General features: G+C 70.6%; 52 protein-coding genes (2 of these 52 running past the window's edge). 28 read left to right on the top strand and 24 right to left on the bottom strand.

The annotated features are described in order from the left end of the window. From cbbX to FG385_RS14170, 4 genes are all read right to left on the bottom strand, one after another. On the bottom strand, positions 1-229 hold the beginning of the coding sequence (gene cbbX / locus FG385_RS14185; RefSeq protein WP_139097175.1) for a CbbX protein. It extends 752 nt beyond the left edge of the window; only the first 229 of its 981 coding nucleotides appear in the window; it begins with the start codon at positions 227-229; its stop codon lies beyond the left edge, outside the window. Continuing rightward, complete coding sequence (locus FG385_RS14180; RefSeq protein WP_139097174.1) at positions 226-657, bottom strand: ribulose bisphosphate carboxylase small subunit; 432 nt, start codon at positions 655-657, stop codon at positions 226-228. The genes cbbX and FG385_RS14180 overlap by 4 nt, the downstream gene beginning before the upstream one ends. A gap of 12 nt (positions 658-669) precedes the next feature. Then, a complete protein-coding gene (locus tag FG385_RS14175) occupies positions 670-2115 on the bottom strand; it encodes a form I ribulose bisphosphate carboxylase large subunit (RefSeq protein WP_139097173.1) in 1446 nt (481 codons plus the stop codon). A gap of 134 nt (positions 2116-2249) precedes the next feature. Then, entirely contained in the window at positions 2250-3443 is a 1194-nt protein-coding gene (locus tag FG385_RS14170; protein ID WP_139097172.1) for a fumarylacetoacetate hydrolase family protein, read from the bottom strand. 62 nt (positions 3444-3505) lie between these two features. Here FG385_RS14170 and FG385_RS14165 point away from each other — a divergent pair, with 62 nt between their 5' ends. Then, positions 3506-4246 (top strand): FadR/GntR family transcriptional regulator, encoded by a 741-nt coding sequence (locus FG385_RS14165; protein WP_139097171.1) that lies wholly within the window; start codon positions 3506-3508, stop codon positions 4244-4246. A gap of 68 nt (positions 4247-4314) precedes the next feature. Here FG385_RS14165 and FG385_RS14160 read toward each other — a convergent pair whose 3' ends face one another. Further along, a complete protein-coding gene (locus FG385_RS14160) occupies positions 4315-5385 on the bottom strand; it encodes a PucR family transcriptional regulator (protein ID WP_235022564.1) in 1071 nt (356 codons plus the stop codon). A 114-nt stretch (positions 5386-5499) separates the two neighbouring features. Here FG385_RS14160 and FG385_RS14155 point away from each other — a divergent pair, with 114 nt between their 5' ends. The 4 genes from FG385_RS14155 to FG385_RS14140 all read left to right on the top strand — a co-directional run bounded on the left by FG385_RS14155 (position 5500) and on the right by FG385_RS14140 (position 9204). Further along, on the top strand, positions 5500-6996 hold the full coding sequence (locus FG385_RS14155) for a glycoside hydrolase family 15 protein (RefSeq protein WP_139097170.1): 1497 nt from the start codon (positions 5500-5502) through the stop codon (positions 6994-6996). 94 nt (positions 6997-7090) lie between these two features. Beyond that, positions 7091-7522, top strand: a complete 432-nt coding sequence (locus tag FG385_RS14150; protein WP_139097169.1) for an NfeD family protein — start codon at positions 7091-7093, stop codon at positions 7520-7522. A gap of 5 nt (positions 7523-7527) precedes the next feature. Further along, a complete protein-coding gene (locus FG385_RS14145; RefSeq protein ID WP_139097168.1) occupies positions 7528-8565 on the top strand; it encodes an SPFH domain-containing protein in 1038 nt (345 codons plus the stop codon). Positions 8566-8604: 39 nt separating this feature from the next. Next, entirely contained in the window at positions 8605-9204 is a 600-nt protein-coding gene (locus FG385_RS14140) for an Rv1733c family protein (protein WP_139097167.1), read from the top strand. Positions 9205-9236: 32 nt separating this feature from the next. On the opposite strand, the gene FG385_RS14135 is transcribed toward FG385_RS14140, so the two are convergent. From FG385_RS14135 to FG385_RS14120, 4 genes are read right to left on the bottom strand one after another with little or no spacing between them, the layout of a single operon-like run. Beyond that, a complete protein-coding gene (locus FG385_RS14135; RefSeq protein WP_139097166.1) occupies positions 9237-10865 on the bottom strand; it encodes a thiamine pyrophosphate-binding protein in 1629 nt (542 codons plus the stop codon). Then, positions 10862-11638 carry a cyclase family protein gene (locus tag FG385_RS14130; RefSeq protein ID WP_139097165.1) on the bottom strand — a complete coding sequence of 259 codons (777 nt, stop codon included), beginning with the start codon at positions 11636-11638 and terminating at the stop codon, positions 10862-10864. The genes FG385_RS14135 and FG385_RS14130 overlap by 4 nt, the downstream gene beginning before the upstream one ends. A 23-nt stretch (positions 11639-11661) precedes the next feature. Then, positions 11662-12921, bottom strand: coding sequence for an amidohydrolase family protein (locus FG385_RS14125; protein WP_139097164.1), 1260 nt, complete (start codon positions 12919-12921; stop codon positions 11662-11664). Beyond that, positions 12918-14075 (bottom strand): aminotransferase class V-fold PLP-dependent enzyme, encoded by a 1158-nt coding sequence (locus FG385_RS14120; protein ID WP_139097163.1) that lies wholly within the window; start codon positions 14073-14075, stop codon positions 12918-12920. Before FG385_RS14120 ends, FG385_RS14125 begins: the two co-directional genes overlap by 4 nt. Before the next feature lie 66 nt (positions 14076-14141). On the opposite strand from FG385_RS14120, the gene FG385_RS14115 reads away from it, so the two are divergent. From FG385_RS14115 to FG385_RS14105, 3 genes are all read left to right on the top strand, one after another. Then, complete coding sequence (locus FG385_RS14115; protein WP_139097162.1) at positions 14142-14375, top strand: DUF3311 domain-containing protein; 234 nt, start codon at positions 14142-14144, stop codon at positions 14373-14375. A gap of 105 nt (positions 14376-14480) precedes the next feature. Next, positions 14481-15959 (top strand): sodium:solute symporter family protein, encoded by a 1479-nt coding sequence (locus tag FG385_RS14110; protein WP_139097161.1) that lies wholly within the window; start codon positions 14481-14483, stop codon positions 15957-15959. Positions 15960-15968: 9 nt separating this feature from the next. After that, entirely contained in the window at positions 15969-16505 is a 537-nt protein-coding gene (locus FG385_RS14105) for a cupin domain-containing protein (RefSeq protein WP_139097160.1), read from the top strand. Here the strand turns inward: FG385_RS14105 and FG385_RS14100 are convergent. Genes FG385_RS14100 through FG385_RS14085 form a run of 4 tightly spaced genes read right to left on the bottom strand, consistent with a single transcriptional unit; the run spans position 16499 to position 22475 of the window. Further along, on the bottom strand, positions 16499-17326 hold the full coding sequence (locus FG385_RS14100) for an enoyl-CoA hydratase family protein (protein ID WP_139097159.1): 828 nt from the start codon (positions 17324-17326) through the stop codon (positions 16499-16501). The two genes, FG385_RS14105 and FG385_RS14100, sit on opposite strands and share 7 nt — an antisense overlap. Next, a complete protein-coding gene (locus FG385_RS14095) occupies positions 17323-18474 on the bottom strand; it encodes an acyl-CoA dehydrogenase family protein (RefSeq protein WP_139097158.1) in 1152 nt (383 codons plus the stop codon). Before FG385_RS14095 ends, FG385_RS14100 begins: the two co-directional genes overlap by 4 nt. Further along, on the bottom strand, positions 18471-20837 hold the full coding sequence (locus FG385_RS14090; protein WP_139097157.1) for a bifunctional salicylyl-CoA 5-hydroxylase/oxidoreductase: 2367 nt from the start codon (positions 20835-20837) through the stop codon (positions 18471-18473). The genes FG385_RS14095 and FG385_RS14090 overlap by 4 nt, the downstream gene beginning before the upstream one ends. Positions 20838-20852: 15 nt before the next feature. Beyond that, on the bottom strand, positions 20853-22475 hold the full coding sequence (locus tag FG385_RS14085; protein ID WP_139097156.1) for an AMP-binding protein: 1623 nt from the start codon (positions 22473-22475) through the stop codon (positions 20853-20855). 123 nt (positions 22476-22598) lie between these two features. Between FG385_RS14085 and FG385_RS14080 the strand changes: the two genes are divergently transcribed. Beyond that, entirely contained in the window at positions 22599-23465 is an 867-nt protein-coding gene (locus tag FG385_RS14080) for a PaaX family transcriptional regulator (protein WP_139097155.1), read from the top strand. On the opposite strand, the gene FG385_RS14075 is transcribed toward FG385_RS14080, so the two are convergent. Then, positions 23444-23842, bottom strand: coding sequence for a RidA family protein (locus FG385_RS14075; protein WP_139097154.1), 399 nt, complete (start codon positions 23840-23842; stop codon positions 23444-23446). The genes FG385_RS14080 and FG385_RS14075 overlap by 22 nt on opposite strands. Next, positions 23839-24597, bottom strand: a complete 759-nt coding sequence (locus FG385_RS14070) for an SDR family NAD(P)-dependent oxidoreductase (RefSeq protein WP_235022563.1) — start codon at positions 24595-24597, stop codon at positions 23839-23841. Before FG385_RS14070 ends, FG385_RS14075 begins: the two co-directional genes overlap by 4 nt. 199 nt (positions 24598-24796) lie before the next feature. On the opposite strand from FG385_RS14070, the gene FG385_RS14065 reads away from it, so the two are divergent. Then, entirely contained in the window at positions 24797-25591 is a 795-nt protein-coding gene (locus FG385_RS14065) for an IclR family transcriptional regulator (RefSeq protein WP_235022562.1), read from the top strand. A 5-nt stretch (positions 25592-25596) separates the two neighbouring features. Here FG385_RS14065 and FG385_RS14060 read toward each other — a convergent pair whose 3' ends face one another. Together FG385_RS14060 and FG385_RS14055 are read right to left on the bottom strand one after the other, a co-directional pair. Then, entirely contained in the window at positions 25597-26958 is a 1362-nt protein-coding gene (locus tag FG385_RS14060; RefSeq protein ID WP_139097151.1) for an MFS transporter, read from the bottom strand. A gap of 93 nt (positions 26959-27051) precedes the next feature. Further along, positions 27052-27804, bottom strand: coding sequence for an SDR family NAD(P)-dependent oxidoreductase (locus tag FG385_RS14055; RefSeq protein ID WP_160148794.1), 753 nt, complete (start codon positions 27802-27804; stop codon positions 27052-27054). A gap of 166 nt (positions 27805-27970) precedes the next feature. Between FG385_RS14055 and FG385_RS14050 the strand changes: the two genes are divergently transcribed. From FG385_RS14050 to FG385_RS14025, 6 genes are read left to right on the top strand one after another with little or no spacing between them, the layout of a single operon-like run. Further along, entirely contained in the window at positions 27971-29482 is a 1512-nt protein-coding gene (locus FG385_RS14050) for an MFS transporter (RefSeq protein ID WP_139097149.1), read from the top strand. A 5-nt stretch (positions 29483-29487) separates the two neighbouring features. Beyond that, positions 29488-29946: an acetyl-CoA carboxylase biotin carboxyl carrier protein gene (locus FG385_RS14045; protein ID WP_139097148.1), complete on the top strand. Its 459-nt coding sequence runs from the start codon at positions 29488-29490 to the stop codon at positions 29944-29946. After that, positions 29943-31433 (top strand): pyruvate carboxylase subunit B, encoded by a 1491-nt coding sequence (locus FG385_RS14040; RefSeq protein ID WP_139097147.1) that lies wholly within the window; start codon positions 29943-29945, stop codon positions 31431-31433. The genes FG385_RS14045 and FG385_RS14040 overlap by 4 nt, the downstream gene beginning before the upstream one ends. Beyond that, a complete protein-coding gene (locus tag FG385_RS14035; RefSeq protein ID WP_235022561.1) occupies positions 31433-32767 on the top strand; it encodes an acetyl-CoA carboxylase biotin carboxylase subunit in 1335 nt (444 codons plus the stop codon). Before FG385_RS14040 ends, FG385_RS14035 begins: the two co-directional genes overlap by 1 nt. Then, complete coding sequence (locus FG385_RS14030) at positions 32764-33603, top strand: BKACE family enzyme (RefSeq protein ID WP_139097145.1); 840 nt, start codon at positions 32764-32766, stop codon at positions 33601-33603. Before FG385_RS14035 ends, FG385_RS14030 begins: the two co-directional genes overlap by 4 nt. Beyond that, positions 33600-35195: an amidase gene (locus FG385_RS14025; protein ID WP_139097144.1), complete on the top strand. Its 1596-nt coding sequence runs from the start codon at positions 33600-33602 to the stop codon at positions 35193-35195. The genes FG385_RS14030 and FG385_RS14025 overlap by 4 nt, the downstream gene beginning before the upstream one ends. 13 nt (positions 35196-35208) lie before the next feature. Here FG385_RS14025 and FG385_RS14020 read toward each other — a convergent pair whose 3' ends face one another. Beyond that, positions 35209-36003, bottom strand: coding sequence for an IclR family transcriptional regulator (locus tag FG385_RS14020; protein ID WP_235022560.1), 795 nt, complete (start codon positions 36001-36003; stop codon positions 35209-35211). A gap of 83 nt (positions 36004-36086) precedes the next feature. Next, positions 36087-36863 carry an IclR family transcriptional regulator gene (locus FG385_RS14015; protein WP_139097143.1) on the bottom strand — a complete coding sequence of 259 codons (777 nt, stop codon included), beginning with the start codon at positions 36861-36863 and terminating at the stop codon, positions 36087-36089. Positions 36864-36985: 122 nt separating this feature from the next. On the opposite strand from FG385_RS14015, the gene FG385_RS14010 reads away from it, so the two are divergent. The 9 genes from FG385_RS14010 to FG385_RS13970 all read left to right on the top strand — a co-directional run bounded on the left by FG385_RS14010 (position 36986) and on the right by FG385_RS13970 (position 48051). Further along, a complete protein-coding gene (locus tag FG385_RS14010) occupies positions 36986-37321 on the top strand; it encodes a bifunctional 3-phenylpropionate/cinnamic acid dioxygenase ferredoxin subunit (RefSeq protein WP_139097254.1) in 336 nt (111 codons plus the stop codon). Next, positions 37318-38484 carry an NAD(P)/FAD-dependent oxidoreductase gene (locus tag FG385_RS14005; protein WP_139097142.1) on the top strand — a complete coding sequence of 389 codons (1167 nt, stop codon included), beginning with the start codon at positions 37318-37320 and terminating at the stop codon, positions 38482-38484. The genes FG385_RS14010 and FG385_RS14005 overlap by 4 nt, the downstream gene beginning before the upstream one ends. 25 nt (positions 38485-38509) lie before the next feature. Continuing rightward, the gene (locus tag FG385_RS14000; RefSeq protein ID WP_139097141.1) at positions 38510-39670 is read left to right on the top strand and encodes an aromatic ring-hydroxylating oxygenase subunit alpha; all 1161 of its coding nucleotides are present in this window, start codon (positions 38510-38512) and stop codon (positions 39668-39670) included. Further along, entirely contained in the window at positions 39654-40883 is a 1230-nt protein-coding gene (locus tag FG385_RS13995; RefSeq protein WP_139097140.1) for a sarcosine oxidase subunit beta family protein, read from the top strand. Before FG385_RS14000 ends, FG385_RS13995 begins: the two co-directional genes overlap by 17 nt. A gap of 10 nt (positions 40884-40893) precedes the next feature. Next, positions 40894-41163, top strand: coding sequence for a sarcosine oxidase subunit delta (locus FG385_RS13990; RefSeq protein ID WP_139097139.1), 270 nt, complete (start codon positions 40894-40896; stop codon positions 41161-41163). Then, on the top strand, positions 41160-43844 hold the full coding sequence (locus tag FG385_RS13985; RefSeq protein WP_139097138.1) for a 2Fe-2S iron-sulfur cluster-binding protein: 2685 nt from the start codon (positions 41160-41162) through the stop codon (positions 43842-43844). Before FG385_RS13990 ends, FG385_RS13985 begins: the two co-directional genes overlap by 4 nt. After that, on the top strand, positions 43837-44376 hold the full coding sequence (locus FG385_RS13980) for a sarcosine oxidase subunit gamma (protein ID WP_139097137.1): 540 nt from the start codon (positions 43837-43839) through the stop codon (positions 44374-44376). Before FG385_RS13985 ends, FG385_RS13980 begins: the two co-directional genes overlap by 8 nt. Next, on the top strand, positions 44373-46826 hold the full coding sequence (locus tag FG385_RS13975) for a GcvT family protein (protein ID WP_139097136.1): 2454 nt from the start codon (positions 44373-44375) through the stop codon (positions 46824-46826). The genes FG385_RS13980 and FG385_RS13975 overlap by 4 nt, the downstream gene beginning before the upstream one ends. Positions 46827-47124: 298 nt before the next feature. Further along, positions 47125-48051, top strand: coding sequence for an SDR family oxidoreductase (locus tag FG385_RS13970; protein WP_139097135.1), 927 nt, complete (start codon positions 47125-47127; stop codon positions 48049-48051). A gap of 25 nt (positions 48052-48076) precedes the next feature. Here FG385_RS13970 and FG385_RS13965 read toward each other — a convergent pair whose 3' ends face one another. After that, a complete protein-coding gene (locus FG385_RS13965) occupies positions 48077-49564 on the bottom strand; it encodes a phosphocholine-specific phospholipase C (RefSeq protein ID WP_139097134.1) in 1488 nt (495 codons plus the stop codon). 266 nt (positions 49565-49830) lie between these two features. On the opposite strand from FG385_RS13965, the gene FG385_RS13960 reads away from it, so the two are divergent. Continuing rightward, positions 49831-51462 carry an L-lactate permease gene (locus FG385_RS13960; RefSeq protein ID WP_139097133.1) on the top strand — a complete coding sequence of 544 codons (1632 nt, stop codon included), beginning with the start codon at positions 49831-49833 and terminating at the stop codon, positions 51460-51462. Here FG385_RS13960 and FG385_RS13955 read toward each other — a convergent pair. From FG385_RS13955 to FG385_RS13940, 4 genes are all read right to left on the bottom strand, one after another. Beyond that, positions 51459-53102 carry an AMP-binding protein gene (locus FG385_RS13955; RefSeq protein WP_139097132.1) on the bottom strand — a complete coding sequence of 548 codons (1644 nt, stop codon included), beginning with the start codon at positions 53100-53102 and terminating at the stop codon, positions 51459-51461. The two genes, FG385_RS13960 and FG385_RS13955, sit on opposite strands and share 4 nt — an antisense overlap. A 6-nt stretch (positions 53103-53108) precedes the next feature. Then, a complete protein-coding gene (locus tag FG385_RS13950; protein WP_139097131.1) occupies positions 53109-53975 on the bottom strand; it encodes a crotonase/enoyl-CoA hydratase family protein in 867 nt (288 codons plus the stop codon). 253 nt (positions 53976-54228) lie between these two features. Beyond that, positions 54229-54699 carry a DIP1984 family protein gene (locus tag FG385_RS13945; RefSeq protein ID WP_139097130.1) on the bottom strand — a complete coding sequence of 157 codons (471 nt, stop codon included), beginning with the start codon at positions 54697-54699 and terminating at the stop codon, positions 54229-54231. Positions 54700-54770: 71 nt separating this feature from the next. Then, a complete protein-coding gene (locus tag FG385_RS13940) occupies positions 54771-55511 on the bottom strand; it encodes a CPBP family intramembrane glutamic endopeptidase (protein WP_139097129.1) in 741 nt (246 codons plus the stop codon). A gap of 36 nt (positions 55512-55547) precedes the next feature. Here FG385_RS13940 and FG385_RS13935 point away from each other — a divergent pair, with 36 nt between their 5' ends. Next, on the top strand, positions 55548-56651 hold the full coding sequence (locus tag FG385_RS13935; protein ID WP_139097128.1) for an acyltransferase family protein: 1104 nt from the start codon (positions 55548-55550) through the stop codon (positions 56649-56651). A gap of 70 nt (positions 56652-56721) precedes the next feature. Beyond that, positions 56722-57068, top strand: partial view of an FAD-dependent oxidoreductase gene (locus tag FG385_RS13930; protein WP_200834447.1) — the 5' portion only. 1147 nt of this gene lie beyond the right edge of the window; only the first 347 of its 1494 coding nucleotides appear in the window; the start codon lies at positions 56722-56724; the stop codon falls past the right edge of the window.

Here is a 57068-nt window from a genome sequence, read left to right as displayed (position 1 = left end):
GGTCGAGCAACAGCAGCGAGGCGATCTCGCGGATGCGCGACTTCACCCCGCCCAGCCCGACGAGTTCCGCGTCGAGGGTGTCGAGCACCTCGTCCACATTGGACGATTTGCGCTCGGCGCCCAGGTCTACGGTCGCGTCCGGCGGGAGTGCCGGTTCGTCCATCGTGTCCTCGGCCGGCTGCCCCGGCGGCCGGTCCTCCGGCCGCCGGGGCATCGAGAAGCCCGTCATCGCGGTTCGGGCCGGTACCGGTCGCCGGCGGGCGCGTCGAGCGCGTACGGATGCAGCGCGTAACGCACCTGCCGGTCGGCGTCCTCGTGGCGGTCGAGCCGGAAGCCCGGCTCAGCCGCCGGCCTGTTGACGAGGAACGACAGTGCCGTGGTCTGCCGGCCGTACGACGCGTCGTAGGCGTTCACCCGGACATACCGGTCCGGATAGGCCCGGCGGCATTCGTTGACCTCGTACAGCACGCCGGCCGCGTCGTGCAGGTCGAACATCGGCAGGCCCCACATGTCCCAGTAGTGGTTGCGGGGATGCGGATCGTCGGTGTGCTCGACCGAAAGCGGCCATCCGTTGTCGAGCGCGTACTGGATCTGGAGTGAGATCTCCTCGTCCGTCAGGTCGGGCAGGTAGGAAAAGGTGCCCTGGGTGATGCGCATGGTTGTCCTCCCTCACACGGCGGTCGGCGTCTCGACGACGTCGGGCGTGTCGGTCGAGGCGTAGTTGAAGGCGATGTCACCCCAGATGGACAGGGCGACGTCCAGCTCGCGGCTGCGCTTCGCGGCGGCCTTGAGGATGTCCTCGCCTTCGGCCAGGTAGTCGCGGCCCTCGTTACGGGCCTTGATCATGGCTTCCAGCGCGACCCGGTTCGCCGCGGCACCGGCGGCGATGCCCATCGGATGGCCGATGGTGCCGCCGCCGAACTGCAGGACCACGTCCTCGCCGAGGTAGTGCAGCAACTGGTGCATCTGCCCGGCGTGGATCCCGCCGGAGGCCACCGGCATGACACCGGGCATCGAGGCCCAGTCCTGGTCGAAGTACAGGCCCTTGACCGGGTCGGCCGCCACGCGGTCGAGGCGCAAGGTGTCGTAGAAGCCGCGCACCGTGTTCGGATCGCCCTCCAGCTTGCCGACGACCGTCCCGGCGTGGATGTGGTCCACCCCGGCAAGGCGCATCCACTTGGCGATCACCCGGAAGCTCACGCCGTGCGTCTTCTGCCGCGTGTAGGTGCCGTGGCCGGCGCGGTGCAGGTGCAGCACCACCCCGTTGCGGCGCGCCCAGCGGGACATCGACTGGATAGCGGTGTAGCCGACCGTCAGATCGATCATCACGATTACGCTGCCCAGTTCCTTCGCGAACTCGGCGCGCTCGTACATGTCCTCCATCGTGGCGGCGGTGACGTTGAGGTAGTGACCCTTGATCTCGCCGGATTCGGCCTGCGCCCGGTTGACCGCCTCCATGCAGAACAGGAAGCGGTCGCGCCAGCGCATGAACGGCTGCGAGTTGATGTTCTCGTCGTCCTTGGTGAAGTCGAGGCCGCCGCGCAGCGCCTCGAAGACGACGCGGCCGTAGTTGCGCGCGGACAGGCCGAGCTTGGGCTTCACCGTCGCACCGAGCAACGGGCGGCCGTACTTGTTGAGGTACTCGCGTTCCATCACCACGCCGTGCGCCGGGCCCTGGAACGTCTTCGTGTAGTGCGGCGGGATCCGCATGTCCTCCAGGCGCAACGCCTTGAGCGCCTTGAAACCGAAGACGTTCCCGATGATCGAGGAGGTCAGGTTGGCGATGGACCCTTCCTCGAACAGGTCGAGGTCGTAGGCGATGTAGGCGATGTACTCGCCAGGTCGCCCCGGTACCGCGTCGACCTGATAGCACTTGGCCTGGTAGTGCTCGTAGGCGGTGAGGCGGTCGGTCCACACGACCGTCCACGTCGCCGTGGACGACTCACCGGCCACCGCGGCGCCTGCTTCTTCCGGCGGTACCCCGTCCTGCGGAGTGATCCGGAACGCCGCCAGCACATCGGTCGGCTTCGGTTCGTAGTCCGGTTGCCAGTACCCCATCTCGGCGTACGGGATGACCCCGGCTCCCCAGCGTTCAGTGGCTCCCTCTGCGGCCATTCCCGCTCCCTTCCATGAGAGGTGCACGCCTCACCATGGTGGCCGGGAAAGTATGAAGGGACCAGCGAGTAATCACGGTGACAGTTGAGTGAAAGGTTGATTGTTCGCCCGGCTGCCGGCCCGGCGCCCCTGGGTCACGGGCGAGCTTCCGCCGTACCGGTGAGCAGGCCGCGGGCGGCGAGGTTGGCCATCAGCGCGCGGATGCCGAACGTCCAGTCCGGTGCCTGTTCGGCGCTGGTGACCACGTTGACGAGCGCGCCGAGCGCGGGAGAGGAGATGCGCACGACGTCCCCGTGCTTGTGGGTGAAGCCCTGACCGGGCTCGTCGCGGTCTTCCGTCGGCGCGAACATGGTGCCGGTGAACAGCACGAACCCGTCGGGATAGCGGTGGTGCGGGCCGCAGGCGTGGCCGGCCAGTTCGGCGATATCGCGGCTGATCTCGCTCACCGGACTGACCCCGTGCAGTGAGAACCCGTCCGTTCCGGTGATGTCGAGCGCGATCTCGACCCGGCGCGCGTCGGCGATCGTGAAATCGTCGTCGAACAACCGCAGGAACGGCCCGATCGCGCAGGAGGCGTTGTTGTCCTTGGCCTCGGTCAGCAGCAGCGCGCTGCGTCCCTCGAAGTCGCGGAGATTGACGTCGTTGCCGAGGGTGGCGGCGACCGGCACCCCGGCCGAGGTGACCGCAAGGACGAGTTCGGGCTCCGGGTTGTTCCAGGTGGAGCGGGCGAGCACGCCGATCTCCGCCCCGGTGCCGACGGCCGACAGCACGGGCGCCTTGGTGAAGATCTCGGGATCGGGGCCGATGCCCACCTCCAGGTACTGCGACCACAGCCCTTCGCTGACCAGCAGCTCCTTCACGCGTGCCGCGTCCGCCGAACCCGGCTGCAGCCGGGAGATGTGCCCGCGCACGAGGCCGGCGATCCGCGTGCGGACCTCGTCGGCGCGATGCGGGTCCCCGGCGGCGCGCTCCTCGATGACGCGTTCCAGCATGCTACGGACGAACGTGACCCCGGCCGCCTTGATCACCTGCAGATCCACCGGGGCGAGGAAATGGGCACCGGCGGGCTGGCCCGACATCGTCGACTCGAGCACCGCCTCCAGCGGCCACTCGCGCCCACCCGCGGCGTTGCGGACCACGTCGACGGCGTCGGGCCGCTCGAGGAGGTCCGCGACCGTGGGGCTCACGGCGGTCAGGTCCACCACGCGATCCCCGCGGATGGCGGCGACGCACGGGCCGCCGACTTCGGGGTCGAAGACGCGGGCGAGCAGGGTCGCGCGCTCGTTGCCGTCGGGAAGGATCTGGCCGGGCTGGGCGATGAAGTTCACGAGACGGCCTTCCTGGTATCGAGGTGGCGGTGGGCGCGCTGGTTCATCGTACAATTCGGCCTATGGGCGAGGACCCGCGTAGCCGCCTCTCGGAGCGGCTGGCCGACACCCTCCAGAACGAGATCGTCGGTTTGCCGCCGGGGGAGCGGTTGCCGACGGAGGCGGAACTGGCGGGCCGGTTCGGGGTGTCCCGCACCGTCGTCCGCGAGGCGGCGCGGCTGCTGGTCCAGCGTGGGCTGGTGACCGTGAAACCGGGGCGTGGGATGGCGGTGGCCGAGTTCGACGGCCGGTTCATCGCGGACCAGTACGGCCTGCTGCTGCGGCGCAGCGAGGGGTCGTTCGAGCAGTTGCTCGAACTGCGTCTCGTGCTGGAGGTCGAGATGGCCGTCTTCGCCGCCGCCCGCCGCACCGACGAGCACCTCGCCGAACTGGAGCAGACCAACCACACGCTCGCCGCGGCACTGGAGTCCGCCGATGGGCACGGGCGGTTCCTGGAGGCGGATCTGCGCTTCCACGAGATCGTCGCGCGGGCGAGCGGCAACCCGTTCTTCTCACTGGTGATGCGGCCCGTCAACGGTTTCCTGCGCGAGGCCTACGCGTCGGGCCCCGGCTATCCCTCCGAGGGCGGCCACACCCTCGCCGAACACCGTGAGATCGCGGTCGCGATCGCCGCCGGCGATCCGTCCCGGGCGCGTTTCGCCACCGAAAACCACCTCCGGCGCATCATGCGGCACAGCGAGCACCTGCTGTCCGGGCTGTCATGGTCCGATTGTCATACAAATTCCGCGATGTCGGCGGACTGATCCTCGACGGTCGCCTCGGGCCAGTTGAGCAGGCGGGCGCCGAGGACAGCGGCTTCGAGGGTGAAGCGTTACGCGGGGTTTCGCGGGTCGTAGCCGGTGAGGTGCCTGACCCGGTCGAGCCGGTACGTCACGGCCCGGACGCTGAGGAACAACTCGCGCGCGGTTTCGGCGGTGACGCCCCCGGTGGCGAAGTAGGCGGTGAGGGTCTCCAGAAGCGGTTTCGCGCCGCCGCGAGTACGGGTGAGCGGGCTCAATACCGTGTCGACGAGGTCGATGATGGCGGCCCGGTCCCGGTAGAGGACCTGGAAGACGAGCAGTTCGCTGGCGTGGAGGACGCGAGTGTCGAGACCGAGTGAGCCGGCGAGTTCGAGCGCGGTCCTCGCTTCCTGGTAGGACCGCAGGATCCCGCCGGGCCCGGGGTGGGCACGGCCGACGGCGATCTGCCAGTTCCGCGTGCCGAGCAGGATCCGCAGGTGGCGGGCGAACTCGTCGATGGCCTCGGTGGTCGCGCCGGGGGCGATGCACAGCAGGAGGCCGTCCTTGGCGGTGATCAGCACTTCGCGGGTGTCGAAGCGGGGGAGCAGCGCGGTTTCGGTGTGCCGGGTCGTGGTGTCGCCGTCGGTGAAGGGCTGATCCGCGCGTGCCGCGGCGACGAGGTAGCTGGTCGCCAGGCGCAGGCCGAACCGTTCGGCTCGCTCGGCCAGGCGCCCGAGATCGCCGCGGCCGTAGAGCAGGTCGTCGATGAACTCGCGGCGTTCGGCTTCCTGCTGTCGCACGACGAGCCGCTGCGCGTTGTCGTACCCCTCGGCGAGGGCCACGATCGCGTCGTCGGCGGCCCTCATGATCGTTTCGGCGATGGCGCGGACCTCGTCCTTCCCCGGCGCGGCGGCGACCGCCGGGAGTTCCCGCCAGCACAGCCAGTTCGCCGTCAGGTAGAGATCGACCAGGGAGCGCAGCGGAACGCTCGCCTCGGCGGCGCGGGCGCCGAGCGCGCGCCGGGAGTCGAGTTCGTCGCGCGCGAGGCGGCGACCGGTCGTGCTCACCCTGTCCAGCATGCGGGGATACCCGTCCAGGTACGCGGGCGGGACACCCGCGTCCCGCGCGGCCAGTGCCGCGACATCGGTGTGCTCTGTGGCCATGATCGGTGCCCTCGCGATTCACGGTGGTTGCCAGGGTCCGGCAAGGTACTGGTTCCGACGATAGCCGGAGCCGCGCCTGGCGGGCACCCCGTCGGCCGACCACGATTGGCATCTGTGACCACGCTCGATACCGCCGTGGCCGGCGGCCTGATCGGCGACGGGCAGCACGCGGCGCTGGTGGGCACGGACGGCCGGATCCGGGTCGGGGCGCGAGCGGGCAGTGGCGTCGAGACGATCGCGTTGCTGCCGGACAGTGCGCGGTGCACCCGGCAGTACTACCTGCCCGAAACCGCCGTGCTGGTCACCGAACTGCGCTGTGCCGGTGGGCTCGTCGAGGTGACCGACGCGTTCACCGTGCCGGCCGGAACCGACCTGGCGGTCGCGGGCCACGGCGAGCTGCTGCGCCACGTGCGAGTGCTGGAAGGCAGCGCCTCGCTGCGCCTGTCGCTACGGCAGAGCGCCGGTGTCCGGGCCGACTGGTTCGGTGGCGGGTTGCGCCTGCGCGCCGCACCCATGGATCCGGCGCTGCACCTGCTCGCCAGCCATCCGCTGGATCGCCTGCGGACGGGGGTGGACGCCGCCGGTGAGGACCTGTGGCTGCTGGTGCGCTGGCATCCGCGCGCCGGGCGGATGCGCCATGTGCATCCCCGGCGGCTGCTGGAGGACACCGCCACGGCCTGGCGGCGCTGGTGCACGGGGATCAGCTACCACGGCCCGCATCGGGACCTGGTGCGCCGCTCCGCGCTCACCCTCAGACTCCTGCCCCATGAGCAGGCGGCCACCGTCGCGCGGTCCGCGGTCGCGTTGCGGAGGCTCGGGTTGAGCGCCGACGCCGACTCGGCGCTGGCCGCCGTACTCGACGCCGCGGAGAGCCACAGCGGGTATTCGCCGCAGGACGCGGATGCGCCCGGCGACGTCCTGGATTGCGCGTACCAGTGGGCCGCGCACGGCGGCACCATCGACGAACCCTTGTGGACCAGGCTGTCCGCGCCGGTCGAGGCCGCCAGGCGGTTCCCGGCCACGCCGGCGCCTATGCAGGTGCTGGCGCTCCGGCAGATCGCGCTCGACCGCGCTGCCCGGCTGGCCGCCGAGACGCACCTGCCCGGCGATCCGGCCGCGTGGTCCGCGCGGGCGGCCGAGCTCACCGACCGGATCCTGGCCGGCGGCTGGGACGACGACCAGGAATGCCTCACCGACCGGCTCGGGCCCGGGGGCAGGCTCGACGCGGCGCTGCTCGCGTTGCCCGCCCGCGGCGTCGTCCCCGCCGGCCATCCGCGCCTGGCCGCCACGGCGCGCGCGGTGCGCCGCCGGCTGACCGCACCGAACGGGCTGGTCTCCGCAGGCGTGAACCGGCCCGGCCGCACCTCCCCGGGCCGCACCTTGTGCCTGGCGGACGCCCTTCTCGCCATGGGTGAAGTCGATGCGGCGGGCGAGCTTTACGACAAGGTATGCGCCCACGCGGGTCCGCTCGGCCTGCTGCCGGAGGAGATCGATCAGGACACCGGGGCGTTCGCGGGTGCGTGCCCGCACGCGCTGAGCCATGCCGGGCTGATCTCGACCGGTCTCGCACTCGCGGCTCATTGCCGGGCCCCGGAAACGAAACCCTCGTAAGCCTCGCCGGGTGACCGCCTTGTCCGGTTCGGCGTGGCGGCATCACGATGTGTGACAGGGCACGACGCCGTCCGCCCGGTCAGGAGGTCGCCGTATGCCGGCTTGGCTGATCTGGCTGGTCGTCGCGGTCGTCCTGGGCGGGGCCGAGATCTTCACCTTCACCGCGGCGCTGGGAATACTCGGCGGCGCCGCGTTGATCACGGCCGGCGCGTCCGCGCTCGGGCTCGCGCTGCCGCTGCAGTTCGTGACGTTCGCCGTCGCCTGCGCGGCCGGGCTCGTGCTGGTCCGCCCGGTCATGCTGCGGCATCTGCATCAGCCGGAGCCGCAGCGCTTCGGCGTGGACGCGCTCGTCGGCAAACGCGCCTACGTGGTGCGAGAGGTCACCGGGCTCGGCGGCCGGGTCCGCATCGAAGGTGAGGAATGGACCGCACGTGCCTACGACGAAACCCTGGTGATTCCCGCCGGATCGACCGTCGACGTCATGGAGATCAGCGGCAGTACCGCCCTCGTCTACCCACGGGAGTGAGAGATATGTCAGCGTTGGTGATCGCAGGACTGCTGGTCGCCCTGTTCGTGGTGTTCACGGTACTGCGCACGGTCCGTATCGTGCCGCAGGCGCGGGCTCGCAACGTCGAACGGCTCGGCCGGTACCACCGGACCCTGCGCCCGGGCCTGAACTTCGTCATCCCCTACATCGACCACGTGTACCCCGCGATCGATCTGCGTGAGCAGGTCGTGTCGTTCCAGCCGCAACCGGTGATCACCGAGGACAACCTCGTCGTGCAGATCGACACCGTGCTGTACTTCCAGGTCACCGATCCACGCGCGGCCGCGTACGAGATCGCGAGCTACCTGCAGGCCGTCGAACAGCTGACCGTCACGACGCTGCGCAACGTGGTCGGCTCGATGGACCTCGAGCAGACCCTGACCTCGCGCGACACCATCAACAGCCAGTTGCGCGGGGTGCTGGACGATGCGACCGGCAAGTGGGGGATCCGGGTCAACCGGGTGGAGATCAAGGCGATCGACCCGCCGCCGACCATCAAGGAGGCGATGGAGAAGCAGATGCGCGCCGAGCGTGACAAGCGCGCCGCGATCCTCGGCGCGGAAGGGCAGCGGCAGTCCCAGATCCTGACCGCCGAGGGCGACAAGCAGGCCGCGGTGCTGCGGGCGGAGGGGGCCCGGGCCGCCGAGATCCTCAAAGCGGAAGGCCAGTCCCGTGCGATCGATCAGGTCTTCCAGGCCGTGCACCGCAACGACCCCGACCCCAAACTGCTGGCGTACCAGTACCTGCGGATGCTCCCGGAGCTGGCGAACGGTGAGGGCAACACGTTCTGGGTGATCCCGAGCGAAGTCACCTCGGCACTGCACGGCGTGTCGCGCGCCTTCACCGAAGCGCTGCCGAAATCACCGGCCACCCGGGACACTTCCTCGGACGAGGCCGCGGCCAAGGCCGCCGACGACGCCGCCGAGGCAGCCGAAGCGGCCGCGGCGGCCGTCGCCGACGCGGCGGAAGTGAACAGCGCGTCCGCGATTACCTCGACCAGCGACGGGGCAGCCAGACGGTAAGGCCCACCGCGTTGGCGGCACACCAAGGAGACCGGAGCCATGAACGATCGTCCCTCGTTGCTCGTCCGGCTCTGGCGGCTGCGCGGTGGCCGGAACCCGCTGGCTCGCCGCGTCGACCGGGCCGAGTTCCGGCTCGTCCTGGCGGCGATCGCGCTGGTGTTGATCACGATCCCGTTCGCCACCGCGATCGGGTCGGACGTGACGGCCCAGGGCCTCGAACGGTCGCGGCACGAGAGCGCCACCCGCACCACCGTCACCGCGGTCACCGTCGCCGACGCGCCCTACGTCCGCACCGCCGCCGTCGGGTCGGCCGGTGCCAATCTGCCGGTGGACGTGGCGGCGACGTGGACCACCGCCGACGGAGCGGAACGCCATGGGGTCATCGTCGTCGAGCAGGGCACCAAGGCCGGCGCGAAGACCACGATCTGGCTCGACGGCGCCGGAAACCCGGCCGCCGCGCCGTTCCAGCCCGCGGACGCGAGAGTGAGCGGGCTGGCCACCGGCATCGGGATCTGGCTGGCCGTGAGCGCGCTGCTCATCGCGGTGTGCGGTGCCGCGCACCTGGCGCTGAACCGGCGCCGGTACGACCAGTGGGGCCGCGAATGGGACCGGATCGGCCGGGATTCCAGCTACTCCTGAGGTGTCACGGCGACGGACCGGCGGTGACCGCCTCAGTGGCCGTGGAAGGCTTCGGCCAGCCACCACGAGCCGCCGTCGTCGACGATCTTCGCGTCGATCACCAGCGGGCTGCTCCGGGGTCCGTCGAGCCACTCGGCGACGGGCTTGAGATCGCCGGTGGTGCGGACGGTGACACCGGTGCAGCCGAAACCGCGTGCGATGGCCGCGATGTCGGTCGGCGGGAAGCGGACGGTCGTGAGGTCGCCGGTGAAATGGTGGACTTCGGCGCCGTAGGCGGCGTCGTTGTAGACGATCACCACAAGCGGCAGGCCCAGCCGGACGGCGGTTTCGAGTTCGGCGGCGGCCATGTGGAACCCGCCGTCGCCGAGCGCCGCGACGGGCAGCCGGGCGGGCTGCGCCAGCGCGGCGCCGATCGCGGTGGCCAGGCCGAGCCCGATGGACTGGAAGGCCTGCGTGAAGCAGAACCCGAACTCGTCCGGCACCCCGAGGTACGCGCTGGGATAGCCCATGAAGTTGCCCGAATCCACGGAAACCACGCGCTCGGCTGGCAGGATCCGGTCCAGCTGGGCCGACAGCGTGCGCGGGTCGATCAGGTCGGCGGTCGAGGCGTCGGTGTAGTCGGCGGTGGACCAGCGGGCGCGTTCGGCGATCCGGGCACCGAGTCCGGGAGAGCGGTAGCCGGACGCGACCCGGCCGCCCAGTTCGGCCATGACCGCGCGGGCGGTGGCCGCGCTGTCGCCGAGCACTCCCACGTCGATCGGGCGGTGCGCGCCGAGTGCGCTCGCCTCCAGATCCACCTGCGCGATCCGGGCGCCGGGGCCGATCAGCTTGCCGTGCCGCGTGGTCCAGCGGTTGAGCGCGCAGCCCCAGCCGACGACGAGATCCGCGCCGTGGATCAGCTCCGCGGTCAGCGGCGAGGAGAAACCGCCGGAAATGCCCAGCGCCCACGGGTCGTCGTGGAACAGCCCGTGCGCCACCGCGGAACTGGCCAGCAGCGCGCCGCACGCGCCGGCGAGCGCGCGGATCTCCGCCGCGGCTCTCCGGCCGCCCCGGCCCGCGATGAACACCGGCCGCTCGGCCGCGGCCAGCAGCCCGGCCAGCGCCGCGACGGCGGCCGGATCGGGTGCCGGCACCGCGGGTTCTTCGTCTGGCGCAACGGTTTCCGGGGTGTGCGCGGGCATCGCCTGGACGTCGAGCGGAAGGTTGAGCACGACGGTGCGACGCTCGTGCGCCGCGGTCCGGTACGCGCGGACCGTGTCGGCCACCGCGGTTTCCGGACCGTGCACGCGCTCGGCGACGGCGCCGACCGCGCGGGCGAGCCCGTCCTGGTCGACACGGAAGTTGTTGAGGGGATCGGCGGCCGGGGTGTCCGCGGTGAGCACGAGCAGCGGGGTGCGGCTCTTGGCCGCTTCCCCGATGCCGGTGACCGCATTGGTCAGCCCGCAGCCCTGATGCGTGGACACGATCGCGACCCGCCCGCTCATCCGGGCGCAGGCGTCCGCCGCGGTGGCCGCCCCGCCCTCGTGGCGGGTGGCGTAGAAGGCGACGCCGGCCGCCCGCAGGGCGTTCGCCACGTGGAAATTCCCGCTGCCCACAACACCGAACACCGGGCCCGCGCCCAGCCGCGCCAGTGTCTGGCCGACCGCCTCGGCGACGATCACGCCTTCTCCACGAACGCGTAGACGCGGGCCGGGCTGCCCGAACCACCGACGATCGGCAGCGGCGAGACCACCAGCAGCGCACCCGTCGGCGGCAGTTGCGCGAGGTTCTGCAACTGGGTCAGCCCGCATTTCCCGGCGCCCAGCAACCGGTCGTGGCACGGGAAGATCGGGTCCAGCTCGGCGGCGCGCCCGGCGTCGGTGCCCACGGTCTCCACGCCGAACCCCGCGATCGGGGCCTCTTCGGCAAGCCACTGCGCACACTCGGGCGAAACCCCCGGCGTGTGGGAGGCGCCTTCGCGGACATTGAGGAAGCTGTCCTGATCGCCGGAACGCGTGTCCCAGCCGGTCCGGTAGAGCAGCCAGCCGCCGTCGGGCAGCGGCCCGTGCTCGCGTTCCCATTCGCGGATGTCGTCGGTCCGCAACAGGAAATCGGGATCATCCGCGACCTTCGCCGAAGCGTCGAGCACGACCGCGGGCCCGATCAGCGTGCCCAGCGGGATCTCGTCCACGCTGGGCCCGTCCTTGCCCGAAACCCAGTGATTGGGCGCGTCGACGTGGGTGCCGACGTGCTCACCGGTGTGGATGTCGTTCCAGTACCACCGCGGCCCCCGGTCGTCGTAGCGGCTGATCTCCTCCAGCCGGAAGCTCACGGTGTTCGCGAACGGCGGCGGCAGCTGCAGGATCGGGGTGCTCGCCGAGAGCGGCGCGGTCAGGTCGACGACCTCGATACGGCTGGTCCGCAGCGCGGAGAGCAGTTCGGTCAGCACGGGCATGGGACCTCCTGGGGTCGGGACGTTCACGCGGGGTCCGGTGTCCGGCCCGCGCCGGTGGTGAGCGTAGTCAGCAAACGGCGGCGAGCGTCCGCGGTCGAGCCCGGAACCTGCCGCGGGCGGGGCTGGTGGCCGAGTCCGCGGGCCATGACGAACGCGGGCGTGCGCAGCACGGTCAGCTCCCGGGTCGGGTCGCCGGGGACGGCGATCAGGTCCGCGGCCAGGCCCGGCCGGAGCCGGCCGGTGACCCCGCCGAGCCCGCACGCCTCGGCGGCGACGCTCGTCGCCGAGGCGATGACCTCGCGGTGCGTCATGCCGATCTCGGCGAAAACCGTGAGGCAGTCGGCGAAATCCTCGAACGGGACGAGCGGGATGCCGGCGTCCGTGCCGGCGACCAGCGTGGCACCCGCGGCGCGCAGCGCACGCAGGTTGCCGATCACGTGCTCGCGCTCGTCCCACGGGCAGAAGTACGTCTCGGCCGTGCACGCGGCGTTCATCGTGGGGCACACGACGACGCCACCGTCCACGATCTGCCGGGCGATGTCCGGGTCGAACCGGCTGCCGTCCTCGGTGACCCAACCGCAGTGCTCGATCCCGTCCACGCCGGCCCGGACCGCGCGTTCGATGCCTTCGACGCCGAGCGCGTGGGTGGTCACGGTGATCCCGTGGCGATGCGCCTCCTCGACGAGCGCGGTCAGTTCGTCGAGGGTGAAGCGCGCGAAGGCGGGACCGGTGCCGGGAGTCATGAAGCCACCGGTCGTCATCACCTTGATGACGTCGACCCGTTCCGCCGCATGCCGCCGGACCTGCTCGACCGCGCCCGCGACGCCCTCGGCCGCACCGCCCATCGCCCACGCGTGGCCACCGGGCACCGTGATCGGCGCGTTCGCCGCGAGGATGCGGGGCGTGGCGTTCGCGGAGGCCGCGAGGAGATCGCGGACTTCGGTGCCGAGCGGCGCGGGCGCGCCGAGGTCGCGCGCGGTCGTGATCCCGGCGTCGAGCAACCTGGTGGCATTGTCGAGCATGCGCGCCCGGATCGGCGCCGGATCGGTCACCTCGGCGGTGTTCGCGTCGGTCCGCTCGGCGGCGGGATCCATGCACAGGTGCACGTGGCAGTCGAACAGGCCCGGCAGCAAGGTCACGTCACCGAGCGCGCGCACCGGCCCGTCCGGCGCCTGAGCGCGAGGGCCCGCGTAGGTGATGACGCCGCCGGAGACCGCGACCGCGCCGTCGGGGATGATCTCGGCGTCGTCGGCGGTGAGCAGGCGCGCGGCGGTCAGGATCATCGGTTCCTCGCTTCGGCCAGCGCGGCGACGACGGCGTCGATGTCATCATGGTTGTTGTAGTAGTGCCAGGAAAGGCGCAGGATCCGCCCGCGGGGGCTGGTGACGATCCGGCGCCCGGCGAGGAAGCGGGCCAGACCTTCCGGGTCATCGTCCACAATGGCCACCTGCGGTCCCGGGCGGGCGCCGGGCAGGGGAGGGGACAGCTCCTCGCCGGCCGCGGTCAGCCGTGCCGTCGCGGTCTGGACCAGATCGGACACGTGAGCGGCGACCTCCGCCTGATCGAGGGTGGCGAGGGTCTCGAGGCCCGCACGCGCCGCGTACAGCGAGGGGACGGCGGGCGTGCCCGACTCGAACCGCCTTGCCTCGGCGGGGAAATCGAGCCGGGTGGCGTCGAAGTCGAACGGGTCGACGCGGCCGAACCAGCCGGTCAGATGCGGCGGCCGCTCGTCAGGGACGCCCGCGCGCGCGAACAGGAACGCGACCCCGGGAAGCCCGAGCAGGTACTTCAGGGACCCGGTCACCAGGTAGTCGCAGTCGATCTCGCGCGCGTCGACCGGGAGCACCCCGGCCGCCTGGTAGGCGTCGACGAACACGCGCGCCCCGGCCTCGCGCGCCAGCTTGGCGATCTCGTCGACCGGCTGCAGGGAACCGTTGGAGTACAAAGCGAACGGGATCGAAACCAGTGCCGTGGTCTCGTCGATCTGCGCCCGGTACGCCTCGACGACGCCGTGCCGCCGCATGGCCTCGTCGTCGACCCAGCGCACCCGCGCGCCGAATGGCTGCTGCGCGTGGAAGACCTGGCCGACGCTGGGGAACTCGGCGCGCGGCGAGACCAGCACGGGCCGCCGCGCGGGATCGAGCGCGCCGACCGCCTGGAACGCGCCCGCCGAGGCGGACGGGACCAGCGCGATCTCGGTGGGGTCAGCACCGATCAGCGCCGCGAACGCGGTACGCGCCGCTTCCGCCTCGGCCATCCACAGATCCCACGGCGCGCCGCGGTGGCGCAGCGAGTACGCCAGTTCGGAGAGTGCCGCGGTGACGTGCTCGGAGATCGCGCCCTGGCTGCAGGAAGCCAGGTGCGTGGTGTCACGCAGGGCCGGGAACTGCCGCCGGAACTCCTCGGGGGTCACCGGTTTCGATCCTGTTTCACGCATTGACGCCCCCTGGAGCTTCAATCACACTGCTCATGTTCAAGCACACTAACCTACGGAGGCGATGAGATGAACCGGGCCGAGCCCCCTGACCGGTCACGCCGCCGATGGCACTGGTTGCTGCTGACCGTGCCGTTCCTGTGGTGCATCGCGGCCCTCCCGCTGGTCGGCCGCATCGAATTCGCGTTCGGCTCGATCCCGTTCCTGCTGGTGTGGATGACGGTGGGCGTGCTCATCGGCACGGTCTGCATCGGCGCGGTGTACGTCATCGACCGCCGCAACGGCGACCTCGACCGGCTTTGATCGTGCATCGAACCTGGCTTGCGTGGCGGTGCGGGCAGCGGTGCCGGTTGACGGCCCACAGCAAGCGGCTCCGCCGCTTATGACAGAACTCAGGAAGGCTGCGACATGGCACTCACGATCGCGTTGGTGATCGCACTCGGCGCGGTGCTCGGCGGCGGCCTGCTGGCCGCGCGGGGCGTGCGGATGGACGTCGCCGAATGGTCGGTCGGCGGCCGCCGGCTCGGCACGGCGCTGTTCTGGTTCCTGCTGGTCGGCGAGACGTTCACGACCTTCGCCCTGCTCGGTGCGTCGCAGGGGGTGTTCAGCGGCGGCGCGCCCGGCTTCTACGTGCTCGGCACCGTCGTGCTGTTCGCGGCGGCCGGATACTGGATCGTGCCGAGGATCTGGCAGGCCGGAAAGCAGGGCGAACTGCTCACCATGGGCGACTACTTCGCCCGGCGGTTCTCGTCGCCGTGGTTCGGCCGCGTGGTCGCGCTCTTCGGCATCATCGCCCTGCTGCTGTACATGCGCGTCCAGCTGACCGGGCTCGGGCTGATCCTGCAGAACCTGCTCGGATTCGACGTCTCGCCCAAGATCTACCTGATCGCCGGCGCGGTCGTGGTCGCGGTGTTCGCGCTCGCCGGTGGCCTGCGGGCGGCGGCGTTCGTGGCCGTCGTCAAGGACGTGCTGCTCGTGGTCGCGCTCCTGGTGATCGCGATCGGTGCGGCGAAGGCGGCCGGGGTCACGTCGGTCGGCGGCGTTTTCGACGGCGTGGCAAGGAAGTTCCCCGACGCGGCCACGGTGCCGGGTATCGGCGGTTCGGCGAAGACGAACCTGTGGTGGTGGATGAGCTTCCTGCTGCTAACGCCCGCGACGTTCGCCATGCCGCACCAGTTCCAGGTTTCGTTCAGCGCCAAGGACGCCGCCACGATCCGGCGGAACAGCATCATCCAGCCGCTGTACTCGCTGTTCTACGTCGCCATCATCTACATCGCCTACGCGGCGCTGCTCGTCCTGCCCAAGCTGTCCGGATCGGCGGCCAACAAGTCGCTGCTGATGTTCGTGCACCAGCATTTCCCGCCCGCGGTGATCGGGATGCTCGCGGGAGCCGGGATCCTGGTCGCGCTCGCGCCCACCGCGGTGCTGATCGTGGCCGCCACGAGCCTGTTCACCCGCAACGTGCTCGGCGGGGGCCGCGGCCGCTCGCTCGCCGCCGCGCGGGCCGGGGTCGTGGTGTTCACGGTGCTCGGCGTGCTGCTGTCGATCAGTGGCAGCGAGCAACTGGTCACCATCATGACCAGCATGTACAGCGCGATCGGGCAGCTCGCGCCCGCGGTCGTGCTGTCACTGGTGTGGCGGCGCGTCACCGCCCCGGCGCTGGTGTGCGGCGTCGTGGCCGGCGGGCTCGTCGTGGGTGTGCCGGCGCTCGGGGACCTCGCGCTGGCCGCGTTCCCGGCCGGCACGGTGGTGGGCATCCCGGCGCTCGTGATCAACCTGATCGTGGTGCTGGCGGTCACGCCGTTCACCAAGCCCCCGGCGGACGAGGCGGTGGCGGTGGGCATGCCGCGGGCCGCCGCACCCGCGCCCGTGGCCACGGCTGGCTAAGATATCGCGGTGAGCCAGACCCGGATCCGCGACTACCGCGTTTCCCGGGGTTTGACCGTCCGCGAGCTCGCGACCAGGGCCGGGGTGTCCTCCGGATTGATCAGCCAGGTCGAGCGGGGGATCGCGGACCCGAGCCTCGAGACCATGCGCAAGATCGCCCGCGTGCTCGAGATCCCGCTGTTCAGCCTGTTCCAGGACGAGGAGCCCAGCAAGGTCGCGGTGATCCGCCGCGGTGACCGGGCGACGATCGGCTCACCGCATTCGACCATCACCTACAGCCGTGCGTCCCGGGGCGGGAGCCGGCTGGAGGTGCTGGAGGCGCTCCTGGAACCCGGTTCGGTGTCCGCGACCGAGCCGCGGGGCCATCCGTCCGAGGAGTGCGTGGTGGCGCTGTCCGGGTGTCTCGTCGTCGAGGTGATGGGGGAGCGGCACGAACTCGCGGAGGGCGACAGCTGCCACTTCGACTCGAACCTGCCGCACCGGTTCCTCAACGAGTCGGGCGAACCCACGCGGTTCCTCGTGAGCGTGACCCCGCCCAGTTACTGACCCTTCCAGTTCGGCCGGCGGCCCGCGTTGAAGGCCGCGTGGAACTCGGCGTGGTCGTCGGTGGTCATCAGCAGCGCCTGCGTCATCGCGTCGAGTTCCATCGAGGACGACAGCGACATGTCCAGCTCGCGGGTCAGCAGCGACTTGGTCTGCGCGAGCGCCAGGCTCGGGCCGGTGGCGAGGCGCCCGGCGAGCGCGGTGACGGCGGCGTCGAGCCCTTCGTCGTCGGTCAACTGCGAGACCAGGCCGTAGCGGTCGGCGGTCTCGGCGTCGATCGTGTCGCCCAGCATCAGCAGGGAGGTGGCCCGGCCGAGGCCGACGACCCGCGGCAGGAGGTAGGCCGCGCCCATGTCGCCGCCGGAGAGGCCGACCTTGGTGAACAGGAACGCGAAGCGCCCGGATCGGCCGACGACGCGGAAGTCCGCGGCGAGGGCGATGACGGCGCCGGCACCCGCGGCGACGCCCTGGATCTTCACGACGATCGGGACCGGGCACTCCCGCATGGCGCGGATGACGTCCCCGGTCATCTTGGTGAACCTCATCAGCTCACCGGCCTTCATCTTGATCAGCTCGCCGATGATCTCGTTGACGTCGCCGCCACCGCAGAACCCGCGGCCTTCGCCCTGGATCACCAGCACCTTGACCTGCTCGTGGTACGGCAACTCGCTGAGCAGGTCGCGCAGGTCCGCGTACGAGGAGAAGGTGAGCGGGTTCAGCTTCTCCGGCCGGTTGAACGTGACGGTGGCGACCGGGCCGGAGACGGTGAAGCCGAAATGCTTCCAGTCCGTGGTCAGCGGAGCCGATGCCCTGAAACGGGTCACGGGGTGTTCCTCTCCTTGAACAGCTCGCGGGCGATGATCGAACGTTGCACCTCTGAAGCGCCCTCGTAGATGCGAGGAGCCCGTACGTCGCGGTAGAGACGCTCGAGCGGGTGGCCGCGTTCGAGGGCGCGGGCTCCGTGAAGCTGGACGCACTGATCGACGATCGTGTGGGCCGCTTCGGTCGCGTACAGCTTGGCCATCGCCGCGGACCGGGTGATCTCGCCGCGCGGTGCTCCCGCGTCGTAGGCGCGCGCCGCGGCGTACACGAGCAGCCGGGCCGCTTCCAGTTGGGTCGCGAGGTCCGCCAGGGTGTGGGCGACCGACTGCTGTGCCGCGAGCGGTGCGCCGTACGCACGCCGCGTCGAGACGTGGTCGAGCGTGAGGTCGAGTGCCCTCCGCGCCATGCCCAGCGCGAAAGCACCCACGCTGGGCCGGAACAGGTCGAGGGTGCGCATCGCCACCCGGAAACCGCCGCCGGTCTCACCGAGCAGGTCGCCGCGCCCGACGCGGACACCGTCGAAGCGGAGCCGGCCGATCGGATGCGGCGACAGCAGGTCGAGGTGCTCGCCGGACAGGCCCTCGGCGTCCCCGGGGACCGCGAACGCGGTGACGCCGCGCGCGCCCGCATCCGGCGTGGTGCGGGCGAACACGGTGTAGACGTCGGCCTCCGGGGCGTTGGAAATCCAGATCTTCTCGCCGTGCAACCGCCAGCAGTCGCCGTCCGGCTCCGCGCGCAGGGCGAGCGCGGCGGCGTCGGAGCCCGCAGCGGGCTCGGTGAGCGCGAAAGCCGCGACCGTGCTGCCGCGCACGACTCCGGGAATCCAGCGCTCGACGGTTTCGGGGGAGCCGGACTGGAGGATCGGGTAGCTGCCAAGACCCTGCAGGGCGAGCGCCGTCTCCGCCTCGGTGGACACCCCGGCGATGGTCTCGCGCAGCAGGCACAGGCGCATGGCCGCGGCGTCGCTCGGCGGTTCCTGCGGCGACCCGCCGAACAGGTCGCGCAGCAGTCCGTGCGTGCCCATGGCCGTGACGAGGGGGCGGTTGACCTTTCCTTCACCGGCCTTTCCGGTCAACGGCAGCAGTTCGGTCGCCGCCAGTTCGCGGATGCGGTCCACGTACGCCTTTTCCGCGGCGCTGAGGTTCGTCATCGGCCGTCTCCTCCGGCAGGGCGCCACCGGTCGTGGCGGGTGCCCTGCTGTCCTTCGCGGATCAGTTCCAGCCGGGGTTTGGGCCCGTCGGTGCGGCCGGTCCGTGGCATGCGGCGGCCCGCCTGCCACGGTTCGGGCCACGTCGCTCCCGGACCCGAGTAGCCCTGCTCGGCCGCGGCGTGCAGCGTCCAATTCGGATCGTAGAGGTGGACCCGGCCGAGGGCGCACAGATCCGCGCGCCCGGCGAGCACGATCGAGTTCACGTCGTCGTCGGAGGAGATGACGCCGACGGCGATGGTGGGTATGCCGACCTGATTGCGGATCCGGTCCGCGAACGGCGTCTGGTACGAGCGGCCGAAGGCTGGTGTCTCATCGGGGGTCACCTGCCCGGAGGACACGTCGATCGCGGCGGCGCCCGCGTCCTTGAAGGCCTGCGCGATGATCACGGCGTCGTCGCCGGTGATACCGCCGTCCACCCAGTCGGTCGCGGAGATGCGCACGGTCATCGGCTTGTGCGCCGGCCACACCTCGCGCATCGCGCGGAAGACCTCGAGCGGATACCGCAGCCGGGCCGCCAGATCGCCGCCGTAGCGGTCGGTGCGCCGGTTCGTGACCGGGGAAATGAACGACGAGAGCAGGTAGCCGTGGGCGCAGTGCAGTTCGAGCAGATCGAATCCCGCGTCGTCGGCCAGCTTCGCCGAATCGGTGAACTGCCGCTTGATCGCCGCGAGGTCGGTCGCGCTCAGGTCACGGGGAACCTGGTTCACGCCCGGCCGGTACGGCAGCGCCGAGGGCGCCACGACCTCCCAGTTGCCCTCGTCGAGCGGCTCGTCGATGCCTTCCCACATGAGCTTGGTGGAGCCCTTGCGGCCCGAGTGCCCAATTTGGATGCCGATCTTCGCGCGGGTCTCGGCGTGCACGAACCCGGTGATCCGGCGCCAGGCCGCGGACTGCGCGCCGGTCCAGATCCCGGTGCAGCCCGGCGTGATCCGGCCCTGCTCGCTCACGCAGACCATCTCGGTCATCACCAGGCCGGCGCCGCCGAGCGCCTTGCCGCCGAGGTGGACCAGGTGGAAGTCGTCCGGCAAGCCGTCGGTCGCGCGGTACATGTCCATCGGGGACACCACGACCCGGTTGACCAGTTCCAGTTCGCCGATCCGGAACGGCTGGAACATCGGCGGCGTGCCGGGGCGGTGGGAGGGATGCCGCGCGGCGAACCAGCCGTTGACCCGGTCGACGAACTCCGGATCGCGCAGCCGCAGGTTCTCGTAGGTGACGCGGCGGCTGCGGGTCATGATGTTGAAGCCGAACTGCAGGGGGTCCTGGTCGACGTACTGGCCGAGGTTCTCGAACCACTCCAGGCTGGCCTGCGCCGCGCGCTGGGTGGAAAGCACGACCGCCTTGCGCTCGGTCTCGTACTCCTCCAGCGCGGCGTCCACCGTGTCGTGCTCGAACAGGCAGGCCGCCAGTGACAGCGCGTCTTCCATGGCCAGCTTCGTCCCGGACCCGATGGAGAAGTGCGCGGTGTGCGCGGCGTCGCCGAGGAGGACGACGTTGCGATGCCGCCAGTGCTCGTTGCGCACGGTGGTGAAGTTGATCCACTTTGAGTTGTTCGCCATCACCTCGTGGCCGTCGAGGACGTCCGCGAACAGCTCCTTGATCCGCTCGATGGACTTCTCGTCGGACTCGCCGGGGCTCAGTTCGTGCCCGGCGAAGACGTCGAATCCGGCCGCGCGCCAGACGTCTTCGTTCATCTCGACGATGAACGTGCTGCCGTGGGAGTCGAACGGGTAGCCGTGCACCTGCATCACGCCGTAGGGCGTTTCGCTGACGTAGAACTTGAACGCGTCGAACACCTTGCGGGTGCCGAGCCACATGTACTTGCAGGCCCGGCGGTCGAGGCTCGGCGCGAACGATCCGGCGTAGGCCGAGCGCACCGTCGAGTTGAGCCCGTCCGCCGCGACGACGAGGTCGTGCGTCGCGGCCAGGGTCTCCACGGCGGGAGCGTCGGTGCGGAAACGCACGGCGACGCCGAGTTCGGCGCACCGCGCCTGCAGGATCTCCAGCAGCCGCTTGCGGCTCATCGCCGCGAACCGGTGGCCTCCGCTGGTGATCGTCTCGCCCCGGTAATGCACGTCGATGTCGTCCCAGCGCGCGAACTCCTGCTCCATCCGCCGGTAGACGGCGGCGTCGGCGTGTTCGATCCCGCCGAGGGTCTCGTCGGAGAAGACCACGCCGAATCCGAACGTGTCGTCGGCCGCGTTGCGCTCCCACACGGTGATCTCGTGGTGTGGCCCCAACTGCTTGGCCAGCGCCGCGAAGTACAGGCCACCAGGGCCGCCGCCGATGACCGCGATACGCATGTGCACCAGATCCCTTCAGACTCCCGCGTTCGGCTGCGGGACCAGGTCCGCGAGCCGGAACCGCTGCAGCTTTCCGGTGGCGGTCCTGGGCAGCTCGTCGACGAAGATCACGCGCCGCGGGTACTTGTACGGTGCGATCGTCTGCTTGACGAATTCCTGCAGCCGCCCGGCGAGCTGATCGTCGCCCGTGGCGTCTTCGCGCGGCACGACGAACGCGGTGACGAGCTGGCCGCGCGCCTCGTCGGGCAGGCCGATCACCCCGCACTCCTTGACGTCGGGGTGCGCGAGCAGCGCCTCCTCGACCTCGGGGCCCGCGATGTTGTAGCCGGAGGACACGATCATGTCGTCGTTGCGGGCCTGGTACCAGAAGTAGCCGTCGGCGTCCTGGACGAAGGTGTCGCCGGTGATGTTCCAGCCGCCCTGCACGTAGCTGCGCTGCCGCGGGTCGGCCAGGTAGCGGCAGCCGGTGGGGCCTTTGACCGCGAGGCGTCCCGGCGTTCCCGGCTGTTGCGGATCACCGTGTTCGTCGAGCACCACGGCGACGTAGCCGGGGACGGCGCGACCGGTGGATCCTGGCCGGATGTCGTCGTCGGCCGAGGCGATGAAGATGTGCAGCATCTCGGTCGCGCCGATGCCGTCGATGAGCCTGATGCCGGTCGCGTCGAAGACCGATTGCCAGGTGCCGGCGGGGAGGTGCTCGCCGGCGGACACCGCGCGCCGCAGCGTCGAGAGCCGGTCGGCCTTGCCGGCGGCGAGCATCGCGCGGTACGCGGTCGGCGCGGTGAAGCAGACCGACACGTGGTGCTCGGCGATCAGATCGGCGAGCTGGCCGGGCGTCGCCTTCTCGATCAGCAGCGTCGAGGCGCCCGCCCGCAGGGGAAAGATGACGAGCCCGCCGAGCCCGAAGGTGAACGCGAGCGGCGGGGTGCCCGTGAACACATCGGTCGCCACCGGCCGCAGCACCCGTGCCGAGAAGGTGTCCGCGATCGCCAGGACGTCGCGGTGGAAATGCATCGTCGCTTTGGGACGGCCGGTCGTCCCGGACGTGAAGGCCAGCATCGCCACGTCGTCGGCCGCGGTGCCGGCCGCGGCGAACTCTCCGGACTTGCCCTCGATCGCCGAAGTCAGGCCGCCGTCACCGCCGTACTCCACCACCGTGATTCCAGGAATACCCGTGAGCGCGCCGGTGAACCGGCTGTCGCACAGGGCAAAGTCCACGGCCGCGATTTCGGCGATCCCGGCGAGTTCGCTGCCGCGCAGCAGGGGCATCGTGGTGACCGCGACCGCGCCGGCCTTCATGACGCCGAACCAGCAGGCGACCAGCCAGGGGTTGTTGGGCCCGCGGAGCAGCACCCGGTTGCCGGGCACGATCCCGTGGTCCTCGGTCAGCACCGCCGCGATCTGGTTGGACACGCGGCGCAGGTCGCCGTAGGTCCAGGTGGCGGCGCCGGGGGAGAGCAGGCAGGGCCGGCCGGCGCCGAGGCGTTCCGCGACCGCGTCGAGCAGTTCGACCCCGCAGTTGAGCCGTTGGGGGTACCGCAGGCCGGGGAGGTCGAACAGCAGCGTGGGCAACTCGTCCTCGGGCGGCAGGTTGTCTCGGCAGAACGTGTCGACGTGGGCGGAGATTGACGGCGGCATGGCGTCCTTCCCGGGCCTCGGGGAGCTCTTCAGCACACTATGCACTGTTTATGACGATAGTCAACAGATCAACATACTCCTGCGTCCGCGTGACGGTCGCCGCGCGGACGCTAGACTCCGTGGGTGTCGGAATCGCTGCCCACCGAGGATGCCGGGCCGGTCAGAGGGATCCAGCCGCGCGCTCTGATCGTCACCATCTACGGCCTGTACGCCCGCGAGGTCGGCGGTGCGCTGAGCATCAGCTCTCTGATCAGGCTCATGGCCACGATCGGGGTGGACGAGTCGGCGGTGCGCTCGTCGATCTCACGGCTCAAGCGCCGCGGCCTCCTGCTCCCGGAGAAGGTCGGCGGGGCGGCGGGGTACGCGCTGTCGGACCGGGCGCGCGCGATCCTCGACGAAGGCGACCGGAGGATCTTCGAACGGCCTCGCGCGGGTGCGGGCGACGGCTGGCTGCTCGCGGTGTTCAGCGTGCCCGAGTCCGAGCGCGACAAGCGGCATCAGCTCCGTTCGCGGCTGTCGTGGCTGGGCTTCGGCACCGTCGCCTCCGGGGTGTGGATCGCGCCGGTCCACGTCGAGCACGAAGCACGGGACGCGCTGGCGAGCAGCGGGCTGAGCGACTACGTCAGCCTCTTCCGTGCCGAATATGTCGCGTTCCGGCCCGAGCCGGAGCAGGTCGCCTCGTGGTGGGACCTCGACGGGCTGGAGCGCATGTACGAGGATTTCGTCGAGGAGTACCGTCCGGTCCTCGCGCGCTGGCGCCGGCGGCGGCGCGATGACGACGCGACGGCCTTCGCGGACTACGTGCGGGTCCTCACGCACTGGCGCCGGCTGCCGTACCTCGACCCAGGGCTGCCGGCCGGGTTGCTCCCGGGTAACTGGCGGGGTTCCCAGGCCGCGGACGTCTTCTTCACCCTGCACGAGCGCCTCGCCCCCGACGCACACCGATACGTCGAGGCGTCGACCGTCACTCAGCCGGGCAGGACGGCGTAGCCCTGCACCTCTACGAGCGCCTCGGCGTCCCACAACCGGGAGACGCCGATCCCGGCCATCGCCGGATACCGCTCGCCGACGAGCCGCTTCCACACGGCGCCGATCGCGCGCGAATTCGCTTGGTACGCCGGCATGTCGACGATGTAGATGGTCAGGCTCGCGAGGTCGGCCGGGCCGCCCCCGGCGGCCTCGAGCGCGGTCAGCAGGTTACCGAGCGCCTGCTCGAACTGCTCGGTGATGGTCTCGCCGACGATCCGGCCGGATCGGTCCAGCGCGGTCTGGCCGGCCAGGAAGACCGTCCTCCCCGCGCCCACCGTGGCGTGGGAGAAACCCTTCGGGGCGGCCAGTTCGGGCGGGTTGACGAACTCGAGACTCAAGGCTGCCCTCCGCCGTCGATCGTGATGTCCTGCCCGTTGCGGGCCGGATCGGTGATGCACGACCACACCGCTTCGGCCACTTCGCCGACCGTCACCAGCCGCCCCCCGGGCTGCTTGGCTTCCAGCGCCGCCCGGGCCTGGGCGAGGGTGCGACCGGTCTTGTCCGCGATGGCGGCGACGGTGTGGTCGGTCATGGGCGTGTCGACGTATCCCGGGCACACCGCGTTCACGGCGATGCCCTTCGACGCCAGTTCGGCCGCCGCCGACCGGACGACGCCGAGCACGCCGTGCTTGCTGGCCGTGTAGGCGCTGATGTACGGCTCGCCTCGGGTCGCCGCGACGGACGCGACCACGACGATCCGGCCGTACCCGCGCTCGATCATCGCCGGGACCGCGCGCCGGATGCAGCGGAACGGCGCGGTCAGGTTCAGTTCGAGCATCCGCGCCCACTGCTCGTCGGTGGTCTCGGCGAGCGGGGCGGAGGTGCCGGCCCCCGCGTTCGCGACGAGGACCTCGGCGCTGCCCCACGTCTCCTCCACCGCGGCGAACAGGCTGTCGACGGCGCCGGTCGAGGTGATGTCCGCGGGGAAGACGAACGTTTCCCGCGGACACGACCGGGCCGTCTCGCGGAGTTCGCCCTCGCTGCGCGAAGTGAGCGCCACGCGGTACCCCTCCGAACTGAGCCGGATCGCGACGGCGCGTCCGATGCCCCGGCCGGCCCCGGTGACGACGGCGGTGGGAGTCGAACTGGACACGTCCGGACCCTGCCACGTTGCGGTTACGGTCGTCAAGCTGACGACATAAAGGTGTTCAGTGGCCGATCCGCGCAGTGGTAGTTGACCGCGGCGGCGCCAATGCATATTGTGAAATAATACGCCATATTGTGAAATGCCGGTGTCCTGGGTTCCGGTGCCGGTCGCGGCGCCGGGACTCGTCCGCGGAAGGGGGTATCGGGTGACCACGGTGGACCGGACGCCCGCGGCTCGGCAGGTGGCGGGCACCCAGACGATCGCCCGGGCACTGGCCGTCCTGCGGGTGCTGCGCGATGCCCGCGACGATCTCGGCGGTGCGGAGATCGCCAAGGTGCTCGGCCTGCATGCGAGCACCGCGCACCGGATCCTGAAGGCTCTCGTCGTGGCCGGCTACGTCGTCCAGAACGAGCGGACCGAACGTTACCGGCTGGGCCCCGAGTCGTTCCTGCTCGGTCGTGCCGCCGGGCGAACGCTCGGGTTCGACGCTGCCGCGCCCGTGCTCGAGCGGCTGGCGGAAGCCACTGGGGAGTCGGTCAACCTGGTGGTGCGCGACGGGGACGAGGGCGTGGTCGTGGTACGCGTCGACTCGTGGCAGCCGCTGCGGTTCACCCAGCCGGTGGGGGCGCGGATTCCGCTGTACTGCACGAGCAGCGGCAAGGCGCTGCTCGCGTTCGCCGGCGACGCGGCCGCGCAGATCGCCGGGCTCGGCGAGCTCACGCCGCTGACCCCGGCGACGGTCACCTCGCCGCGTGCCCTGCTCACCGAGCTTCGCGACACCTGGGCACGCGGGTACAGCCTGAATCGGGGAGAGCGCATCGCCGGCGTCCGCGGGGTCGCGGCGCCGGTCCTCGGCGAGGACGGGCAGGTGATCGCCGCGGTTGCAGTGCAGGGCCCCGAAATCAGGATCACCGAAGCCCAGGTCCCGGAACTGGGCGCGCTCGTGGTCGAGACGGCCCGGGCGGTGTCCGCCGTCATGCCGCCCGGGTCCCCGGTCTGACGTGCTCACCGGTCCGGCTCGAGCGCACCTTCGGCACGCGTTGCGGTTCGGCCGTCCGCGCCGGGCATGATGTCGCGACGGTTGGTCTCCGGCAGGAATGCGGTGGCGACCAGGCTGATCACGGCCACCACGACCATGTACGCCGCGAAATACCAGGGGCGCCCGCCATCGGCGGCGAACAGCGTCACACCGATCACCGGAGTCAGCCCGCTGGCGTAGACGCCGGAGAACTGGTAGACCGCGCCCACCCCGGTGTAGCGGTAGCGGGTGTCGAACAGTTCCGACCAGAAGGTGGACAGCGGCGCGTAGATGGCGAAGTACCCGATGCCGAACGGGATGACGATGCCGAGCCAGATCCACGCTCGCTGGCCGGTCTGGATCGCCCAGAACGAGGGGAACGTCAGCACCAGCACGCTCAGCACCCCCGCGGTGTACACCGTCTTGCGGCCGACCCGATCGCTTAGCGCGCCGTACAGCGGGGTGAGCACGATCCCGAGTGCGGAAGCGATGATCACGCCGGTGAGCGCGATGCCGCCGGACAGGTGCAGCTGGTTGGCCACGAACGAAACGACCAGCACCGAGTAGGCGTTGTAGGTCAGCCCCTCGACCCAGCGGGTGCCGAGGCTCAGCCAGAACTCCTTGGTGGAGCCCCGGAGCAACGCGGCGAAGGGCAGCTTCGCTTCTTCCTGCCGGTTGCGCATCGCGGTGAACGCCGGTGTTTCCAGCACCTTCAGCCGCACGTAGAGGCCGACCGCCACCAGCAGGGCACTCAGCAGGAAGCCGATCCGCCAGCCGTAGGAGGTGAACGCGGCCTTGGGAAGCAGGCCGGAGAGCGCGGCGAACACCCCGGATGCCAGCAGCAGCCCGGCCGGCACGCCGACCTGGGGCCAGCTTCCGAAGAAGCCCCGGCGCCCGGGAGGGGCGTACTCCACCGCCATCACCACCGCGCCGCCGTATTCCCCGCCGATGCCGATCCCCTGCAGCGCCCGCATCAGCACCAGCAGGATGGGCGCCCAGACGCCGATCTGCCCGTAGGTCGGCAACAGGCCGATCGCGAAGGTCGCCAGGCCCATCACGAACAGGGTGGACACGAGCATCTTCTTGCGCCCCAGACGGTCGCCGAAATGCCCGAACACCACACTGCCGATCGGCCGCGAGAGGTAGCCGACGGCGAACGTGGCGAAGGCGGCGATCACGCCGGCCGCCGGGCTGAAGCTGGGAAAGAACAGGTGGTTGAAGGCCAGGCTCGCGGCCGTGCCGTAGAGGAAGAAGTCATACCACTCGATGGTCGTACCGATCGCGCTGGCGAGCGCGACCTTGGAGACCGGGACGTCCTGGCTAGGTTGGCCGGCCAGCGGCTCGCGCATGGAACAACCTCCCGAAGATTCCATATTATGGAAGTTAACTTCAAAAGTGTCACACGTCACCGGTCCGGCGTCAATGACGCCCACGATGTGCGGTCAGTAGAGGCCGCCGTTGACGTCGAGCACGGCTCCGGTGACGTAGCTGGCGGCGTCCGTCGCCAGGAAGCAGATCGTGGTGGCCACTTCGTCGGGCCGCGCGAGGCGGCGCAGCGGAATGGCGGCCGCGAGCTGGGCTCGCTGCTCCTCGGTGACGTTGCGCCGGATGATGTCGGTGGCCACCAAGCCGGGACACACGCAGTTGACCCGCACGCCCTCGGCCGCGAACTCGTGCGCGAGTTGCCTGGTCAGGGCGATCACGCCGCCCTTGGCCGCGGCGTAGGCGGCGCTCGCGGTGAAGCTGCGGTGCCGTCCGGCGATGGAGCCGACGTTGATCACCGAGCCCCGTCCGCGCTCCCGCAACTGGGGCAGTGCCGATCGGACGCACCGGAAGACGCCGGTGAGATCGACGGCGAGCGTCGCCTCCCACGACGCGTCGGTGAGTTGCTCGAATCGGCCCGGCGGTGCGATGCCCGCGTTGTTCACCAGGCTGTCGACCGGCCCGAGGGTGCGCCGGACCTCGTTGAACGCCGCGTTCACCGCTTCGGTGTCGGTCACGTCGCACTCCACGAAGCAGTCGCCGGCGGACGAGGGCGTCAGGTCCAGGACGGCGACGCGGGCCCCGGCCTCGCGGGCGAGGCGCACCACGGCCTCGCCGATGCCGCGGGAACCGCCGGTGACGACCATCGTCCGGCCGGCGAGGCTCCACGTCGCGGGCGGATGGGTCGGTGCGGATGACCGTTCATCGAACATCGTGGCTCCAGGGTTCGCGGCGGACGGTGGGTGGTCCTCAGGCGTGACGATTGACACTGCAGTCGCTCCCTGTCTAGCATCATGCGGCATAGACTTCCATATTCTGGAAGTAGTCGACCGGTTGCTGTCCGCTGAACATGGGTCGACCGCAAGGGAGCGGTGAGCTATGGCAGAACCCCCAGACGCGATGGCCTCTTCACGGCTCCGCGACGACGCGAACCTGTTGAGCCGCCTCGATCGTGCCCCGGTCACGCGCGCGCTGAAGATCGGTATCGGCGTGCTGATCCTGGTCTGGCTGATCGAATCGTTCGACATCGGGATCGTCAGCACCCTGATCGTGATCCTCAAACCGCACTGGCACCTGGACTCGATGCAGACCGGGCTGCTCGGTGCCTCCGGGACCATCGGCCTGGTCATCGGGATCGTTCCGGCCGGCCGGCTGGCCGACAAGTTCGGCCGCAAGGCCGTGCTGCTGGCCGGAACGGCCGAGTTCGCGCTGTTCACGATGCTCGGCGCGGCCGCGCACGACTTCTGGACCCTGTTCGCCCTGCGGGTGATCGCCGGCCTGGGGGAGGGTGCGCTGTTCCCCGTGCCGTACATGATCATCTCCGAGCTCGTTTCGAAACGGCTGCGTGGCACGGTGATGGGCTACGCGCAATGGGTGCTCAACGGCGGGTACACGCTCCCGGCGCTGGTCGGCATCTGGGTGGTCACCGCGTTCCCGGTCGAGTGGTCGTGGCGAGTCCCGTTGCTGCTCGGTGGCTTCCCGTTGCTGCTGATCCCCGCCCTGATCATCTGGGTGCCGGAGACACCCCGGTTCCTGCTCAAACGAGCCGAACTGCGCGGCCGGCCCGCCGACCGGGACAAGGTGCGGCGGCTCGTGGAGCGCATCGAGACCGAAGCCCGGCTCCCGCACGACACCACGATCGTCGACTCCGGCGCACTGCAGGTGCTGACCACCACGGCGAGCCGGGACGTCCGGATGCGCACCCTGCTGGCGCGGCCCTACCTGTCCCGGAGCCTGATCGCCTACGCCGCGCTCACCTCGTCGTTCGTGATCTGGTACACGATGCTGACCTACGCGCCGACGATCTTCAAAGGGCTGTTGCACGCGACCTCGAGCACGAGCCTGCTCTACACCGCGATCATGATGTTCATCTCGGCCTTCGGGGTGTTCTTCCAGGGACGGTGGGCCGACCGGTTCGGCCGCAAGCGGATCTTCGCCATCTACATCCTGGTGGCGGCCATCGGCATGGTCGTGTTGCCCGCGTACAAGGCGCTGGGCATCAGCGTCGTGATCGTGGCCGGTGTCCTGGTCGCGTGGTTCGGCCTCGGCAGCTTCTCCATCCCCAAGATGTACCTGGCCGAGCAGTACCCGACCCGGCTGCGCGGCCTGGGCACCTCGACCGGCGAGATGGTCAGCCGGGCTCTCACCGGTGGCCTGCTGATCTACCTGCTGCCGGCGATGTTCGCGAGCTGGGGCGTGGCGACCGTGTTCATCTGCGCGGCCGTGGTCATGGTCCTGCTGGTCGTTCCGATGATCTTCTTCGGTCAGGAAACGGCCGGTCGCAACATGGAGGAGCTGGGCACGGCGACAAAGCCGCGGGCCGGGTCCGGTGGTGCGACCGCGAACTCTGGGCTCGGCACCGATGGCACGGTAACGGCGAGCGAAAGGTAGCGTCCGTGGATCAACTGTCCTTCACTGAGGTCGGCGACGTTCTCGGGCTGATCAGGCAACTCGACTGCGACACGTTCGAACTGGAGTGCGGCGACTTCAGGATCAGCGTGTGCCGCGCCGGTACGGCCGATCCACCGGTCGCGTCCGGGCCCGCGGCGGCACCGGAGCCCACCGAACCGGCGCGGCCCGTGGAACCGGCCGAACAGCCCGGGGAACCGGACGCGGCCGTCGCGGTGTCCTCTCCGATGACCGGCACGTTCTACCGCTCGCCCGCGCCGGGTGAGCCACCGTGCGCGAGCGTGGGCGAGCAAGTGGCGAAAGGGCAGACCGTCGCTCTGATCGAGGTCATGAAGCTGTTCACCGAGCTGAAGGCCGAGGTGGCCGGAACGGTCGTCCGCATCGACGCCGAGGACGGCTGCCTGGTGGAGTACGGGCAGCCGCTGATCTGGATCGAGCCGCGATGACCGGGCGGCGAGTCGGGTTCGTCGACGTCACCACCCGCGACGGGCACCAGTCGCTGTGGGCCACGCGGATGACCAACGGGATGATCCTGCCGTTCATGCCGCGGATGGACGAGATGGGCTTCGACTGGATCAATCTCGAGGGCGGCGCGGTGTTCGACGTGTGCGTTCGCTTCCTGCACGAGGACCCGTGGGAACGGATGCGGCTGGTCGCCCAGCGGACCCGGCGCACGCCGGTGGACATCATGACCCGGGGGCAGAGCCTGTTCACCTTCCGGTTCTTCGCCGATGACGTGGTGGCGCTGACCGTGCGGCGGATCCGGGCGAACGGCATGCGCCGGATCACCGTCTACGACGCGCTGAACGACGTGCGCAACCTGGAACTGAGTGTCCGGGTGGGACAGCAGGAAGGGCTGCACGTGTGCGCCGGGATGGTGTACACGCTCTCGCCGGTGCACACGGACGCCTATTACGTGTCCGTCGCGGAGGATCTGGTCCGCCTCGGGGCCGACTCCGTGTTCATCAAGGACCCGTCCGGACTGCTCACCCCGGACCGGGTGCGCACGCTCGTTCCCGCGGTGCGGGCCGCGGTCGGTGACCTGCCGCTGGAACTGCACTCACACTCACTGTCCGGGATGGCCGAACCCAGCTATCTGGAGGCCGTTCCGCTCGGCGTGGACGTGTTGCACACCGCGTCGCACCCGCTGGCCAGCGGGGCCTCGTTGCCGCCGACCGAGTACTGCGTCCGGCATCTCGAGCGCGAGGGCTTCGTGACCGATCTGTCACTGTCCGATTTGGACGAGATGGCCGACTATTTCACCGGGATCGCGCGGCGGTACGGATTCCCGCCCGCCACCCCGCACCGGTACGACCCCGCCCTCTATCGCCACCAGGTGCCCGGCGGGATGATCTCCAACCTGCGCGCCGATCTGGCGCGAATGGGCATGTCCGAGCGCGAGCCGGAGATCCTGGAAGAGGTGGAGCAGGTTCGCGTCGACCTCGGCTACCCGATCCTGGTGAGTCCCTTCGCGCAGTTCGTCGTCGTGCAGGCCATCCTGAACGTGACGCAGGGGGAGCGGTACAGCGCCATCCCCGACGAGGTCCGCCGATACGTGCTGGGCCACTACGGCCGGCTGGCCGCGCCGGCGCTGCCGAAGATCGTCGACCGGGTGCTGGACGAGGCGCCACCCGGAACCGAGGCGCTCACCGGCCGGCCGGGCGAGATCATCGATCCGGCACTGCCCGCGCTGCGCGCGGAGCGCGGCCCGTTCGACTCCGACGACGACCTGCTGCTGGCGGCCTTCTACAGCGACCGGGAGCTGGCGGATCTGCTGGCCGCCCGGTCCGTACGCCGCGTCGCGGACGCACCGCTGTCCGCGACCACCCCGCTCCTTGAGCTCCTGCGCGGAATCGCCGAGCAGCCGCGGGCCGGCCGGATCACGGTCAGCCGGCCCGGTTTCCGCTTGCACATCGACCACGGTAGGCGCTGATGCGGCGGCTGCTCGTGGCGAACCGCGGCGAGATCGCGGTACGGGTCATCCGCGCGGCCCGCGATCTCGGGGTGCCGACCGTGGCCGTCTACTCCGACGCCGACCGGGGCGCGTTGCACACGGAGCTGGCAGACCGGGCGGTATGCCTGGGGCCGGCGCCGGCCGGTGCCAGCTACCTGCGGCAAGATCTGCTGCTGCACGTCGCGGAGGCCACCGGCTGTGACGCGATACATCCAGGATATGGTTTCCTGTCGGAGAATCCCGGGTTCGCAGCCTCCGTCGAGGAGGCCGGCGCGACCTTCGTCGGGCCGCCCGCCGAGGTCATCGCGGTGATGGGCGACAAGGCCATGGCGCGCAAGGCGGTCGCCAAGGTGGACGTGCCCGTGGTGCCGGGGTCGCCCGACGCGGTGTCCAATGTGGACGAGGCGGTCGCCGCGGCCGCCGAATGTGGTTATCCGGTGCTGCTCAAGGCTCGCGCGGGCGGCGGCGGCAAGGGAATGCGGGTCGCCGGTGACGAGGATGAGCTGCGGGAGTGCTTCACCCTGGCCCGGCAGGAGGCGGCCGGCGCCTTCGGCGACGACGGAATCTACGTGGAGAAGTACCTCCAGCGGGTGCGCCACGTGGAAGTGCAGGTGCTGGCCGACCGGCACGGGCGCGTGATCGAGCTCGGTGAGCGGGACTGCTCGATGCAGCGCCGCCATCAGAAGGTGGTCGAGGAGGCGCCCTCGCCGGCGCTGGATGCCGGCCGGCGACAGGATCTGGCCGGCCTGGCGGTCCGCGCCGCCGAGTCGGTGGGCTACGTGGGTGCCGGCACCGTCGAGTTCGTCCTGGACATGGACACCGGCGCCGTCTACTTCATCGAGATGAACACCCGCATCCAGGTTGAGCATCCGCTCACCGAGGTACTGACCGGATTGGACCTGGTGGCCTGGCAACTGCGGATCGCGGCCGGTGAGGCGTTGCAAGCCGATCCGCCACCACGGCGCGGCCACGCGATGGAGTTCCGCATCAACGCCGAGGACTGGAAGCGCGGTTTCGTGCCGGCACCGGGCACGCTGACGGTGTTCGACCCGCCGGCCGGTCCCGGTATTCGTGTCGACACCCACTGCCGGCCCGGTGCCGTGATCTCCCCCCACTACGACTCCCTGCTGGGCAAGCTGATCGTGCACGGAGCGGATCGCGACGAGGTGCTGCGCCGGGCCCGGCGAGCACTGTCGGAGTTCCGTGTCGACGGCGTGCACAGCACGGTCGGACTGCACGAGTGGCTGCTGACGCAGCCGGAAGTCGTTGCAGGTACCTACACGACGCGCTATCTCACGGAGGCACTGGCATGACCACGCCCGCTATCATCACCGTCGCCATCACCGGGGCCGTCCCGACCAAATCCGACAACCCGGCCGTTCCCGTGACGCCCGAGGAGCAGATCGCATCGGCCGTCGAATGCTTCGAGGCGGGCGCGACGGTATGCCACGTGCATGTCCGTGATGACGAGCAGCAGCCCAGCGCCGACCCGGCTCGCTACGCCGCGGTACGCGACGGCATCCGGGAGGCCTGCCCGCAGATGGTGGTCCAGATGTCCACCGGCGCGCGTGGCCGTTCGGCCGAAGAGCGGTTCTCGTGTCTCGAACTGCGCCCGGAGATGGCGTCACTGGCCACCGGATCGGTGAACTTTCCCGGCCGGATCTACGACAACGCACCGGATCTGGTGGAGCGCGCCGCGACGCGGATGCGCGACCTGGGTATCAAGCCGGAGATCGAGGTGTTCGACTTCGCGATGCTGTACGCCGCGGCCGACCTGGCGCGCCGTGGCTTGCTGGTCACCCCCGCACACGTGCAGCTGGTGATGGGTATCAAGAACGCGTTGCCCGCCCGTGAGCCGCTGGTGGACACGTTCGTGTCCGAGCTGGCCGACGTGCTACCCGGCGCGACCTGGACGTGCGCCGCCATCGGCCGCCACCAGCTGGACGCGAACCGCTGGGCGCTGGCGCGCGGCGGCCACGTGCGCACCGGGCTGGAGGACAACATCTACTTCGAGAAGGGCCGGCTCGCCGCGTCCAACGCCGAGCTGGTCAGCCGGCTCGCCAAGGTCTGCTGGGAACACGGTCGGCACCCCGCGGCCCCCGGCGAAACCCGGTCGCTGCTGCGGCTGCCCGTGCCCGCCAACCCGTGATCGGCGGCCCGCTACGGGTGACCGCCACGGCGATGCGGGTGATGGCCCCGGAGCTGGACGCTCACCTGCTGGACGCCGCCGACGAGCTGCTCGCCCCGCTACGTGACCGGCTGGCGGGCCTCGATCCGGCGGAGCTGGAACCGTATCCGCCGGTACCCGGGTTCGACCCGGTCCTGGCCGGCGGGCCGCGAAGCTGGCGGCCGCTCAGGTTGCCCGCGCCACCAGGGGAGCCGTCACCGGCGCTGCCGGACGACGGGCGGCTCACGGCGACCCGGGTCGCGGATCTGGCCGCTCTGGTCCGTGCCGGTGAGCTCGACGCGGCCGAGGTACATCGAGCGTTCGTGCGCCGGATCGCCGAGCTCGATCCCGCCGTCAACGCCTACCTCACGGTTGCCGCCGAGTGGCACGGCGGGACGACCGGGCCGCTGGCCGGGGTGCCGATCGGCCTGAAGGACCTGATCGACACCGCCGGTATCCGTACCACCTGCGGATCGCGGCTGCTGAGCACCCGCGTCCCGGCGCGCGACGCCGAGGCCTGGCGACTGCTGCGCCAGGCCGGCGCATCACTGCTCGGCAAGCTCAACACGCACGAGTTCGCGGCGGGGGTCACCGCGGAGAACGAGCACTACGGCCCCGTACGCAACCCTTACCACCTCGCGCACATGGCGGGGGGATCGAGCGGGGGAGCGGCGGCCGCGGTCGCTTGCGGGACGGCGGCCGCCGCGCTGGGCACCGACACCGGCGGTTCGGTGCGGATACCGGCCGCCTGCTGTGGCGTGGTCGGCCTCAAGCCGACGTACGGCCTGGTGCCGGTGACGGGCACGTATCCGCTCGCCTGGACTCTCGACCACGTCGGCCCGCTCGCCCGGACCGTCCGTGACGCGGCGATGATGCTGGACGTGCTGGCCGGGACACGCGCCGAGCGGGCCGCCCGCGCCGGCGCGCACGGCGGGCTGGCGGACATCCGGGTCGGCGTGCCGCAGGCATGGCTGGCGGGCTCGACCGCGCCGGTCGTGCACGGATTTCGCGCCGCGGTAAGGGAATTGGAGCGCCAGGGTGCCACGGTGCTGGAGGTCACCCTGCCCGACGCCGATCTGCTCACCGCGGTCAACCGGGTGATCGCCTACGCCGAAGGATCGGCCTGGCACGAGCCGATGTTGCGGGCCTCGGCCGGGTACGAGGACGGAGTGCGTGCCCGGTTGGAGGCCGGCCGCTTCGTCCTCGCCGGGGAGTACCTCACCGCGCAACGGCTCCGTGCCGCGGCCTGTCGGCAGCTCGGCCTGCTGTGGGGGACCGTGGACGTCTTGATCGTTCCCACCCTGCCGTGCACCGCACCGAAGCTGGGCTCCGCCACCATCGACCTCGACGGCCGGGCTGAGCCGATCGGGACGGCATTACCGCGCTATACGGCACCGTTCAGCATCACCGGTGTGCCGGCGCTGACCCTGCCCTTCGGTCAGGACACCGCTGGGCTGCCGATCGGGGTGCAGTTCGCCGCGCCACCGGGCGAGGACGCCCGGCTCTGCTACGTCGCGGCGGCGCTCGAAGCGGCCCGGGCACCGCTCCCCGAACCGCCGGTGTGTTCGCCGTGAGGTTCCGGACGACTCAGAACGCGTGGCCCGGCGGCAGCAGCGCGGCGATCTCTTTGGCGGCCCGGACGACTTCGGGGCCGACCTCGGCGAACCGCTCGGGAGGCATCCGCAGGGCCGGTGCCTGCACCGCGATCGCCGCCCGGCTGTGGCCGGGACCGTCCTGGATGGGGGCGCCGACGCACCGCACCGCGAGGTAGGACTCCTCGTCGTCGGTGCTCCAGCCCCGGGCACGGGTCGCCGCGAGGTCGTCACGCAGGCCGCCTTCGGTCGTGTGCGTGTTCGGATGGATACCCACGAGATGATCCGCCGACGCGAGGTAGCTGGCCTCCAGATGCTCGTTGAAGGCCAGCAATGCCTTGCCCATCGCGGAGGCGTGCAAGGGCGCCCTGGTGCCGGGCGGCTGGGTGAACCGCAGCGGCTGCGGTGACTCGATGCGCTCGACCACCACCGCGTAAGTCCCGTTGAGCACGCCCAGATTGACCGATTCGCCGGTGCGCTCGGCCAGCCGCGCCAGGACGGGATGGACGACGTCCAGCCGGAAATTGCGTGACGCCGCCTGGCCCAGCAGCAACGCGCCGGTGCCGAGGTAGTACCGCTCGTTGGTCTCGTTCTGCGCCAGGTAGCCTTCGCCCACGAGCGCGCGTACGATCCGGTGCGCCGTACTGAGATTCAGCTGCAGTTCCTTGGCGATCTGGCCCACCCCGAGTTCGGCGCCGTGGTCGCGCACCAGGTGCAGCACCGCGAACGCACGGCTGATCGCCTGCGTACCGACGGCCCGCCCCGTTCCCTCGGAGCCTTCCATCGCCATGTCAACCCCCCGGCATCTGCCACATTATGGAATCAGCTTACTTCAATTGGCAGGACCCTAGCGGCAAGCAGGTGGCCTCCGGTTCAGTGGCCGGCGAGCCGCCGCAGCCGGTCGAGGATCTCGTCGGCGCCCCGGCCCAGTGCACGGGCGATATCCGGGAAGTCCGAAGACCGCAGATACTCGGCGGCGGCCGAAACGCTCAGGGCACCGGCGACGCGGCCGCCCGGCCCGCGGACCGGCACGGCGACGGCGTTGAGGCCGGGTTCGAGTTCACCGCTCGTCGAAGCCCAGCCGCGATCGCGCACCCGGCTCAGGTCCGCCAGCAGTGCCCCGGGCGCGGTGACGGTGTGCGGGGTGAAGCGCTGGCGCGGTTGCTCCAATGCCTCACCGAGTTCCTCGAAGCCGAAGCTCGCCAGCAGGACCTTCCCGCTCGCCGTCGCGTGCAGGGGCGCGCGGAGCCCGATCCAGTTCCGTTCGGTGCTCGGTTCCTGCGCGACCGCCGTCACGCCACCGCCTTCGAACACGCTGACGCTGACCGTCCCGCGCAACTCGGCCGCCAGGCGCAGGCAGACGGGGCGACTTTCGGCGGCGATGTCCAGTTGCGCGGCGGTCGCGCCGGCCAGCCGGACGATGCCGAACCCGAGCCGGTACTTGCCCCGGTTGCCGACCTGCTCGACGAACCGGTACTTCTCCAGCGCCGCCATCAGCCGGGAGGCCGTGGACTTGTGCACGCCCAGTTCGCGTGCCAGTTCGGTCACGCCGGACGGCCCGTTGCGGGCCAGCAGGGTGAGCATCGACAGCGCGCGATCGACGGTCTGGCTGACCGAGCGGGCTTCCGCGGTCGCGTCCGAGTTGTACATATCGCAACTCCGGGCTGGGGTACGGGCAGCTTGGGATCTGGCCATTGACGGGCGGGGGACGGGTGACGGATCGTTCGTTGCGGATGGCGTGTCATGTTCCGTTATAGGCAACAGGAGCGATGATGATCTCAGTTGGCGCCGTGTCGGACATCCCCGCTGGAGGATCGGTCCGGGTGCAGGCCGAGGTGGCGGTCGCGGTCTTCAACGTGGATGGCGTCTTCTACGCGATCGACGACACCTGCACCCATCAGGACGCCTCCCTGTCCGACGGCTGGCTCGAAGGATGCGAGATCGAATGCCCGCTGCACGCCGCGTGCTTCGATCTGCGCACCGGGCGGCCCAGCGGCCCGCCGGCACGGAAACCGGTCCGCACGCACGAGGTGACCGTGCTCGACGGGCAGGTCTACGTCCACGTGCCGGCGCGGGTCGCCGAAGCGGTCGCGGGGGAGGCCTGGTGAGACGGGCGATCACGGTCGTCGGCGCCTCCCTGGCGGGCCTTACCGCGGCCAGGGCGCTGCGGGACCGGGGTTTCGGGGGACGCATCGTGGTGATCGGCGACGAGGGGTACGCACCGTACGACCGGCCGCCGCTGTCGAAGGAGTTCCTCGCCGGCACGATCACCGGGGAAGACCTGAAGCTGGAGACGCCCGAGGACGAGTCGCTGCTGGCCGAATGGCGTCTCGGGCGTTCCGCCGTCGCCCTCGACGCCGCCGGGCGCGCGGTCGTGCTCGACGACGGGGAGCGGATCGTGTCCGACGGTGTCGTGCTGGCGACGGGGGCGCGGGCGAAGAGCCTGCCCGGGCCGGTGCCTGACGGCGTGTACACCCTTCGCACCCTCGACGACGCGGTCGCGCTACGCAAGGCGCTGATGGGCGAAACCCGGCTCGTGGTGGCCGGCGCGGGGTTCATCGGCTCGGAGGTCGCCTCGACGGCGGCGGCGATGGGGATCGAGGTCGATGTCGTCGAGGCCGCGCCGGTGCCATTGCAGAACGCGCTGGGCACCGAGATGGGCATGGTGTGTGCCCGGCTGCACGCGACCCGCGGGGTCCGCCTGCACGCCGGCGCCGGCGTCGCCGGGCTGATCGGCTCGCCACACGTCACCGGCGTCCGCCTGACCGACGGCCGCGAACTGCCCGCCGACGTCGTCGTGGCCGGCGTGGGCGCGGCGCCCTGCGTGGGGTGGCTGGCCGGGTCCGGAGTGGACATCGGCGACGGGGTGATCACCGATTCCCGGTGTGTCACAAGCATTCCCGAGGTCGTCGCCGTCGGCGACTGCGCGAGCTCCCCCCGCGCGTACCCGGGCGGCCCGCTGCGGCTGGAGCACTGGACCAACGCCGTGCAGCAACCGGTCGCCGCGGTCTCGGCCCTGCTCGGCACCAGTCACACGCCCTCGCCGCACCACGAGGTGCCCTACTTCTGGTCGGACCAGTACGGCCACCGCATCCAGTTCGCCGGCCGCCGCACGCCGGACGCCCGGGTCGAGGTGATCGAAGGCGATCCAGGTTCGTTCGACTTCCTCGCGCTCTACCGCGACACGGCCGGCAAGCCGGTCGCCGTGCTGGCCATCGACCGGGCCCGCTCGTTCGGGCGCTGGCGCCGCGAGCTGGCGTCCCGGCCCTGATCTTCCCGTAGCCGAAAGGACCATCGTGAGCTCTGTCGAAGTTCGCGACCAGCACCCGGAGCCCGCGCCGAGCCTCATCCCGACGCTGCCGGGTTCGTACTACGCCGATCCCGCGATCTTCGGGCACGAGCAGTCCCGCATCTTCGGCCGCAGCTGGTTCGCCGCGGCTCGCGGCACCGACCTGCCGACGCCGGGCAGTTTCCGCAAGGTCGATGTGGCCGGCGAAAGCGTGCTGATCGTGCGCGGTCGTGACGGCGCCTTGCGCGCGTTCCTCAACGTCTGCCGGCACCGGGGCGCGCGGCTGTGCGTGGACGAGTCCGGCACGATCCGCCGGAACCTGCAGTGCCCGTACCACGCCTGGACCTACGGTCTCGACGGTTCGCTCGTCGCGGCACCGAACCTCACCTCTATGGGGGACGTGAACCGGGACGAGTACGGGCTGGTAGGGGTCGCGCTGCGGGAATGGCTCGGCGCGGTCTGGGTGTGCCTCGCCGGCGAACCGCCTTCGTTCGAGGACACGGTGCGGTCCGTGGTCAGTGCCCGGCTCGGCGACGAGGGCCTCATCGACCGGTGGGGCATCGACGAACTCGCCGTGGGGCGCCGGATCGTCTACGACGTGCGAGCCAACTGGAAGCTCATCGTGGAGAACTTCATGGAGTGCTACCACTGCGCGACCATTCATCCCGAGCTGACCGAGGTGCTCCCGGAGTTCGCCGGTGGTTACGCCGCGCAGTACTACGTCGGCCACGGCGCGGAATTCGGCGAAGGGATCACCGGGTTCACGGTGGACGGCGGCACCGGGTTCGGCACGCTCGGCGGCCTCGACGAGGCCCATGACCGGCGCTACTATGCGATCACCGTCAACCCGCAGGTGTTTCTCAACCTGGTCCCCGATCACGTGATCTTCCACCGGATGTACCCGATGGCGGTCGACCGGACGATCGTCGAATGCGACTGGCTCTACCCGCGAGAGGTCATCGACGGCGGCGCCGACCTCTCGCGTTCGGTGGACCTGTTCCACCGGGTCAACGAGCAGGACTTCGCGGCCTGTGAACGGTGCCAGCCCGCGATGTCCTCGCGTGCGTACGCCTCGGGCGGGGTGCTGGTACCCAGCGAGCACCACATCGCCGCGTTCCGGGATTGGGTCGCGGCGGCGATTGGGGGCGGGGATGGGCGTCACGATTGATCGCGAGGGGCACGAACACCCCGGGTTCCTGTGGCGTAACCCGGAACCGGCGAAGGCCTATGACGTGGTGATCGTCGGCGGCGGTGGGCACGGTCTCGCCACCGCGTACTACCTGGCGCGCAACCACGGCATCACCAACGTCGCCGTCCTGGAGCGGGGCTGGCTCGCGGGCGGGAACATGGCCCGCAACACCACGCTGATCCGCTCGAACTACCTGTGGGACGAGTCCGCGGCGATCTATGAGCACTCCCTGAAGCTGTGGGAGGGGCTGGAAGACGATCTCGGGTATCCGATCCTGTTCTCCCAGCGCGGGGTGCTGAACCTTGCGCACACCGAGCAGGACGTGCGCGACTCGGTGCGGCGGGTGGAGGCGAACAAGCTCAACGGGATCGACGCCGAATGGCTCGGCCCGGACGAGGTCGTCAAGATCTGCCCGATCGTCAACGTGTCCGCCCAGATCCGCTATCCGGTTCAGGGCGCGACGTATCAGCCGCGCGCGGGTATCGCCAAACACGACTACGTGGCCTGGGGGTTCGCGCGCCGCGCGGACGAGGCCGGCGTCGATCTGGTCCAGGACTGCGAGGTCACCGGGTTCACTGTGGACGGTGACCGGGTCACCGGGGTGCGCACGACGCGCGGCGAAATTGCGTGCGGGACGGTCGCGCTGTGCGCGGCCGGGCACACCTCGGTGCTGCTGGACCATCTCGGCGTCCGGGCGCCGCTGCAGTCGCATCCCTTGCAGGCGCTGGTATCCGAACTGCTCGAGCCGGTGCACCCGACGATCGTGATGTCGAACGCGGTGCACGTGTACGTGTCGCAGGCGCACAAGGGCGAACTGGTGATGGGCGCCGGTATCGACGCCTACAACGGCTACGGCCGGCGCGGGGCGTTCCACATCATCGAACGGCAGATGGCCGCCGCGGTCGAGTTGTTCCCGGTGTTCGCCCGCGCGCACCTGCTGCGCACCTGGGCGGGGATCGTAGACGTCACCCCGGACGCGAGCCCCATCGTCGGGCACACGCCGTACGAGAACGTGTTCGTCAACGCCGGCTGGGGGACCGGCGGGTTCAAGGCGACCCCCGGGATCGGCTGGTGCTACGCGCACACGATCGCGCAAGGCGAGCCGCACCCGTACGTCGCCCCGTTCGGTCTCGGCCGGTTCGCCACCGGCGCGCTCGTCGACGAGCACGGCGCCGCCGCCGTGGCTCACTGAGAGGTCTGCCATGCAACTCATCCACTGCCCGTGGTGCGGCCCCCGCGAGGAGGTCGAGTTCCACTACGGCGGCCAGGCCGGCGTCGCCTATCCGGACGAACCCGACGGACTGTCCGATCAGGACTGGGCGGAGTTCGTGTTCTACCGGGACAACCCCCAGGGTCCCTTCGCGGAACGCTGGAGCCACGCCGCGGGCTGCCGCCGCTGGTTCAACGCCATCCGCGACACGAGGACCTACCGGTTCCTCGCCACCTACCGGATCGGGGAGGTGCACCAATGAGCAGGATCGACGGGTACGGGCGGATCGACCGCACGAGAACGCTGACCTTCACCTTCGACGGCCGCAGCTACACCGGCCACCCCGGTGACACACTCGCGTCGGCGTTGCTGGCCAACGACGTGCACCACATCGGGTCGAGCGTGAAACTGGGCCGCCCGCGCGGCATCGGCGCCGCGTGGACCGAGGACCCGAGCGGACTGGTGCAGATCGAAGAGCCCTTCCCCGAGCCCATGCTGCTCGCGAGCACCGTCGAGGTCACCGACGGGCTCGTCGCTCTCGGTCTCGACGGCCGGGGGCGGCTCGCCGAGGTCGCAGACACCGCGCGCTACGACGGCAAGCACACCCACACCGACACGCTCGTCGTCGGCGCCGGTCCGGCCGGGCTGCGCGCCGCGCGGGCCGCCGCCCGCGCGGGGGAGAGCGTCGTCCTGATCGACGACCGGGCGACTCCCGGCGGCAGCGGCCCGGTACTCGAATCCGCCGACGAGGTCGTGGCCGAACTGGCCGCTAACCCGGAGGTCCTGCACCTGCAGCGCACGACCGCGTTCGGGCACTACGACGACGGGTTCGTGCTGGCTCTCGAACGCCGCACCGATCACCTCGGGGCGGCCGCGCCGCGCACCCGGTCGCGCCAGCGGGTGCACCGGATCCGGGCCGGGAAGGTCGTTCTCGCGACCGGTGCGCACGAGCGGCCCATCGTGTTCTCCGACAACGACCGCCCGGGGATCATGCTCGCCTCGGCGGCCCGCGACTACCTGCACCGGTACGGGGTGCTCGTCGGCCGCGAGATCGTCGTGTTCACCAGCCATGACAGCGCTTACCTGACGGCCCTCGATCTCGCCGGCGCGGGCGCGAACGTGACCATCCTGGACGCGCGGGACGCCGTGCCGAGCCTCGCGCACCGCCAGGGCATCGCGGTGTATCCGTCCACTGTGGTCACCGGGACCGAAGGGCACGAGCGGGTTTCCGCCGTGCTCGCGACGAGTCCGGACGGCCCGATGCGCTGTCCGGCGGACACGGTGCTCGTTTCGGGCGGCTGGAGCCCGGCGGTGCACCTGTTCAGCCACCTCAGGGGAGCCTTGGCGTACGACGCGGCGCTCGGCGCCTTCCGCCCGGCCGGGACGCTGCCTGGCGTGACGGTGACCGGGGCCGCGGGCGGCACGTTCGACCCCACCGAAACCCCGGCGAACGTCTTGTGGCGCACCGAAGGCGACTCGTCGCGGCAGTTCGTCGACATCCAGCGGGACGCCACCGTCGCCGACATCGAGCGAGCGGTCGCGGCCGGGCTGCGCTCGGTCGAGCACGTCAAGCGTTACACCACCATCGGTACCGCACACGACCAGGGCAAGACGTCCGGCATGATCGCCGCCGGGATCACCGCCGAACTGCTGGGCCGCCCGGTCGAAGAACTGGGCACGACGACGTTCCGCCCGCCGTACACACCCGTCGCCTTCGCCGCGCTGGCCGGGCGGGAACGCGGTCCGCTGTTCGACCCCGAGCGGCGCACCGCGCTGCATGACTGGCATGTGCGGGCCGGGGCCGTGTTCGAGGATGTGGGCCAGTGGAAACGGGCGCGGTACTACCCGCGGCCGGGCGAGGACATGGACGCCGCGGTGCTGCGCGAATGCGCCGCGGTCCGGCGAAGCGTCGGCATCCTCGACGGCTCGACCCTGGGCAAGATCGACGTCCAGGGCCCGGATGCCGGGGTGCTGCTCGACCGGATGTACCCGAACATGATCAGCACCCTGAAGGTCGGCCGGGTGCGCTACGGCGTGATGTGCGGCAACGACGGCATGGTCATCGACGACGGTACCGTGTCGCGGATCACCGGGAACCGGTTCCTCGTCACGACCACCACGGGCGGCGCGGCGGCCGTGCTGGACTGGATGGAGGAGTGGGTCCAGACCGAGTGGCCCGGGCTGCGGGTGTGGCTCACCTCGGTCACCGAACAGTGGTCGGTCTTCCCCGTCGCCGGCCCCCGCGCGCGCGACGTGATCGGCGCGGTCTTCGCCGGGGTGGACGTGTCCAACGAGGCGTTCCCGTTCATGTCGTGGCAGGACACCATGCTCGACGGCGTCCCCGCCCGCCTCGCCCGTATCTCCTTCTCCGGTGAGCTCGCCTGGGAGGTCAACGTCAGTTCCTGGTACGCGGTGTCGGTGTGGAAGCGCTTACTGGCGGCGGGGGAGCGGTTCGGTATCACACCGTACGGCACCGAGACGATGCATGTGCTGCGCGCGGAGAAGGGCTACCCGATCATCGGGCAGGACACGGACGGCACGGTTACGCCGCAGGATCTCGGGATGAGCTGGGCGGTGTCGAAGAAGAAGGCTGACTTCATCGGCAAGCGCTCGTTTTCGCGCCCGGAGAACACCAATCCGTCACGTAAGCACCTGGTCTCGCTGCTGCCGACGGACGGGCGCACCAGGCTGCCGGAAGGCTCGCAGATCGTGGAACTGTGCCAGGACGGGATTCTGCCCGCGCCACCGGTGCCGATGCTCGGCCATGTGACGTCGAGCTATCACAGCGCCGCGCTGGGCCGCCCGTTCGCGCTCGCGCTGGTGAAGGGCGGGCGTGCGCGCATCGGCGATCTGGTGCACGTACCCGTGGGCGGCACGCTCGTGCCGGCGCAGATCCGGGAAACGGTCCTGGTCGATCCGGAGGGGACGCGCCGCGATGGCTGACACCCCGATGGACGGCCTCATCATCCAGGCCGAGCGTGAGGTCGCCGCCGTCGATCTCCGTGTCGGCCCCGCCGCCGGGCTCACCGTACTCGGCTCGGCGCTGCCGGTTCGGCCCAACACGTGGATCCGTGCCGGAGACGGCCAGATCATCTGGCTGGGCCCCGACGAGTGGCTGGTGACCAGTGCGAGCGCCCGCCCGCACAAGTTCGAAGAGGAGCTGAGCCGGGTGGTCTCGCCGCACGACGGCGCCGCCGTCGATGTCTCCGCCCAGCGGGTCAGCCTCCGGCTGCGCGGGGAGAACGTGCGGGAGTTGCTGTCCTTCGGTTGTTCGATCGACCTGCGCCTGTCGGCGTTTCCGCCCGGCGCGTGCGCGCAGACGACCATCGCCCGGGCCGGGGTGCTCATCCTGGTGCTCGGCGACGACGACTACCGCGTCTTCGTGCGGCCGTCGTTCGCCGGTTACCTCGCGGACTGGCTGCTCGACGCGGCCGAGGAATTCCGCACACCGTCCATTGAGGAGAGTGCCCCGTGAGCGCTTCGCCCCGTGTCGTCGTCATCGGAGCCGGGATCGTCGGCGCGAACCTCGCCGACGAGCTCACCGCACGCGGCTGGGATCAGGTCACCGTCGTGGACCAGGGACCGCTCCCGCTCACCGGCGGCTCCACGTCGCACGCGCCCGGCCTGGTCTTCCAGACCAATCCCTCCCGGACCATGACCCGGTTCGCGACCTACACCGTCGAGAAGTTCAAGGGGCTCGATGTCGACGGCGCCTGGTGTTTCAACCAGGTCGGCGGGCTCGAGGTCGCGACCACCCCGGAACGACTCGCCGATCTGCACCGCAAGCAGGGCTGGGCCACATCCTGGGGTGTGCCCGGCGAGGTCGTCGGTCCGGACCGATGCGCCGAACTGCACCCGCTGCTGGACTCCGGCCAGGTGCTCGGCGGGTTCCACACGCCGACCGACGGGCTCGCCAAGGCCACCCGTGTGGTTGTCGCGCTGGCGCGCCGCGCGGAATCCCGGGGTGCGGTGTTCCGCGGCTCGACCCGTGTCGCGGAGGTGCTCCAGCGCGGCGGCCGGGTCACCGGCGTGCGCACCGGCACTGGCGAGGACATCCCGGCCGACATCGTGGTGTCCTGTGCCGGGTTCTGGGGGCCGGCGATCGGCGAGCTGGCCGGGATGCGGGTGCCGCTGCTGCCGTTGGCGCACCAGTACGTGCGCACCGGGCAGGTGCCCGGGCTCGTGGGCCGCAACGACGAACAGACCGAAGCGCGGCTGCCGATCCTGCGCCACCAGGACCGCGACCTGTACTACCGGGAGCACAACGACCGGCTCGGCATCGGCTCCTACGCGCACCGCCCGATGCCCGCGCGTCCGGCCGAGCCGGCGGAGGTCACCGAGTCGGCCATGCCTTCGATGCTGCCGTTCACCGAGGAGGATTTCGCGCCGTCGTGGGAGGCGAGCACGCGACTGCTGCCGTCCCTGTGCGAAGCCAAGATCGACACCGGGTTCAACGGGATCTTCTCGTTCACCCCGGACGGCGGCCCGCTCATCGGGGAGTCGCCGGAGGTGGCGGGGTTCTGGATCGCCGAAGCGGTGTGGGTGACACACTCCGCCGGGGTGGCGCGAGCGGTGGCGCAGTTGCTGGTCGAGGGCCGGAGCGAGATCGCGCTGCACGGATGCGACGTGCACCGGTTCGACGAGATCGAGACCACCGGGGCGTACGTGGACGAGACCGCGCAGCGGAACTTCGTGGAGATCTACGACGTCGTGCACCCGTTGCAGCCGAAACTGTCCCCACGCGGCCTGCGCGTGAGCCCGTTCCACTCGCGGCAGAAGGAGCTGGGCGCGTTCTTCCTCGAATCGCACGCGTGGGAGCGCCCGCACTGGTACGAGACGAACGCCCACCTCGTCAAGGACCTGCCGCCCGAATGGCAGCCGCCGTCCCGCGACGCGTGGTCGGCGATGTTCCATTCGCCGATCGCCGCGGTCGAGGCGTGGAAGACCCGCACGGCGGTCGCGCTGCATGACCTTACCTCGCTCAAGCGCATCGAGGTCAGCGGTCCCGGCGCGCTCGACCTCCTGCAGCGGCTGACCACCGGCAAGGTGGACAAGCCGGTGGGTTCGGTGACCTACACGCTCGCGCTGGACGAGGCCGGCGGAATCCGCGGCGACCTCACCGTCGCGCGCCTGGGGGAGCAGCTGTTCCAGGTCGGCGCCAACGGGAACCTGGACGTGGACTACGTCCGGCGGCAGGCCGGGAGCACCGTTCAGGTTCGCGACGTCACCGGCGGCACCTGCTGCCTCGGTGTGTGGGGACCGCTGGCCCGCGACCTGCTCCAGCCGCTGAGCCGCGACGACTTCTCCCACGAGGCACTGAAATACTTCTGCCTCGCACATGCGCACATCGCCGGGCTCCCCGTCGTCGCGATGCGACTGTCCTATGTGGGCGAGCTGGGCTGGGAGATCTACACCAGTGCCGAATACGGGCAGCGGCTGTGGGACGTGCTCTTCGAGGCGGGGCGGCCGCTCGGTGTCGTCGCCGCCGGGCGGGCCGCGTTCAACAGCCTCCGGCTGGAGAAGGGCTACCGAGCCTGGGGCGCCGACATGACCACCGAGCACAACCCGTATGAGGCCGGTCTCGGCTTCGCCGTCAACGCCAAGAAGACCGGCTACGTCGGCTACGAGGCAGTCGCGGAACTGGGCAACGACACCGTCTCGAGGCGCCTGAGCTGTCTGACCGTCGACGACGGCCGGAGTGTGGTGCTGGGTAGTGAACCGGTGTTCCTCGACGGAAAGCCTTGCGGCTACGTCACTTCGGCCGCGTTCGGGCACACCGTCGGCAAACCGGTGGTCTATGCCTGGCTGCCCGCCTCGGCCACGGTCGGCACACAGGTCGAGATCGGCTACTTCGACCGCCGCGTGCGCGCCACCGTCACCGCCGAACCGCTGGTGGACCCGGAGATGGCCCGCATCCGCCGTTAGGGGCCTCGGCCTCTCCGGTGCCATGCGCGACAGGCACGCGCGTAGCCGTGCAGTCCGACGGGCCGCCGGCCCAAGCAGGCCGGAACGCTCGTGAGAGGTGCCCGGCTGTGGGACCAGCCACCGCGCCGCCGCCGCTGACCCGCGATGGCCCCCACCGCCCCGCACACACACGACGCCGCGCGTAGGGGGAGCCGGACTCGCGGGGTGGGCTGCGGGCGGTGGGCAGGTGATGGCACCCGGTGTTAGCGAGTGCTACGGTGGTCGATGACACCAGGTGTCATCACAGGGAGGATCTCTCATGCGTGTCTTCGTCACCGGGGCGAGCGGCCACGTCGGCTCCGCGCTCATCCCCGAACTGCTCTCAGCCGGGCATGAAGTCGTCGGCCTCGCCCGGTCCGACACCGCGGCCGCGGCAGTGCGAGCCCGTGGCGCCGAGGTGCGCCGCGGCGATCTGGACGACCTCGATGGCCTGCGGGAAGCCGCGGCCGCGTCCGACGGCGTCATTCACCTCGCCTTCAAGCACGACGCCATGATCGCCGGGGACATGGCGAGCGCGGCCGCCGCCGACCTGGCTGCCGTGCAGGCGCTCGCGGACGCTCTCACCGGCACCGGCACCGGCACCGGCACCGGCACCGGCAAGCCGCTGGTCGGCACGTCGGGAACCGGGATGCTTGCCATGGCGGGCATCCCGGGCACCGGCACCGAGGACGACGTGATCCCCGGCGGCTACCGCGTCGACACCGAGAACCTGATCATCGGTCTCGCCGGCCATGCCGTCCGGTCTTCGGTCCTGCGCCTGCCGCCGACCGTCCACAGTGAACTCGACAAGCACGGCTTCGTCCCGACCCTGATCGGCATCGCCCGCGAAAAGGGCGTGTCGGGCTACCTCGGCGACGGGGCCAACCGCTGGCCCGCGGCCCACTCGCTGGACATCGCCCGCCTTTACCGGCTGGCCTTGGAGAAGGCCCCGGCCGGGTCGCGCCTGCACGCGGTCGACGACGAAGGGGTCCCGCTCCGGCAGATCGCCGAGGCGATCGGCCGTCACCTCGGCATCCCGGCCGTGAGCGTCCCGGCCGAGGAGGCCGGCGCGCACTTCGGCTGGTTCGCTCCTTTCGCGGGGCTCGACAACGTGGCGTCCAGCGCCCGCACGCGCGAGGTGCTCGAATGGAAACCGGAACACCCCGGCCTTCTCGCCGACCTCGATCTGGGCCACTACTTCGGCTGACGGCCCGCCGTCAGCACCACGCGGCTCAGTGGCCGACGCGGGGGCGCTGTCCCTTTTCCTGGTGCGGAACCTGCTGACCTGAGGTCGGTGCCGTCGGCAGCGGGAACTGGCTGGCCTCGTACTGGGCCAGGTTGTAGGCGGCCGTCGTCTCCGGCAGGTCCGGCTTGCGCGTGCTGCCATGCCCGAACCGGAAGGCGGAGGTCAGATCGCCGACCGTGCCGCGGCGCCAGGCACTGATGTTGGTTTCCCTGACACCGGTGAGCTTTTCCAGGAACAGCAGCTGGGACGTGTGATCGAACACCTCGGAGCAGACCCAGCCGCCCACCGTCCAGGGCGAGACGATGATGCACGGCACCCGGAAGCCGAGTCCCACCGGCAGTCCCGCGCCCGGAATGCCGGTCGGCGAGGTCTTGGTGACGAACTCGTCCGCGGTCCCCGCCGGCGGCGTGGGCGGCAGCACGTGATCGAAGAGCCCGTCGTTTTCGTCGTAGGAAAGGATGAACACGGTCTTGGCCCATACGTCGGGGTTCGCGGCGAGCGCGTCCACGATCCCGGCGACGAAGGCGGCGCCCGCGGCCGGCATGCGCTGCGGGTGCTCGTCGTACTCCGTCGGCGGCATGATCCAGCTGACCGTCGGCAGCTTGTCGTTGAGCGCGTCGTACTCGAACTGGCCGAGCGGGGTCGGCGCCACGGCGTTCTCGTACAGCGCGGAGCCCGGCGCGGCGTTGCTGTACTGCTTCATCCGGGAGATCGGCTTCCACCCGGTGACGTTGGCCGCCTGGTGGTAGATGCGCCAGCTGACCCCGGCCTCGGTCAGCCGTTCGGGGTAGGTCTGCCACGAATACGTGCCCGCGGCCGCTCCGTTGTCCAGCGCCGGCCCACCGAACTCGCCGTTCGGGTCGACGGTGCCGGTCATCCACATGTAGCGGTTCGGATGGGTCGGGCCCAGCACCGAGCAGTGGTAGGCGTCGCAGATCGTGAACGCGTCGGCCAGCGCGTACTGGAACGGGATGTCCTCGCGGGTGTAATAGCCCATCGTATAAGGGCCTTTGGCCGCACCGTCGGCCGCGAGGTGCGCCGGCAGCCAGTTGTCCATCTTGCCGCCGTTCCACGCCGAGTGCTGCACCGACCAGGCGTGGCTGGTCGACGGGATGGCCTGCGCGGCGGTGTTCGTCGTGTTGAGCCGGTAGGGCAGCAGGTAGCCGTCCGGGTTGCCCGGGTCCGGCTGGTAGAAGACGGAACGCCCGTCCGGCAGGCGCAGGGCGTCCGGATCGTCGAAGCCGCGGACACCGGACAGCGTCCCGAAGTAGTGATCGAAGCTGCGATTCTCCTGCATCAGCAGGACGACGTGCTCGATGTCCTGCAGCTGTCCCCGCTGGGGCATCGGCGAAGCGATCGCCTTGCGTACGTTGGCCGGCAACACCGTGGCGGTCGCGGCCAGCCCGCTCGCGGCGGCGGCCGAACCCAGCAGCCGTCTCCGGGTGATGCCGGGTGAGGTCGGCTCGTCGTTCATCGTGACCCTCCTGAAACGCTCGACCGGTTGTCCCGCACTGCTCTGCGACCCTTGTTGCTCTTGTTGAGCAAATTCGCGCGAGCGAGTGAATGCCGGTTGAACTTCCGCTACAGAAAAGGGGCCAATATTTCTGATTTGCGTAGAAGGTCCGATTAAATGGCACATTGATGAGCGAAAACGTGGCCCTGGACGGGTGATATTTCAACTGTGACATGCGACACTCTCGCATGGCCCATTTGCCTTTTCCGGTGGCGAGGTGACGCGAGATGTTCGGCCAGCTTCTCGATCCTGTGCACAGCGTGGTGGGCAGTACCCTGCTGGCGCTGCTGCCGGTCGCGGTGCTGCTGGTGGCGCTCGCGGTGTTGCGGCTGTCGGCGTGGCAGGCGGTGATCATCGGCACCGTCGTGACCCTGCTGGAGTCCATCTTCATCTGGCGGGCACCGGCCGGGGACTCGTTCGTCGCCTACGGGCTGGGCGCCGCGACCGGGTTCTGGTCGATCGACTGGATCGTGTTCTGGGGCGTGATCATCTACCACACCCTGGTCGCGACCGGCGCGTTCGACGGGTTCAAGCGCTGGCTGGTCAGGCAGGCGACCGCGGACATCCGCGTGCAGACGATCCTCATCGCGTGGGCGTTCGGCGCGCTGATGGAGGGCCTCGTCGGGTTCGGCTACCCGTGGGCGGTGGTGGCGCCGCTGCTGATCGGGTTCGGGATCGCGGACATCGCCGCGGTGCGGGTGGCCGCGCTGGCCAACAACGCCCCGGTGTCCTACGGCGCGCTCGGCGCGCCGGTCATCGGGCTGGCCGCGGTCACCGGTCTGCCGCTGCTCGCGCTGTCCGCCGCGATCGGCAAGATCGTCGCGGTGCTCGCGCTGGCTCCGCCGTGGCTGCTGATCTACCTGGTCAGCGGCCGGCGAGGCTTCCGCACCGGCTGGCCGCTGGCGCTGGTGGGGTCGCTGGCCTACATCGCCGGCCAGTACCCGACGTCGCAGTGGCTCGGCCCGTACCTGCCCGACATCATCGGCTCGCTGGTGTGCTTCGGCGCGTTGCTGGTGCTGCTGCGGTTCTGGCGGCCGGCCGAGCAGTTGGGGTTCGGCGGCCGGACGCTCACCGCGGCCGAAGTCGAGGAACCGCGGAGCGCACCCGGCGCGGCGACGTCGACCTCGACCTCGGCGTGGGCGGGCGCCGGGCGCGGGCTGCTGCCGTTCGGGATCCTGGTGGGGGTCGTGGTCGCCTGGACCGGCCCGTGGTCACCGCTGCCGGGCTACCAGCCGTTCGTACCGAAGATCTCCGCGCTGTCGTCGCTGACCGGCAAGGCGGTGAGCGTCTCGTGGTCCTTCGCGCCGGCGGTCGCCGGGACCGCGATTCTGGTGAGCTGGCTGCTGATCTGCCTTTACCTGCGGCCCACCCGCGTGCAGTTGCGTGAGGTCTTCGGCCGCACCTTCCAGCAGATGTGGGGAGCCCTGCTGGTCGGTCCGCTGATCTTCGGGCTCGCGCAGGCGTTCAACTACTCCGGCATGGCCAACTCGATGGCGAACGGCTTCGCCAAGGTCGGTACCGCGTTCGTGGTGCTCGCGCCGGTCCTTGGCTGGATCGCGGTCGCGCTGTCCGGCAGCAACACCTCGGCCAACGCGGTGTTCGGCCAGTTCCAGGTCGCGGTCGGCCGCCTGCTCGGCGTGCCCGTGCTGCTGTTCCCGGCGCTGAACTCGGTGGGCTCCGAGGTCGGCAAGCCGGTCGCGCCCCAAACGGCCAGCGTCGGCGTGGCCACGACCGGCCTGGTGCGCCAGGAAGGCACGGTCATCCGCTACAACATGGGCTGGACGCTGGTAATCCTGGCGTACCTGATCGGGATCGGGGCGCTGTTCTACTTCCTGCTCCCCGGCGCCATGCGCCTCTAGCCGGCAGGCAACTCCCGCAGCCGGGCGTGGTCGATCTCCTCGCGGAGGCGGAACTTCTGGATCTTGCCGGAGCCGGTGAGCGGTAGCTCGCCGGCCTGGAACCAGCGGGACGGTGTCTTGTGGGGCGCCAGGTGCGCGCGGCACAGCTCGCGGAGTTCCTCGATCGCGGGAAGCGAGGCGGGCTCGGCGGGCACGAGCACCACCGCGACGATCTCGCCCCAGGCCGGGTCGGGCACGCCGAGCACGGCAACGTCCCGGACGGCCGGATGCGTGAACAGCACCTGCTCGATCTCGGTGGCGTAGATGTTCTCCCCGCCGCGGATGATCATGTCCTTGAGCCGTCCGGTGACCTGGAGATAGCCGCGGTCGTCGAAGACGCCGAGGTCTCCGGTGTGCACCCAGCCCTCGGTGTCGATCGTCTCCGCGGTGCGCTCGGGCATCTCGAAGTAGCCGAGCATGGCCTGGTAGCCGCGGGCGCAGATCTCACCCGGCCGGCCGATGGGCGCGGGCTCGCCGGTGAGCGGGTCGCGGACGGAGACCTCGACCTGAGGGAGCGGGCGGCCGGCGGTACCGGCCTTGTCCTCGGGTGAATCGTCGGGGCTGGTCTGCGTCACGACGGGGGACAGTTCGGTCTGGCCGTAGACGGCGGTGAAGCGGACGCCGAAGCGGTCTTCGACGCGGCGGACGAGTTCGGGCGGGACGGGACTGCCGCCGGACAGCACGATGGACAGGCGAGACAGGTCGGTCTGCCCGAAAGCGGGGTGGCTCAGCATCGCGATGAGCATCGTGGGCACCCCGGCCAGCATGTCCGCACGATGCTCCGCGGTCGCGGCCAGCACGAGCGCCGGGTCGAACAGCTGGCACAGCACGTAGGTGGCCCGCTGATGCGCGCAGCCGAGCACACCCATCGCGCAGCCCGCGGTGTGGAACATCGGCATCGGCGACACCATGGTGCCCCGCGCGGGCAGCTGAGTCCGGTCGATCATGAACCTCGCGTTGGCCACCAGCCCGCGGTGGTGCAGCAGCGCGCCTTTCGGGAAGCCGGTGGTGCCGGAGGTGTACTGGATCTGGGCCGCGTCACCGGGCCGCACCCGCGGCAGCGGACCCGGCTCCTGATGGGCGCGCACGGTCGTCTGCCAGTCCCCGAAACTGAACGTCTCGCGCAACTCGGGGAGCTCAGGCGTGGCTTCCCGCGCGATCGCGGTCATGTCGCTGCCGCGGAACGCGTCGACATGGAAGAGCCCGGCGGACCGGGATTGTTCGAGCACGTAACGCAGTTCCGGCGCGCGCAACGCCGGATTGGCGGTCACCACGACCATTCCGGCCAGGGCGGCGCCGTACTGGAGGATCACCCATTCCGGGACGTTGGGCGCCCAGACGGTGATCCGCTCACCCGGCTCGAAGCGGGTCAGCAGCCAGTGCGCGCACTGCTCGGCCTCGGCCAGCAACTGCCGGTACGTCCAGGCGCGGCCGGTGCGGTCGGCGCCCGTGAGTGACGGCGTGCCCGGCGGGGCGACCTCGATCAGTGCGGTCTGGTCCGGGGCGTCGCGCGCGGCCTCGCGCAGGAGGTCGCCGGTGGTCAGTTCCAGCACCGGCTCGCTGGTGTCGGCCGGCCAGTACGACTCGGTGAGTACGCCCATCCTCGTTCACTCCTCGTCGAGGTCCGCTACGGTCGGTATTTCTCCGCCCCCGTCCGGGATCGGGCGCCCGGAGTCGCGCCACCGCACCGCGGCCGGGAACCCGTGCCGGGCGGCGAACTCCTGGAACCAGCGCCCCTCGGGGGAATGCCGGGTGATCCCGTCGAACAGGGTGGCCAGCAGCTGCGTGCCCTGCAGGCCCATGTTGTCGTACGCCTGGTTGATCATCAGTTTCTGCATGGCGAGCTGGTTGACCGGCACCCCCGCGATGCGGTCGGCCAGCGCCTCCACCGCGCCGTCCAGTTCGCCGGCCGGGACAGCCTGCACCACCAGGCCCCATTCGGCGGCGGTGCGCCCGTCGATCGTGTCGCCGGTCAGCAGCATCCGCTTCGCCCGTTCGGCGCCGAGCCGGTACACCCACATCGCGGTGGTCGGGCAGCCCCACACACGGGCGGGCATGTAGCCGATCCGCGCGTCCTCGGCCATCACCACCAGATCGCACGACAGCGCGACGTCACTGCCTCCGGCCACCGCGTAGCCGTGCACCTTCGCGATGGTCGGCTTCAGCGAGCGCCACAGGGTGAAGAAGTCGTCGGTGTTGCGCTTCATCTGCTGGTAGTCCTGGATCGGATCCCAGACCGGCGGCTGCGTCAGGTCCCCTTCCTCAGCGTACTGCTTGAGGTCGTAGCCCGCGCTGAACGCGCGCCCGGCACCGGCCAGCACGATCACGTGCACGGCCGGATCCTCGTTGGCGCGCTCGACCAGCTCCCGCAGCAGGCGCGCGACCTCGGTGGTGATCGCGTTCAACCGGTCGGGCCGGTTCAACGTCAGATACGCCTTGCGGTCGCGTACCTCGTAGCCGATGACCTCGGTCACTGGTGGCTCACCTCCACGGTCGAACTTAGCCAATCGTGGCCGGTGGAGGACCCCGATCCCGCCCTCGTCGTCGCGGATCCGCACGTGGTGGTGTGCTGTTCACCGTTCCCTGTCACCTGTGCGCCGTGCTGGGCTGCATTGTGCGAAAAGGGAGTCGAACCCACTACGCTGCCCACCGCGTGTGCCAGGAGGACCGATTTGCCCGCCGGCCCGCGGGTTGTGCGCGCCTCCGTGACGACTACCTGCTCCACCGTCAGTCCAGGAGGTCGACCTCCCAGTTCGCGCGCTGGATGCGCACGTCGAGTTCCCGGATCTCGCGGGCGAGCGCGTCCGCCCGCACCCGCAGTTCGGCGACGGGCAGGGCCGCGATCATCTTCAGCTCGGACCGCAGTTGGCGGACCATACCGGGCTGGTTGCGGCCCGCCGCCGCGTCGGCCGCCGCGGTGACGGCGGCGTGGCGCAGCCGCAGTACGTCCCGGCGAGCCAGTGCGTCCGTGATCGTGCCGTCGGCGCCGATGCCGGTGGCGGCGTTGGTGCGGTTGATCCGCCGGATCAGTACCTGGAGCTCGTCGAGCGTGGCGTCTGCTTCGGCGAGCAGCGCCGCCGCGTCCTCGGTGGGCTCTTCGCCCTCCTGGAAGCGGGCGTTGCCGACGATCCGCGCCCGCAATTGCTCGACGCGCCGCGCGGCGTCGGCGCGCAGGGCCAGCGCCTCCGCGAGCCTCATCGAATCTGCCACCATGACGATCAACTATGCCCGTGAACGCGCCGGCAGCGCCATCCGGTTTCCGGGCCGGGTCAGTGCGCCAGGAGCAGCCAGGCGAACACCAGGCCGCCCGAGTTGGTCGCCAGGTGCACCATCATCGGCGCGAGCAGGCCGCGGCCGGAATGCCGCCACCAGTAGAGGAACACCCCGGCACCGGTCGCGGCGAGCATCGCGAGCAGTGACACGACGGCCAGCGGGAGCCCGCCGAAGGTCGCGTGCACGGCCGCGTTCTGCTCCAGGGCCAGTGACGGCAGCAGATGCCAGAGCCCGAACAGACCGGCGGCGCCGAGCACGGGCCCCCACCGCCAGCGCTCACCGGCGCCCAGCAGCGCCGGCAGGACACCGCGGAAGGCGACTTCTTCCAGCAGGACGGTGCCCAGCGGGATGCGGAGCAGCGCGAGCCACATGAGCTGGCCGAAGCCCGGGGAGCCGACGCGGCCGTCCTGGAACAGGATGCGCAGCGAAGGCACCGCCATCGCGACGCCGAACCCGGTCAGCACCAGCGCGAGACCGATCAGGCCGACCACGGCGGAGCGGCGGAAGTGCCGACGGCCGAGGCCGATCGCGGAGAGACGAAGCCCGGACAGGCGGGCGAGCAGGATCAGCGCCGTGGCGGTGACGGCACCGCACAGCGGGTAGGCCCAGCCGGGCAGCACCCGGTTGGCCAGCACGGTCGCCGCGGCGAGGAGCAGCACGGCGACGAGCACAGCGGGGACGCGACGGCGGACAGTGGTGACTTCCGACCATGGCGCTGGAGCAGTTGTGACAGTCATCTTGTCCCCATTGTGCGCCTGGAGAGGACTACGACGATGAGCACGACAGAACCGGCCGCGCGGGAGCCCTACGTGGACTTCCTCCGCGCGGTCAGCCTGCTCGTCGTCGTGCTGTGGCACTGGGCCTTCACGATCCTGCGCTGGGCACCGACCGGGCCGCAGCCGACCAGCCCGCTGGGCTTCTTCAGCGGGTTGTGGATCTTCACGTGGCTGCTGCAGGTGCTGCCGGTGTTCTTCTTCGTCGGCGGTCACGTGCACCTGGTTTCCTGGGAGCACGCGCAGGCCCGCGGCGAGCATGTCGTGCCCTACCTCTGGCGGCACGTGAAGCAACTGCTGGTGCCGGCGGCCGCGCTGATCCTCACCTGGGCGGTGCTGGGGTTCGTGCTGGGCTTGGTGTTCGACCTGCAGTGGATCCGCGGCGCGGTGATCCTGATCATCAGCCCGCTGTGGTTCCTCGGCGTGTACGTGGCGCTCCTCCTGCTGTTGCCGGTGAGCGCGTGGCTGCATCGCCGGTTCGACGTGCTGGTACTGGTCTGGCTCGGCGGGATCGCCATGCTCGTGGACGTGCTGCGGCTGCGCTACGGCTACGAATGGGCGGGCTGGGTCAACATGGCCGCGGTGTGGGGGCTGGCGTACCAGGCGGGGTTCTTCTACCGGCGGATCGTCGACGCCCCGCGCCGCTGGGATCTCGCGCTGGTGTGGGGCGGGTTGTTCGCGTTGATGGGCCTGGTCTTTTCGGGCCTGTACCCGGGATCGATGGTCGGCGTGCCCGGTGAGCGGTTGTCGAACATGGCTCCGCCGACGTTCGTCATCGTCGCGCTGCTCACCTTCCAGATCGGGTTCGCCGAGGTACTGCGCCCCGCGGTCGAACGCAGGCTGGCGAGGCCGCGCTGGCAGCGCGCGAGCGCGCTGATGAACCGGTTCGCGCTCCCGCTGTTCCTGTTCCACACCACCGGAATGGCGATGGCCCGTGCCGTCGTCTACTTCGTGTTCGAACGGCAGATCTCCGACGACCGGCCGCCGGACCTCATCTGGTGGGCCGAACGACCGCTCGCGGTACTCGGACCGCTGCTGTTCACCATCCCGGTGATCGCGATCTTCGGCCGCCACCGGAACCGCCGGCGCGTGACGCCGAAGTGATCCGCGTCCACGCTTCCGCCGGGCAAACAGTCGATTGACGGCGATCACCGCCGCTGGCTACCAAGGGTGCATGGACGAGCCGCAGCGCGACCCCGAGAGCTACTTCGCCACCGCGACCGGACTGTTCACCGATGGCGGCATGCCGGACCGGCCGCGTTCCCCGGCACCAGCCAGGCCCCCCGCCGCCACGATCGCCGAGCCCGCCCGTGAGATTCCGGTCCACGAGGAGACCGACGTCCTCGTCGTCGGCGGTGGCCCGGCGGGTACGGCGGCCGCGGTCGCGGCAGCGCGCCTCGGTCAGCGGGTGACGCTCGTGGAGCGGTACGGGGATCTCGGTGGCCTCTCGGCAGGCGGACTGGTGATCTGGATCGACCGGATGACCGACTGGGCGGGTACACCGGTCATCGCCGGCATCGG

The sequence above is a fragment of the Amycolatopsis alkalitolerans genome (assembly GCF_006152065.1).
Lineage (GTDB): Bacteria > Actinomycetota > Actinomycetes > Mycobacteriales > Pseudonocardiaceae > Amycolatopsis_E > Amycolatopsis_E alkalitolerans.
Note: the sequence above shows the minus strand (reverse complement) of the source record. Positions and strands in the feature narration are given on the sequence as shown.

Bases quoted from the DNA above. Each gene is read 5' to 3' on its own strand.
- FG385_RS14180 (WP_139097174.1), bottom strand. From the start codon at position 657: ATGCGCATCACCCAGGGCACCTTTTCCTACCTGCCCGACCTGACGGAC.
- FG385_RS14175 (WP_139097173.1), bottom strand. From the start codon at position 2,115: ATGGCCGCAGAGGGAGCCACTGAACGCTGGGGAGCCGGGGTCATCCCG.
- FG385_RS14165 (WP_139097171.1), top strand. From the start codon at position 3,506: ATGGGCGAGGACCCGCGTAGCCGCCTCTCGGAGCGGCTGGCCGACACC.
- FG385_RS14160 (WP_235022564.1), bottom strand. From the start codon at position 5,385: ATGGCCACAGAGCACACCGATGTCGCGGCACTGGCCGCGCGGGACGCG.
- FG385_RS14150 (WP_139097169.1), top strand. From the start codon at position 7,091: ATGCCGGCTTGGCTGATCTGGCTGGTCGTCGCGGTCGTCCTGGGCGGG.
- FG385_RS14145 (WP_139097168.1), top strand. From the start codon at position 7,528: ATGTCAGCGTTGGTGATCGCAGGACTGCTGGTCGCCCTGTTCGTGGTG.
- FG385_RS14140 (WP_139097167.1), top strand. From the start codon at position 8,605: ATGAACGATCGTCCCTCGTTGCTCGTCCGGCTCTGGCGGCTGCGCGGT.
- FG385_RS14130 (WP_139097165.1), bottom strand. From the start codon at position 11,638: ATGCCCGTGCTGACCGAACTGCTCTCCGCGCTGCGGACCAGCCGTATC.
- FG385_RS14125 (WP_139097164.1), bottom strand. From the start codon at position 12,921: ATGATCCTGACCGCCGCGCGCCTGCTCACCGCCGACGACGCCGAGATC.
- FG385_RS14120 (WP_139097163.1), bottom strand. From the start codon at position 14,075: ATGCGTGAAACAGGATCGAAACCGGTGACCCCCGAGGAGTTCCGGCGG.
- FG385_RS14115 (WP_139097162.1), top strand. From the start codon at position 14,142: ATGAACCGGGCCGAGCCCCCTGACCGGTCACGCCGCCGATGGCACTGG.
- FG385_RS14110 (WP_139097161.1), top strand. From the start codon at position 14,481: ATGGCACTCACGATCGCGTTGGTGATCGCACTCGGCGCGGTGCTCGGC.
- FG385_RS14095 (WP_139097158.1), bottom strand. From the start codon at position 18,474: ATGACGAACCTCAGCGCCGCGGAAAAGGCGTACGTGGACCGCATCCGC.
- FG385_RS14090 (WP_139097157.1), bottom strand. From the start codon at position 20,837: ATGCGTATCGCGGTCATCGGCGGCGGCCCTGGTGGCCTGTACTTCGCG.
- FG385_RS14085 (WP_139097156.1), bottom strand. From the start codon at position 22,475: ATGCCGCCGTCAATCTCCGCCCACGTCGACACGTTCTGCCGAGACAAC.
- FG385_RS14060 (WP_139097151.1), bottom strand. From the start codon at position 26,958: ATGCGCGAGCCGCTGGCCGGCCAACCTAGCCAGGACGTCCCGGTCTCC.
- FG385_RS14055 (WP_160148794.1), bottom strand. From the start codon at position 27,804: ATGTTCGATGAACGGTCATCCGCACCGACCCATCCGCCCGCGACGTGG.
- FG385_RS14050 (WP_139097149.1), top strand. From the start codon at position 27,971: ATGGCAGAACCCCCAGACGCGATGGCCTCTTCACGGCTCCGCGACGAC.
- FG385_RS14040 (WP_139097147.1), top strand. From the start codon at position 29,943: ATGACCGGGCGGCGAGTCGGGTTCGTCGACGTCACCACCCGCGACGGG.
- FG385_RS14035 (WP_235022561.1), top strand. From the start codon at position 31,433: ATGCGGCGGCTGCTCGTGGCGAACCGCGGCGAGATCGCGGTACGGGTC.
- FG385_RS14030 (WP_139097145.1), top strand. From the start codon at position 32,764: ATGACCACGCCCGCTATCATCACCGTCGCCATCACCGGGGCCGTCCCG.
- FG385_RS14020 (WP_235022560.1), bottom strand. From the start codon at position 36,003: ATGGCGATGGAAGGCTCCGAGGGAACGGGGCGGGCCGTCGGTACGCAG.
- FG385_RS14015 (WP_139097143.1), bottom strand. From the start codon at position 36,863: ATGTACAACTCGGACGCGACCGCGGAAGCCCGCTCGGTCAGCCAGACC.
- FG385_RS14010 (WP_139097254.1), top strand. From the start codon at position 36,986: ATGATCTCAGTTGGCGCCGTGTCGGACATCCCCGCTGGAGGATCGGTC.
- FG385_RS13995 (WP_139097140.1), top strand. From the start codon at position 39,654: ATGGGCGTCACGATTGATCGCGAGGGGCACGAACACCCCGGGTTCCTG.
- FG385_RS13990 (WP_139097139.1), top strand. From the start codon at position 40,894: ATGCAACTCATCCACTGCCCGTGGTGCGGCCCCCGCGAGGAGGTCGAG.
- FG385_RS13985 (WP_139097138.1), top strand. From the start codon at position 41,160: ATGAGCAGGATCGACGGGTACGGGCGGATCGACCGCACGAGAACGCTG.
- FG385_RS13980 (WP_139097137.1), top strand. From the start codon at position 43,837: ATGGCTGACACCCCGATGGACGGCCTCATCATCCAGGCCGAGCGTGAG.
- FG385_RS13970 (WP_139097135.1), top strand. From the start codon at position 47,125: ATGCGTGTCTTCGTCACCGGGGCGAGCGGCCACGTCGGCTCCGCGCTC.
- FG385_RS13965 (WP_139097134.1), bottom strand. From the start codon at position 49,564: ATGAACGACGAGCCGACCTCACCCGGCATCACCCGGAGACGGCTGCTG.
- FG385_RS13960 (WP_139097133.1), top strand. From the start codon at position 49,831: ATGTTCGGCCAGCTTCTCGATCCTGTGCACAGCGTGGTGGGCAGTACC.
- FG385_RS13955 (WP_139097132.1), bottom strand. From the start codon at position 53,102: ATGGGCGTACTCACCGAGTCGTACTGGCCGGCCGACACCAGCGAGCCG.
- FG385_RS13945 (WP_139097130.1), bottom strand. From the start codon at position 54,699: ATGAGGCTCGCGGAGGCGCTGGCCCTGCGCGCCGACGCCGCGCGGCGC.
- FG385_RS13940 (WP_139097129.1), bottom strand. From the start codon at position 55,511: ATGACTGTCACAACTGCTCCAGCGCCATGGTCGGAAGTCACCACTGTC.
- FG385_RS13935 (WP_139097128.1), top strand. From the start codon at position 55,548: ATGAGCACGACAGAACCGGCCGCGCGGGAGCCCTACGTGGACTTCCTC.